The organism is Microbacterium sp. MMO-35 (assembly GCF_037147555.1).
Classification (GTDB): domain Bacteria; phylum Actinomycetota; class Actinomycetes; order Actinomycetales; family Microbacteriaceae; genus Microbacterium.
Genome location: NZ_JBBCVH010000008.1, coordinates 112,562 through 169,174, shown reverse-complemented (window position 1 = coordinate 169,174; position 56,613 = coordinate 112,562). Strand labels below are relative to the sequence as shown.

At 72.0% G+C, this 56,613-nt stretch carries 51 protein-coding genes (1 of these 51 running past the window's edge); 23 read left to right on the top strand and 28 right to left on the bottom strand.

The genetic code is table 11. From position 1 onward, the window contains the following. Positions 1–16 precede the first annotated feature (16 nt). Positions 17–1,441 carry an aldehyde dehydrogenase family protein gene (locus WFJ01_RS15860; protein ID WP_336629604.1) on the top strand — a complete coding sequence of 475 codons (1,425 nt, stop codon included), beginning with the start codon at positions 17–19 and terminating at the stop codon, positions 1,439–1,441. 3 nt (positions 1,442–1,444) lie between these two features. Next, positions 1,445–2,929: a GMC family oxidoreductase gene (locus WFJ01_RS15855; protein ID WP_336629602.1), complete on the top strand. Its 1,485-nt coding sequence runs from the start codon at positions 1,445–1,447 to the stop codon at positions 2,927–2,929. On the opposite strand, the gene WFJ01_RS15850 is transcribed toward WFJ01_RS15855, so the two are convergent. After that, the gene (locus WFJ01_RS15850; protein WP_251438568.1) at positions 2,926–3,549 is read right to left on the bottom strand and encodes a TetR/AcrR family transcriptional regulator; all 624 of its coding nucleotides are present in this window, start codon (positions 3,547–3,549) and stop codon (positions 2,926–2,928) included. The two genes, WFJ01_RS15855 and WFJ01_RS15850, sit on opposite strands and share 4 nt — an antisense overlap. Positions 3,550–3,768: 219 nt before the next feature. On the opposite strand from WFJ01_RS15850, the gene WFJ01_RS15845 reads away from it, so the two are divergent. From WFJ01_RS15845 to WFJ01_RS15825, 5 genes are read left to right on the top strand one after another with little or no spacing between them, the layout of a single operon-like run. After that, a complete protein-coding gene (locus WFJ01_RS15845; RefSeq protein WP_251438567.1) occupies positions 3,769–4,773 on the top strand; it encodes an ABC transporter substrate-binding protein in 1,005 nt (334 codons plus the stop codon). After that, positions 4,770–5,561, top strand: coding sequence for an ABC transporter permease (locus WFJ01_RS15840; RefSeq protein WP_251438566.1), 792 nt, complete (start codon positions 4,770–4,772; stop codon positions 5,559–5,561). The genes WFJ01_RS15845 and WFJ01_RS15840 overlap by 4 nt, the downstream gene beginning before the upstream one ends. After that, positions 5,558–6,394, top strand: coding sequence for an ABC transporter permease (locus WFJ01_RS15835; protein ID WP_292881826.1), 837 nt, complete (start codon positions 5,558–5,560; stop codon positions 6,392–6,394). Before WFJ01_RS15840 ends, WFJ01_RS15835 begins: the two co-directional genes overlap by 4 nt. Continuing rightward, the gene (locus tag WFJ01_RS15830; protein WP_251438564.1) at positions 6,391–7,173 is read left to right on the top strand and encodes an ABC transporter ATP-binding protein; all 783 of its coding nucleotides are present in this window, start codon (positions 6,391–6,393) and stop codon (positions 7,171–7,173) included. The genes WFJ01_RS15835 and WFJ01_RS15830 overlap by 4 nt, the downstream gene beginning before the upstream one ends. After that, a complete protein-coding gene (locus WFJ01_RS15825; protein ID WP_336629601.1) occupies positions 7,174–9,483 on the top strand; it encodes an arylsulfatase in 2,310 nt (769 codons plus the stop codon). A 154-nt stretch (positions 9,484–9,637) separates the two neighbouring features. On the opposite strand, the gene WFJ01_RS15820 is transcribed toward WFJ01_RS15825, so the two are convergent. The 4 genes from WFJ01_RS15820 to WFJ01_RS15805 all read right to left on the bottom strand — a co-directional run bounded on the left by WFJ01_RS15820 (position 9,638) and on the right by WFJ01_RS15805 (position 14,270). Continuing rightward, entirely contained in the window at positions 9,638–10,810 is a 1,173-nt protein-coding gene (locus WFJ01_RS15820) for an acyl-CoA dehydrogenase family protein (protein ID WP_336629600.1), read from the bottom strand. After that, on the bottom strand, positions 10,807–12,087 hold the full coding sequence (locus tag WFJ01_RS15815) for a beta-ketoacyl-[acyl-carrier-protein] synthase family protein (RefSeq protein WP_336629599.1): 1,281 nt from the start codon (positions 12,085–12,087) through the stop codon (positions 10,807–10,809). Before WFJ01_RS15815 ends, WFJ01_RS15820 begins: the two co-directional genes overlap by 4 nt. Further along, a complete protein-coding gene (locus WFJ01_RS15810) occupies positions 12,084–13,595 on the bottom strand; it encodes a class I adenylate-forming enzyme family protein (RefSeq protein ID WP_336629598.1) in 1,512 nt (503 codons plus the stop codon). The genes WFJ01_RS15815 and WFJ01_RS15810 overlap by 4 nt, the downstream gene beginning before the upstream one ends. A gap of 93 nt (positions 13,596–13,688) precedes the next feature. Continuing rightward, a complete protein-coding gene (locus tag WFJ01_RS15805; RefSeq protein ID WP_251438557.1) occupies positions 13,689–14,270 on the bottom strand; it encodes a TetR/AcrR family transcriptional regulator in 582 nt (193 codons plus the stop codon). Between the two features lie 109 nt (positions 14,271–14,379). Here WFJ01_RS15805 and WFJ01_RS15800 point away from each other — a divergent pair, with 109 nt between their 5' ends. Continuing rightward, entirely contained in the window at positions 14,380–15,627 is a 1,248-nt protein-coding gene (locus tag WFJ01_RS15800) for an FAD-dependent monooxygenase (RefSeq protein WP_336629597.1), read from the top strand. A 154-nt stretch (positions 15,628–15,781) separates the two neighbouring features. Then, entirely contained in the window at positions 15,782–16,228 is a 447-nt protein-coding gene (locus tag WFJ01_RS15795) for an NUDIX hydrolase (protein ID WP_336629596.1), read from the top strand. Between the two features lie 78 nt (positions 16,229–16,306). Here the strand turns inward: WFJ01_RS15795 and WFJ01_RS15790 are convergent, their stop codons facing one another. Genes WFJ01_RS15790 through WFJ01_RS15780 form a run of 3 tightly spaced genes read right to left on the bottom strand, consistent with a single transcriptional unit; the run spans position 16,307 to position 20,306 of the window. Further along, on the bottom strand, positions 16,307–17,956 hold the full coding sequence (locus WFJ01_RS15790; protein WP_295034864.1) for an amidohydrolase: 1,650 nt from the start codon (positions 17,954–17,956) through the stop codon (positions 16,307–16,309). Position 17,957: 1 nt separating this feature from the next. Beyond that, the gene (locus tag WFJ01_RS15785; RefSeq protein ID WP_336629595.1) at positions 17,958–18,818 is read right to left on the bottom strand and encodes a MoaF C-terminal domain-containing protein; all 861 of its coding nucleotides are present in this window, start codon (positions 18,816–18,818) and stop codon (positions 17,958–17,960) included. Positions 18,819–18,860: 42 nt separating this feature from the next. Then, positions 18,861–20,306 carry an APC family permease gene (locus tag WFJ01_RS15780; protein WP_251438550.1) on the bottom strand — a complete coding sequence of 482 codons (1,446 nt, stop codon included), beginning with the start codon at positions 20,304–20,306 and terminating at the stop codon, positions 18,861–18,863. A 263-nt stretch (positions 20,307–20,569) separates the two neighbouring features. Between WFJ01_RS15780 and WFJ01_RS15775 the strand changes: the two genes are divergently transcribed. Together WFJ01_RS15775 and WFJ01_RS15770 are read left to right on the top strand one after the other, a co-directional pair. Beyond that, positions 20,570–21,316, top strand: coding sequence for an SDR family NAD(P)-dependent oxidoreductase (locus WFJ01_RS15775; RefSeq protein ID WP_295034870.1), 747 nt, complete (start codon positions 20,570–20,572; stop codon positions 21,314–21,316). Positions 21,317–21,353: 37 nt separating this feature from the next. Next, positions 21,354–22,160 (top strand): SDR family NAD(P)-dependent oxidoreductase, encoded by an 807-nt coding sequence (locus WFJ01_RS15770; protein WP_251438548.1) that lies wholly within the window; start codon positions 21,354–21,356, stop codon positions 22,158–22,160. A gap of 70 nt (positions 22,161–22,230) precedes the next feature. Here the strand turns inward: WFJ01_RS15770 and WFJ01_RS15765 are convergent, their stop codons facing one another. Continuing rightward, on the bottom strand, positions 22,231–23,010 hold the full coding sequence (locus WFJ01_RS15765) for a potassium channel family protein (RefSeq protein WP_336629594.1): 780 nt from the start codon (positions 23,008–23,010) through the stop codon (positions 22,231–22,233). A gap of 152 nt (positions 23,011–23,162) precedes the next feature. Between WFJ01_RS15765 and WFJ01_RS15760 the strand changes: the two genes are divergently transcribed. Beyond that, a complete protein-coding gene (locus tag WFJ01_RS15760; RefSeq protein ID WP_336629593.1) occupies positions 23,163–23,660 on the top strand; it encodes a DUF3465 domain-containing protein in 498 nt (165 codons plus the stop codon). A 60-nt stretch (positions 23,661–23,720) separates the two neighbouring features. Here WFJ01_RS15760 and WFJ01_RS15755 read toward each other — a convergent pair whose 3' ends face one another. Together WFJ01_RS15755 and WFJ01_RS15750 are read right to left on the bottom strand one after the other, a co-directional pair. After that, positions 23,721–23,879 carry a hypothetical protein gene (locus tag WFJ01_RS15755; protein ID WP_336629592.1) on the bottom strand — a complete coding sequence of 53 codons (159 nt, stop codon included), beginning with the start codon at positions 23,877–23,879 and terminating at the stop codon, positions 23,721–23,723. Then, positions 23,873–25,141 carry a DUF222 domain-containing protein gene (locus tag WFJ01_RS15750; RefSeq protein ID WP_336629591.1) on the bottom strand — a complete coding sequence of 423 codons (1,269 nt, stop codon included), beginning with the start codon at positions 25,139–25,141 and terminating at the stop codon, positions 23,873–23,875. The genes WFJ01_RS15755 and WFJ01_RS15750 overlap by 7 nt, the downstream gene beginning before the upstream one ends. A 192-nt stretch (positions 25,142–25,333) precedes the next feature. On the opposite strand from WFJ01_RS15750, the gene WFJ01_RS15745 reads away from it, so the two are divergent. Beyond that, positions 25,334–25,993: a GNAT family N-acetyltransferase gene (locus WFJ01_RS15745; protein ID WP_336629590.1), complete on the top strand. Its 660-nt coding sequence runs from the start codon at positions 25,334–25,336 to the stop codon at positions 25,991–25,993. Between the two features lie 12 nt (positions 25,994–26,005). Here WFJ01_RS15745 and WFJ01_RS15740 read toward each other — a convergent pair whose 3' ends face one another. The 8 genes from WFJ01_RS15740 to WFJ01_RS15705 form a co-directional block, all read right to left on the bottom strand. Continuing rightward, positions 26,006–26,698 carry an ABC transporter ATP-binding protein gene (locus WFJ01_RS15740; protein ID WP_336629589.1) on the bottom strand — a complete coding sequence of 231 codons (693 nt, stop codon included), beginning with the start codon at positions 26,696–26,698 and terminating at the stop codon, positions 26,006–26,008. Beyond that, a complete protein-coding gene (locus tag WFJ01_RS15735) occupies positions 26,695–28,506 on the bottom strand; it encodes a branched-chain amino acid ABC transporter ATP-binding protein/permease (protein ID WP_336629588.1) in 1,812 nt (603 codons plus the stop codon). The genes WFJ01_RS15740 and WFJ01_RS15735 overlap by 4 nt, the downstream gene beginning before the upstream one ends. Continuing rightward, entirely contained in the window at positions 28,493–29,353 is an 861-nt protein-coding gene (locus tag WFJ01_RS15730) for a branched-chain amino acid ABC transporter permease (RefSeq protein ID WP_292881769.1), read from the bottom strand. Before WFJ01_RS15730 ends, WFJ01_RS15735 begins: the two co-directional genes overlap by 14 nt. 204 nt (positions 29,354–29,557) lie before the next feature. Further along, the gene (locus tag WFJ01_RS15725; protein ID WP_336629587.1) at positions 29,558–30,730 is read right to left on the bottom strand and encodes an ABC transporter substrate-binding protein; all 1,173 of its coding nucleotides are present in this window, start codon (positions 30,728–30,730) and stop codon (positions 29,558–29,560) included. A gap of 66 nt (positions 30,731–30,796) precedes the next feature. Next, entirely contained in the window at positions 30,797–31,186 is a 390-nt protein-coding gene (locus WFJ01_RS15720; protein ID WP_336629586.1) for a nuclear transport factor 2 family protein, read from the bottom strand. Between the two features lie 76 nt (positions 31,187–31,262). Then, on the bottom strand, positions 31,263–32,057 hold the full coding sequence (locus WFJ01_RS15715; RefSeq protein ID WP_251438540.1) for a MoaF C-terminal domain-containing protein: 795 nt from the start codon (positions 32,055–32,057) through the stop codon (positions 31,263–31,265). Positions 32,058–32,451: 394 nt separating this feature from the next. Continuing rightward, a complete protein-coding gene (locus WFJ01_RS15710) occupies positions 32,452–33,408 on the bottom strand; it encodes a helix-turn-helix domain-containing protein (RefSeq protein WP_251438539.1) in 957 nt (318 codons plus the stop codon). A 242-nt stretch (positions 33,409–33,650) separates the two neighbouring features. Continuing rightward, entirely contained in the window at positions 33,651–35,417 is a 1,767-nt protein-coding gene (locus WFJ01_RS15705) for an FAD-binding protein (RefSeq protein WP_336629585.1), read from the bottom strand. A gap of 77 nt (positions 35,418–35,494) precedes the next feature. On the opposite strand from WFJ01_RS15705, the gene WFJ01_RS15700 reads away from it, so the two are divergent. Further along, a complete protein-coding gene (locus tag WFJ01_RS15700; protein WP_336629584.1) occupies positions 35,495–36,424 on the top strand; it encodes a LysR family transcriptional regulator in 930 nt (309 codons plus the stop codon). 12 nt (positions 36,425–36,436) lie between these two features. Here WFJ01_RS15700 and WFJ01_RS15695 read toward each other — a convergent pair whose 3' ends face one another. Further along, on the bottom strand, positions 36,437–36,598 hold the full coding sequence (locus WFJ01_RS15695; protein ID WP_336629583.1) for a hypothetical protein: 162 nt from the start codon (positions 36,596–36,598) through the stop codon (positions 36,437–36,439). Positions 36,599–36,619: 21 nt separating this feature from the next. On the opposite strand from WFJ01_RS15695, the gene WFJ01_RS15690 reads away from it, so the two are divergent. After that, complete coding sequence (locus WFJ01_RS15690; protein ID WP_442928065.1) at positions 36,620–36,748, top strand: hypothetical protein; 129 nt, start codon at positions 36,620–36,622, stop codon at positions 36,746–36,748. 84 nt (positions 36,749–36,832) lie between these two features. On the opposite strand, the gene WFJ01_RS15685 is transcribed toward WFJ01_RS15690, so the two are convergent. Continuing rightward, positions 36,833–38,833 carry a primary-amine oxidase gene (locus tag WFJ01_RS15685; protein ID WP_336629582.1) on the bottom strand — a complete coding sequence of 667 codons (2,001 nt, stop codon included), beginning with the start codon at positions 38,831–38,833 and terminating at the stop codon, positions 36,833–36,835. A 375-nt stretch (positions 38,834–39,208) separates the two neighbouring features. Continuing rightward, positions 39,209–39,793, bottom strand: coding sequence for a TetR/AcrR family transcriptional regulator (locus WFJ01_RS15680; protein WP_292881745.1), 585 nt, complete (start codon positions 39,791–39,793; stop codon positions 39,209–39,211). A gap of 129 nt (positions 39,794–39,922) precedes the next feature. On the opposite strand from WFJ01_RS15680, the gene WFJ01_RS15675 reads away from it, so the two are divergent. The 3 genes from WFJ01_RS15675 to murQ are packed head-to-tail and all read left to right on the top strand — an operon-like array spanning position 39,923 to position 42,458. Then, positions 39,923–40,552: a hypothetical protein gene (locus WFJ01_RS15675; protein WP_336629581.1), complete on the top strand. Its 630-nt coding sequence runs from the start codon at positions 39,923–39,925 to the stop codon at positions 40,550–40,552. Between the two features lie 60 nt (positions 40,553–40,612). Continuing rightward, a complete protein-coding gene (locus tag WFJ01_RS15670; RefSeq protein WP_336629580.1) occupies positions 40,613–41,506 on the top strand; it encodes an N-acetylglucosamine kinase in 894 nt (297 codons plus the stop codon). Then, entirely contained in the window at positions 41,496–42,458 is a 963-nt protein-coding gene (murQ, locus tag WFJ01_RS15665) for an N-acetylmuramic acid 6-phosphate etherase (protein WP_336629579.1), read from the top strand. The genes WFJ01_RS15670 and murQ overlap by 11 nt, the downstream gene beginning before the upstream one ends. 126 nt (positions 42,459–42,584) lie before the next feature. Here the strand turns inward: murQ and WFJ01_RS15660 are convergent, their stop codons facing one another. Genes WFJ01_RS15660 through WFJ01_RS15635 form a run of 6 tightly spaced genes read right to left on the bottom strand, consistent with a single transcriptional unit; the run spans position 42,585 to position 48,694 of the window. Next, the gene (locus WFJ01_RS15660) at positions 42,585–43,787 is read right to left on the bottom strand and encodes a multidrug effflux MFS transporter (protein ID WP_336629578.1); all 1,203 of its coding nucleotides are present in this window, start codon (positions 43,785–43,787) and stop codon (positions 42,585–42,587) included. Continuing rightward, the gene (locus WFJ01_RS15655) at positions 43,784–44,788 is read right to left on the bottom strand and encodes an alpha/beta hydrolase (protein ID WP_336629577.1); all 1,005 of its coding nucleotides are present in this window, start codon (positions 44,786–44,788) and stop codon (positions 43,784–43,786) included. The genes WFJ01_RS15660 and WFJ01_RS15655 overlap by 4 nt, the downstream gene beginning before the upstream one ends. After that, entirely contained in the window at positions 44,788–45,780 is a 993-nt protein-coding gene (locus WFJ01_RS15650) for an alpha/beta hydrolase (RefSeq protein ID WP_336629576.1), read from the bottom strand. Before WFJ01_RS15650 ends, WFJ01_RS15655 begins: the two co-directional genes overlap by 1 nt. Before the next feature lie 52 nt (positions 45,781–45,832). After that, the gene (locus tag WFJ01_RS15645; RefSeq protein WP_336629575.1) at positions 45,833–46,816 is read right to left on the bottom strand and encodes an aldo/keto reductase; all 984 of its coding nucleotides are present in this window, start codon (positions 46,814–46,816) and stop codon (positions 45,833–45,835) included. Positions 46,817–46,830: 14 nt separating this feature from the next. Next, entirely contained in the window at positions 46,831–47,931 is a 1,101-nt protein-coding gene (locus WFJ01_RS15640) for a zinc-binding dehydrogenase (RefSeq protein WP_336629574.1), read from the bottom strand. A gap of 43 nt (positions 47,932–47,974) precedes the next feature. After that, positions 47,975–48,694 (bottom strand): SDR family NAD(P)-dependent oxidoreductase, encoded by a 720-nt coding sequence (locus tag WFJ01_RS15635; protein ID WP_292881719.1) that lies wholly within the window; start codon positions 48,692–48,694, stop codon positions 47,975–47,977. A gap of 135 nt (positions 48,695–48,829) precedes the next feature. Between WFJ01_RS15635 and WFJ01_RS15630 the strand changes: the two genes are divergently transcribed. From WFJ01_RS15630 to WFJ01_RS15610, 5 genes are all read left to right on the top strand, one after another. Then, positions 48,830–49,786, top strand: a complete 957-nt coding sequence (locus WFJ01_RS15630; RefSeq protein WP_295033088.1) for an aldo/keto reductase — start codon at positions 48,830–48,832, stop codon at positions 49,784–49,786. A 65-nt stretch (positions 49,787–49,851) separates the two neighbouring features. Beyond that, positions 49,852–52,179, top strand: coding sequence for an arylsulfatase (locus tag WFJ01_RS15625; RefSeq protein WP_336629573.1), 2,328 nt, complete (start codon positions 49,852–49,854; stop codon positions 52,177–52,179). A 235-nt stretch (positions 52,180–52,414) separates the two neighbouring features. Further along, positions 52,415–53,953, top strand: a complete 1,539-nt coding sequence (locus tag WFJ01_RS15620; protein ID WP_292881715.1) for an ABC transporter substrate-binding protein — start codon at positions 52,415–52,417, stop codon at positions 53,951–53,953. A 66-nt stretch (positions 53,954–54,019) separates the two neighbouring features. Continuing rightward, complete coding sequence (locus WFJ01_RS15615) at positions 54,020–54,961, top strand: ABC transporter permease (protein ID WP_292881713.1); 942 nt, start codon at positions 54,020–54,022, stop codon at positions 54,959–54,961. After that, positions 54,958–56,613: the 5' portion of a dipeptide/oligopeptide/nickel ABC transporter permease/ATP-binding protein gene (locus tag WFJ01_RS15610; RefSeq protein WP_292881710.1), read on the top strand. It continues 183 nt past the right edge of the window; only the first 1,656 of its 1,839 coding nucleotides appear in the window; the start codon lies at positions 54,958–54,960; its stop codon lies off the right edge, out of view. Before WFJ01_RS15615 ends, WFJ01_RS15610 begins: the two co-directional genes overlap by 4 nt.

Sequence of the window (56,613 nt, the reverse complement as noted above, 5' to 3'; positions counted from 1 at the left end):
GAGACCGATGACCGACATGTCCGCCGCGTCCGCGCTGCTCGACCGCATCCAGGCCCCGGAAGGCAGCGGGCGGGACATCCCCGACGCCGCCACGCGCGAGGTCATCGGCCGCGCCCCCGTGCAGACCGTCGCCGATCTGGACGACGCCATCGCCCGCGCCAAGGCCGCGCAGCCGGGCTGGGAGGCGCTCGGCCACGCGAAGCGCAGCGAGCTGCTGCTCGCCGCCGCCGACGCGATCGACGCGAACGCGGAGGCGCTCGCGCTCCTGCTCTCGCGGGAGCAGGGCAAGCCCCTGAACGGTCCGAACGCGCGGTTCGAGCTGGGCGCGTGCTCTGCCTGGCTGCGCACGAACGCGACCACGGTGCTCGAGCCCGAGGTGCTCGTGGACGACGAGAACCTGCACGCGGAGCTCGTCTACAAGCCGGCCGGCGTGGTCGGTGCGATCGGCCCGTGGAACTGGCCGCTGATGATCACGATCTGGCAGATCGGCCCCTCCCTGCGGATGGGCAACACGGTGGTCGTCAAGCCCAGCGAGTACACCCCGCTCAGCGTGCTGGCGATGCTCGCCGTGATGAACGACGTGCTGCCCGCCGACGTGCTGATCGGGATCTCCGGCGATCGCGAGGTCGGCGCGCGGATCGCCGCGCACCCCGACATCGACAAGATCATGTTCACCGGATCCACGGCCACCGGCCGAAAGATCATCGAGAGCTCGGCCGGCAACCTCGCCCACCTGACGCTCGAGCTCGGCGGCAACGACGCGGGCATCGTGCTGCCGGGCACCGACCCGGCCGCGATCGCCGAGGACCTGTTCTGGGGTGCGTTCATCAACACGGGGCAGACCTGCGCGGCGATGAAGCGGCTCTACGTGCACGACTCGCTCTACGACCAGGTCGTGGATGCGCTCGCCGGCATCGCCGCGAACGTGCCGATCGGCAACGGGCTGGATGAGAACAACGTCCTCGGCCCGCTGCAGAACAAGCAGCAGTTCGACATCGTCTCGCGCCTCGTCGAGGACGCGAAGGCCCGGGGCGCCCGCGTCGTGACCGGCGGCGAGGCCGCCCCCGAGCTCGGCGAGCTGTTCTACCGGCCGACGATCGTGGCCGACATCGACAACGACGCCGCGCTCGTACAGGAGGAGCAGTTCGGGCCGGCGCTGCCGATCATCCGCTACTCCGACGTGGACGAGGCGTTCGCGCTCGCCAACGCGGTCGACGTGGGCCTCGGCGCCTCGGTGTGGTCGAGCGACCCCGAGGCGGCACGCGAGGCCGCGACCCGCATGCAGTCCGGCACCGTATGGATCAACTCGCACGGCGGGCTGCACCCGATGGTGCCGTTCGGAGGCGTGAAGAGCTCGGGCTACGGGCTCGAGTTCGGCGTGGCGGGCCTCAAGTCCGTCGCCGTGCCCCAGGTCGTCTCCGGACCCGGCCGGAAGGCCTGAGCCATGGCCCGCTCCGCGATCGTCGTCGGAGCCGGCACCTCGGGGAGCATCGTCACCCGGCGTCTCGTCGACGCCGGGTACGACGTGACGCTCATCGAGGCCGGCGGCTACGACACCAACCCCGCGATCCACGACCCCTCCCGTGCGGGCGAGCTCTGGCACGCCGCCGAGGACTGGGACTACTTCACGGTGCCGCAGGAGCACGCGGCCGGCCGCCGGCTGCACCTGCCGCGCGGGAAGGTGACCGGCGGATCCCACGCGCTGAACGCGATGATCTGGGTGCGCTGCGCCGCCTCTGACTTCGACGGCTGGGAGCGCTCCGGCGCCACCGGCTGGGGCTGGGCCGAGGTCGAACCGGTCTACGATGCGATCGAGAACGACCTGCTCCCGGTGACCGACGACTACGCGCTCGTCCCGATCCAGCAGTCGATCATCGACGCGGCCGTCGAGGAGGGGCTGGAGCACAACCCCGACTACAACGGCGGCACGCTCGACGGCGTCTCCCAGGAGCAGGTCACGATGCGCGACGGACGTCGTGTCAACACGTGGATGGCATACGTGCGCCCTGTCGAGGATGCGGCGAACCTGCGGATCGTCACGGACGCCGAGGTGCAGTCCGTGATCGTCGAGGGCGGCGCGGCCGTGGGCGTGCGGCTGAGCGATGGATCCGAGCTCCGTGCGGACGAGGTGATCCTCGCCGCCGGTGCGCTGGGCAGCCCCGCGATCCTGCTGCGCAGCGGCATCGGCCCGCGCGAGGACCTCGAGGCGCTGGGGATCGAGGTGCTCCGGGACGTCCCCGCTGTCGGCGCGAACCTGCACGACCATCTGCTGTCCCCGGTGATCTTCACGACCGCGCAGCCCGTCGGTGCACCGCAGCCGGGGGTGTCCGTCACGCAGACGCACCTGTTCTGGCGCTCGCGCGACGGCCTCGCCGAGCCCGACACCCAGCCGATCCACTTCTCGGTGCCGATGTGGGGCGAGCTCGAGCCGCGTCCCGGCGCGCACGGGCCGGGCGATGGCTTCACGCTCATGGCGGGCCTCGTGACGCCGCACAGTCGAGGCGCGCTGCGCCTGTCCGGCGCCGGCGTCGAGGATCCGCTCCTCATCGACCTCGCGGCCCTGGAAGACGACCGCGACGTGGCGGCACTCGCCGCCTCCGTGCGCCAGGCGCGCCGGATCGGCGCCCGGCCCGCACTCGCGGGGGAGTGGGGCGCGACCGAGGCCTATCCCGGCGCGGAGGTGACGGATGCCGATGTCGAGGACTGGGTGCGCCGCACCGCGATCACCTACCACCACCAGGTCGGCACCTGCCGGATGGGATCGGATCCGGACGCCGTCGTGGATCCGCGCCTGCGGGTGAACGGCGTCGCGGGGCTCCGCGTGATCGACGCCTCGGTCATGCCGACGATCACCACGGGCAACACGAACGCCCCCGCCGCCGTGATCGGCGAGCGCGGTGCGCGGTTCCTGCTCGAGGACGCGGACTAGGAGTCGGCGGGGCCGGGCCCGTCCGGGGTCCGGCCCCGCAGCTCCGCGAGCAGGGCCTGCAGCCCCGCCTCGATGCGCTCGTCGCCTGCGACCTCGGGCAGCAGCACCGACACCATCTGCCAGCCGGCGTTGCGCGAGGCGACCTCGCCGACGGCCGTGTCGATGTCGATATGCGCGGCGAGCTCGCCGTCCTCCCGCGCCTCGACGAGGAAGCGGCGGAACTGGTCCCGCCAGCGCTGGTTGTTCTCGCGGTGGATCTGGGTGACCCGGGTGTCCTGCGAGGCGTGGTCCCAGAAGGCGATCACGACGCGGGCGTACTTGGGGCCGAGGTCTCCGAACGGCAGGATCTCGCGGCACATCTGCTCGAGGGCGTCGAGGCCGCGCTTGCCCGCGACCTCGGTGAGGATCCGTCCGTTGGCCTGCACGTGGAGGCGGACGAAGGACGCGGTGAGCAGGCTCTCCTTGGTCGGGAAGTAGCGCGCGATCGCTCCGTGCGTGTAGCCGGCTTCGGCGGCGATCTGGCGCATCGTGACGCGCTCGAAGCCCTCTCGGGCGATCACCTTCGTGGCCGCATCCGCGATGTGGTCCCGCCGTTCGTCGTGGTCAACGATCTTGGGCACGTCAGTCCTCCTCCGATCCTGATGATCCTAGGGGCGCGGCGCCGGGGCGCCGGGCGATCTTTCGTGTCCACCTGGACACGTAAGATTCCGAAACATCTTGACAACAGTAACGCCTTGCTGGATATTTAAGTGACCAAGTGGTGATTAAAGACGATGAAGTCGCACCGCAGCGACGCCTCCGCTCCGAGATCCCATCCCTCGTTCTGACAGGAAGCACACATGCACATCACGCGCGCACTCCGTGTCGCCGCCGCGGTCGTCGCCGTCGGCGCGGCCGCCGCCCTCGCCGGCTGCTCGTCCTCTTCCGGCAGCGCCGAACCGGGGAAGAAGGGCGATCTCACCACGGTCAAGGTCGCCACGATCGGGCTCACCTCCGACGGCAGCCTGCTGACCGGGATGGCGAAGGGGTTCTTCGCCGATGAAGGGCTCAAGATCGAGACCTCGATCGTCGCGAACCCGCCCGCCGGCCTCGCCGCCGCCCAGAGCGGCCAGGTCGACATCGCGTACTCGCCCAGCATCCCGCTGCTCAACGCTCTCAGCCAGGGCGTGAAGATGAAGGTCGTCGCCCCCGCCGACGGCTACCCGGATGCGGCGACGAGCGCCTCCGACCCCGCGGCGTTCGACGACACCGGCCTGTTCGCGAGCGCGTCCAGCGGCATCACCTCGGTGAAGGAACTGGCGGGCAAGACGATCGCGATCCCGGCCCGCAAGGCCCAGCTCGAGGTGGTCATCGCGGAGCAGCTCAAGAAGAACGGCATCGACCCGGCGACGGGCGTCAAATGGGTCGTGCTCGACTTCACCTCGGCCGTCGCCGCCCTGAAGAGCGGCAACGTCGACGCGGCGGGGCTGGTCAGCCCCTTCACCGCGCAGGCGCTCTCGGCGGGCAACCCCCAGCTCGCCGCGCCGTCGATCGGCTTCTTCGAGACCGGTGCGACCGGGCTGTGGACGGCGGGCGACGCGACCGTGACCTCGAAGAAGGACGTCGTCAGCGCCTTCCAGCGCGCGATCGCGAAGTCCAACGAGTACGCGACCGCGCATCCCGAGGAGGCCATCAAGGCCGGCCTCGCCTACACGAAGTCGACGCTCTCGGTCGACGAGGTCAAGGTTCCGGTCTGGCCCGCCACGGTGACCGAGCAGGATCTGCAGCGCCCGAACGACAAGATGGTGGATCTCGGGTTCCTGAAGAAGCCGGTCGACCTCACGGGCGTCATCCTCACGAAGTGACGACCGTGACCCGCTCCCGCATCCTCCCTGCGCTGCTCGGCGCGGCCGGCGCGCTGACCGCACTCGTGGTGTGGCAGCTGGCCGCGACGGTCGGCCCGCTCGCCGGTGCGCCGCTGCCCTCCGCCCTCGAGGCGCTGGGCGCGGCGGGCCGGCTGCTGGGCACGCCGCAGCTCTGGCAGGCGACGGCGGACACCCTGGTCATGGCCCTCACCGGGCTCATCGCCGCCGCGATCGTCGGCGTGCTGCTGGGCATCGCGATCGGATCCTCTCCGCTCGCGATGCACGCGACCAGGGTGCCGCTGGAGTTCCTCAAGCCGATCCCGCCCATCGTGATCCTCCCGGTCGTGGTGCTCGTGCTCGGCCCCACGTCGGGGATGGGGACCTTCCTCGTCTTCTTCGGCTCCTTCATCGCCATCGCCGTGCAGTCCTCCGCGGGCGTCTTCGACACCGACCCGGTGGCCCGCGCGACGGGGGCGTCCTACGGGATGAGCCGGGGCGAGATCCTCACCCGGATCGTGATCCCGAGCGCGCTGCCGTACATCGGCACCGCGCTCCGGGTCGCGGCGCCCACCTCGCTCGTCATCGCCGTCGTCGCGGGCCTCCTCGGAGGAGGACCGGGGCTCGGCCAGAGCCTGCTCATGTCGCAGATCTCCGGCAACCAGCCCGAGCTGTTCGGCTACGTGCTGATCCTCGGCGTGCTCGGCCTGCTCATCCAGGGGCTCAGCCAGTGGGGCGAGCGCCGGCTCCTGCACTGGCACCCGCAGTACCGGAAGGCGGAACACGCATGACCCTCACCACGTCCGTGCAGACCAGCGCGCGGCTCCGGCGCGGGCGTCGGCTGAGCTCGGCGCCGCGCTGGCTGCTGATCCTCGTCGAGATCGCGGTCCCCGTGGTCCTCATCGCGCTGTGGTGGATCGCCTCGGCGGGATCCACGAACACGTTCTTCCCACCGCTGTCCGCGATCCTCACCCGCCTCGGCGAGCTCATCGGAACCCCCGCGTTCCTCGGCGACATCGGCATCTCCGTGCTGAACCTCGTCGTGTCGTTCCTCATCGCGACGGTCGTCGGCGTGCTGCTGGGGTGCGCGCTGGGGCTCATCGCCCCGCTCAGCTGGTTCGTCGAGCCGACGATCCACTTCTTCCGGGCGATCCCGCCGGTCGCACTCGTGCCGATCTTCGTCTCGCTCATCGGCTTCGGCAACGGCACGCGCATCCTCTCGATCTCGCTCGCGGCGCTCTTCCCGATCCTCATCTCCACGATCGACGGAGTGCGGGCGGGAGAGCCCACGCTGCAGATGGTGGGGCGGGTCTATCGGCTCACCCGCACCGAGCGGCTGTTCCAGGTGACGCTGCCGGCCGCGAGCCCGCGGATCCTCTCCGGCATGCAGGTGAGCCTCATCACCGCGTTCGTCGTGATGATCGCGAGCGAGATGCTCGGATCCTCCGCGGGCCTGGGGGCCGCGACCCTGCTCGCGCAGCAGTCCTTCGCGATCGCCGACATGTGGGCGGGCATCATCGTGCTCGGCGTGCTCGGCTACCTGTCCACCGCCCTGTTCGTCCTGTTCCGCCGCGCCGTCCTGCGCTGGTACATCGCCTCACAACAACTGGAGAAGAGCGAATGAGCCTCACCACCAGCCCCCGGCTCAGCGTCCAGGGCCTCGCCAAGACCTATCGCACCAAGAGCGGTGACGTGCCGGTCATCGCCGACCTCACCTTCGACGTGCAGGCCGGCGAGGTGGCCTGCATCGTCGGGCCGTCCGGCATCGGCAAGACCACGCTGCTGAAGTGCCTCACCGGCCTGCAGCCGATCACGGCCGGATCCGCCCGCATCGACGGGAAGGAGATCGACGGGCCGCCCGAGGAGATGGCCCTCGTCTTCCAGGAGTACACGCGCTCGCTCATGCCGTGGCTCACGGTCGAGAAGAACGTGCGACTGCCCCTCCGCCACCTCCGGCTGAGCGCCGCGGAACGGGAGGAGCGCATCACGTCGGCGCTCGCCGCGGTCGGGCTCGCCGGCGCGGGCGCGAAGTACCCGTGGCAGCTCTCCGGCGGCATGCAGCAGCGCGTCGCGATCGCCCGCGCGATCGCCTACCGTCCCGAGGTGCTCGTGATGGACGAGCCCTTCGCCTCCGTCGACGCGCAGACCCGGTTCGAGCTCGAGGATCTGTGTCTGCGGATCCGCGAGCAGTTCGGCATGACGATCCTCGTCGTGACCCACGACATCGACGAGGCCGTGTACCTCTCGGATCGGGTCATCGTGCTCGGCGAGCGGCCCGCCCGGGTGACCGAGATCATCGAGATCGACTTCGGCGGTCCTCGCGACCAGCTGGAGACGCGGGCGACGGCGGAGTTCGCCGAGCTCCGCACCCGCATCTTCGGCCTCATCCGGAAGGCGGGCTGAATGGACCGCGCTGCTCGCGGCTACCAGGGCTTCCCCGGACGGATCGGCGAGTTCACCTCCGAATCGGATCCCGCCTGGCGGGCGCGGCCGACCGCGCCCGAGGGGGCGCCGAACATCGTCGTCATGCTCGTCGACGACCTCGGCTTCAGCGACCTCGGGCCGTTCGGCGGCGAGATCCGGACGCCCGTCATCGACGGCCTGGCCGCCGACGGCTGGCTGTTCACGAACTACCGCACGGCGCCCATGTGCTCCCCGGCCCGGGCTGCGCTGCTCACCGGACTGAACCCGCACCGGGCCGGTTTCGGCTTCGTCGCCCACATCGATCCCGGCTACCCCGGGTTCGCCTGCGAGCTGCCGGCGGATGCGCCGACGCTCGCGGAGTCGCTGCGCGCCGGCGGCTACGCGACCTTCATGGTCGGCAAGTGGCACCTGACGGTCGAGTCGCGGCTGCACGACGGCGCGGACCGGTCGTCGTGGCCGCTGCAGCGCGGCTTCGACCGCTACTTCGGGTCGATGGACGGCTTCACCTCGCTGCATCACCCGCACCGGCTCGTCCAGGACAACTCGGTGGTCGACGTCGCCGAGTTCCCGGAGGGCTTCTTCCTCACCGACGAGCTGACCGATCGCGCGATCGGGATGATCGACGAGCTCCGCGTGAACGAGCGCCGCAAGCCCTTCTTCCTCTACTACGCGCACACTTCGGTGCACGGGCCGATCCAGGCCAAGGAGGAGGACATCGAGCGCTATCGCGGCCACTATGAGCGCGGCTGGAACGCCGTGCGGGAGGAGCGCTTCGCGCGTCAGCGCGCCCGCGGCATCGTGCCCGCGCATGCCGAGCTGCCCGGGGATCCGCTCGCGGACGGCGACCGGATCCCGCACTGGGACGACCTCGGCCCCGACGAGCGGGCGCTCTTCGCCCGCCACATGGAGGTCTACGCCGCCGCCGTCGACGAGATCGATCAGAGCGTCGGGCGCCTGCTCGCCCGGCTCGACGAGCTGGGCGAGCGCGAGAACACGATCATCGTGATCGCGAGCGACAACGGGGGGACGGCCGAGGGCGGCCCGACCGGCACGCGCAGCTACTTCTCCCAGTTCGGGCTGCACGGGGCGGTGCCCGAGGGATGGGTGAACGACGTGCCCCGCGAACTCTCCGAGATCGGCGGTCCCCGGCTTTACGGGCAGTACCCGACGGGCTGGGCCCGGGTGTCGAACACCCCGTTCCGATCGTTCAAGTCGAGCACCTACGAGGGCGGAGTGCATGCCCCGCTCGTGATCTCCTGGCCCGCCGGCGCGGCCTCGCCCGGACTCAGGGACCAGTTCGTCTTCGTCTCCGATCTCGCCCCGACGCTGCTCGAGCTCGCGGGCGTCGCGCGTCCGGAGCGATGGAACGGCACGGAGGCCCCGGAGGTCGACGGCGACAGCATCGCCGGAATCCTCGCGGATCCGGCCGCGCCGGGGCGCGAGCAGCAGTACTTCGAGTGCGTCGGCCGGCGGGCGCTGGTCGAGGGGGAGTGGAAGGCGGTCTCGCCGATCCCGCCGACGCGCGCCCAGGGCGCCGCCGGGGGCACGTGGGAGCTCTACCACCTGCCGAGCGACCCGACCGAGACGCGCGATCGTGCGGCGACGGAGCCCTCGAAGGTGCGGGCGCTCGCGGAGCGCTGGCGCGAGGAGGCCTGGCGCAACACCGTGTTCCCGCTGGACGACGACGGCACCCTGCACTCGGTGCGCCCCGGAACGGAGGCTCCGCTCTCGGAGACGGTCGAGCTCGTGCCGTTCCGTCCGCCGCTCGAGCGGTTCCGCTCGGCGCGGCTCACGGTGCTGCGTTCCTTCGAGGTTCACGCCGAGCTCGACCTCGGCCCCGGCGCGGAGGGCGTCCTGCTCGCGCACGGCGATCAGGGCGGCGGGTACCTCCTCGCCCTGGACGGCGGCGAGCTGCTGCTCTCCTACAACGCCTACGGCGCGATGCGCCGCGTGCGCACGAGCGCTCCGGGATCCGGCCGTCACCGCATCGTCTTGCGGGTGCGGGCCGACCTCGGTCTGCGCTGGAGCCTCGCGCTCGACGTGGACGGCGTGGAGCGCATCAGCCTCGACGACGTTCCGATGCTCGTCGGCATGGCCCCGTTCACCGGCATCAGCGTGGGCTACGACTACGGCGGCCCGGTGGACTGGGAGATCTACGAGCGGCACCGCTCCTTCCGCTTCTCCGGCGGCCGGATCCTCTCCCTGCGCTACGTGCCGGGGGAGTCGTCGCCCGAGGACGCGACCGTGCTCCGGGCGATCGAGCAGGAGATGCGCGACCTCGTGGACTGAGGTTCGGCGGGCGTGGCGTGCACGGCGTCAGCCCCGATTCGTCGACGCCCCCTCTGAGCATCCGGACCCCCTCGCGCAGACGTCTCTGCGAGGGGGCCCGGATGCTCAGAGGGGGCCTCGACGGAGGTGGGCGCGCAAGCGCGGGCGCGCGGGGTCAGTCGTCCAGCAGGGCGGCGGCGTACATCGGGCGGGCGGCGTCGGCGCTCGGCGGATGGAACAGTCCCGCCGTCGCGTCGCGGTACAGCCGGCTCAGCTCATGGCCGTTGTCGAAGCCGGCCCCGCCCGTGCACATCAGGGCGGCCTCCGCCGTGCGACGGGCGGCGGTCGAGGCGTTCAGGCGTGCGCTCACGAGCAGCAGCGGCCAGCGCGCGCCGTGATCGACGCGCTCGTCGAAGTCGCGGCAGTACGCCTCCAGCTGCGCGGGCACCGCCAGGTACTCGAGGTGGGCGTCGGCGAGCCGGGTGCGCGACTCGGGCACCTCGGCGTAGGTCGCGCCCGCCTTGGCCGACCGGCGCTTCTTCAGGCCCGCCGCTCCCAGATCGAGCGCGCGGCGCGCGACGCCCGCATAGACGGATCCGATCAGCAGCTGGAAGTTGCTCGTGATCGCGAACGTGAGCAGATCCGGCACACGGCCGACGGCGATGCGGCGGTTCACCCGCTGCGGTTCCATGCGCACGTCGGTGAGGATCGTGGCCCGGCTCTGCGAGGCGCGCATGCCCATCACGTCCCACTGGTCCGACACGGCGATCCCGTCGGCGTCGCGCTCGAGGAAGCCGTAGACGAGCATCGGCTCCTCCGGATCCGTGTCGTCCCGGCCGTGCGTGATCAGGCGCGTCCAGACAGGGGAGAGCGAGGTGAAGATCTTGACCCCGGTGAGCGTGTAGCCGCCGTCGGGCTGCGGAACCGCGACGGTCTTCGAGTCCTGCATGACCCAGTCGTTGGACGGCTCGCTGATCCCGAACGCGAAGACCTCGCCCGCCACCGCCTCGGTGAACACGGCGTCGAGGGAGTGGTCGCCGCGGTCGGCCAGGGCCTTCGCGACCCCGGTGCACATGAGGTGCATGTTCACCGCGAGCGCGGTCGCGGGGGCCGCGGTCGCGAGGCGCTGCTGCAGGTGGGAGACCTCGTCGAGGCTCAGTCCGGGCCCTCCGTGCTCCTCGGGCACGAACAGCAGCAGATAGCCGCGATCGGCGAGCTCGGCGAAGTCCTCGTCGAAGAACCGGTTCTCGCGGTCGTACACCGCGGCGCGCTCGCGGAACCGCTCCATGAGCTCGTCGGGGAGATACCGCTCGGCGAGCTCGGCGTGGCGGGTGAGACGGTCGGTCATCGTGCCTCCAGGTGTTCGAAGATGAGGGCGCCGTTGTGGCCGCCGAAGCCGAACGACGGCGACAGCACCCGGCGCAGCGCGACGGAACGGGCTTCGCGGACGATGTCCCAGTCCGCGAAGTCGGGGTCGTCGAGGTTGATCGTGGGCGGGATCAGGCCGGTCCGCAGCGACTGGATCGCGAGGACCGCCTCGACGGCCCCGGACGCGCCGAGCAGGTGCCCCGTGCTCGACTTCGTCGCCGTGATCGGGATCCGCCGCGCGCGGTCGCCGAAGACGGCGTGGAGCCCCGCGAGCTCGGCCGCGTCGCCGACCGGAGTGCCGGTGCCGTGCGCGTTGACGTGGTCTATGCCGTCCGCGGCATGCGGATCCAGTCCGGCGTCGGCGAGAGCCGCGGCGACGGCCGCCGCGGCTCCGCGGCCCTGCGGATGCGGGGCCGTGGGGTGGTGCGCGTCGCTCGACTCGCCGAACCCGGAGAGAACGGCGAGGGGCTCGGCGCCCCGGGCGAGGGCCGAGTCCTCGGCCTCGAGCAGCAGCGCGGCGGCGCCCTGGGCCATCACGAAGCCGCGGCGCCCGCGGTCGAACGGACGGCTGGCCGCGGCCGGATCCGCCTCATAGCCGCTCGCGAGCGCGCGCAGGTTCGCGTTCGCGGCGAGGTTGACCCGGTTCAGACAGTCCTCCATGCCGACCACGAGCACGGCGTCGGCATAGCCGTGGCGGATGCGGCGCAGCGCGTCGCCGAGGGCGATAGCGCTGGACGCGCAGGTCGCCGTCACCCCGTGCGCCGTGCCGCGCGCACCGTAGCGCTCGCTGAGCAGAGCGGCCGCCGCGTCGGGGGCGCCGTGCACGACCAGGCTCAGGGGCACGCCGCGCGGGCCGCGCGCGTCGAGCGCGCGGGTGGCGGCCTGCATCTGGTCGATGGGACCGGATCCCGTCGCGGCGAGGACGGCGGTGCGGGTCGCGTCCCAGGGGAGCGGAGCACCGGCGCGCAGGGCGGCGGTGTCGACACCGGCCTGGGCGAGGGCCTGATCCGCGGCGGCGATCGCCCAGAGCTGGGCGGGGCTGAGGCGGCGGCTCAGTGGCGGATCCACGAGGCCGGTCGCATCGAAGCCGCGCACGGCGCCCCCGATCCGCACGGCCAGGCCCTCGAACTCCGGGGCGTCGAGCGCCGTGATCGCACTGCGGCCCGCGACGACCGCCTCCCAGAGCGAGGGCACGTCGAGCCCGCTCGGCGTGAGGGCGCCGAGGCCGGTGACGACCACGCGCCGGCCGGCCGTCACAGCCGGATCCCTTCGCCGCGCTCGATGAGCGCGGTGGTCTCGGGGCGGCGGATCTTGCCGCCCGCGGTGCGGGGGATCCGATCGAGCCGGTACCAGCGACGCGGCACGAACTGCGGGGCGAGGCGGTCACGCGCCCAGGCCTGCAGGTCTGCCTTCGACGGTGTGGATGCGCCCTCGACCACGAGCGCCACGACGGCGCCGAGGCGCGGATCGGGAAGCGCGATCGCGCACACCGCGCCGAGCCCCGGCATGCCGTCGAAGGCGCGCTCGACCTCGGGCAGCGAGACCTTGTGACCGCCGGTGGCGACGATGTCGCCCGCGCGTCCGGCCAGTTGCAGCCGCCCCTCCGTCATCCGGCCCATGTCGTGCACCGTCGCCCAGCCGTCGGGGCCGCGCAGCACGGCGTCCGTCGTGGCGGCGAGGTAGCCGTCCGAGCAGGCGGCGGCGCGGATCCACAGCGTGCCGAGCTCACCGTCGGCCACGGGCTGTCCGGAATCGTCGCGGATCTCGGCCGCCACCTCCTCGTACACGTCCAGCAGCGTGCCGTCGCCTCCCCGGCTGTCGCCGATGAAGCCGATCTCGGCGGCGCCGTAGTAGCTGATCAGGCGCACGTGCGGCAGCGCGGCGGCGAGCCCGTCGCGCAGCGCCGCGGGGAGGTTCGCGCCGCCGGTCACGACGAGGTCCAGCCCGGCGAAGGCGTGCGGGTCGCGCCGGGCCGCATCGATGAGCACCTGGACCACGGCCGGCACGGCGACGATCCGGGTGATCCCCTCGGTCGCGACGCGGTGCGCGAGGCGAGGGGCGTCGAACGCGTCGGCGAGGTGCGCGCCGCCCCCGGTCGCGAGGCATTCGATGAGCGCGTAGAGCGTGAGACTGTACGACAGGGGTCCGGGGGCGAGCGTCTCGACGCCGGGGAGCGGCTCGAGGTGCGCGCTCGAGACGGCGACGTTCTCGCGGTACTGGCGTCGGGTCTTCAGGAACGCCTTCGGGTCGCTCGTGGTGCCCGAGGAGAACAGCAGCAGGAAGGCCTCGTCGCCGTCGCGGGCCGTCGGGGGATCCGCAGGGATCGCCGCCTGCTCGCGCTCCCGGAACTCGGCGAGCGTGAGCACCGTGCCGCTCCATCCGGCGTCGCCGAGCGCCGACGCGAAGGCGGTGTCGTCGCTGATCACGAGCCCGATCCCCGCGGCGGTCACGACGTGCACGCGGTGCGCGAGCGGCCATTGCGGGTCGATCGTCGCGGACACCGCGCGGTATCCGGCGAGCCCCGCGACGATCCGGGCGGCGTGGAACGCGCTCGCGATGCTGACCGCGGTGATCGGGATGCCCGCGGTTTCCGGGGCGGGCGCCGGAGGGGCGGCCTGGGCGCGATGCGCCGCGTCCACGACGGCGAACACGCGACGCGAGTCCTCGACGAGGCCGGCGTAGTCGAGGACGCCGTCGGCGCCCACGATGGCGGGCTGCGCGGGATGCCGCGCGGCGGTGGAGAGCACGGTCGTGGTGATCGGCATTCCCCACCCTTCCCGTGACGCGGGCGCGGCCGGCCCGGGTCCGGCTTCCCGATCCAGTGTAGGACCGGGCGGCGGGCGCAGGACCGCCGCGAGTCAGTCCGCGCCGGCCCCGTCGTGCAGGAGGGCGACCGCCGACGCGAGCGTGTCGCCGTCCGGGATCCGTCCCTCGGGGCTCAGCAGCCAGAGGATCCCGAGGCCCTGGGAGAGCACGAACTCCAGCTGCCCGAGCGCCAGCGCCTGCTCGGGCGTGAGGTCGGGGTAGGCCGCGACGAGGCCCTCCGCGACGCCCCGGTACCCCTCCTCGACGGCGGCCTGCATGCGGGTCAGCGCGGCCGGGTCCCGCATCATGCGCACGGCGTTCTCCATGCTGGCCAGCAGGGTCTCGCGGTTGGCCGCGAACACGTCGGGCATGCGGTTCCACAGGGCGGCGAAACCGGCGAGGCGGGGGAGGTCCTTCGCCTCGACGATGGCGGCCTCCATGCCGTCCCCGATCCCGGTGCCCAGCGTGTCCAGGAGCGCCTCGGTGACGAGCTGATCCTTCGAGCCGAAGTGATACCCGATCGCCGCGAGGCTCACCCCCGCGGCCTGGGCGATGTCGCGGGCGGTGGCGTTCGCGACGCCCCGCTCGACGATGACGCGGCGGGCTCCGGCGAGCAGATCCTCACGATTTCCCATGCCGTCATCCTAGGCACGTCTCAGACGCTTGTACTAGACACTCGTCCAAGACGGGTGTAGACATGCGTCTTAGACAAATGTCTTAATCCCTTCCCTCGAGGAGAACGCCATGTCCGCACCCCACGTCCTCATCTCCGGCGCCGGTATCGCCGGGATCGCCACGGCCCTGCAGCTCGTCCGCAGCGGGATCAGCACGACGGTCGTCGAGCGCGCGCCCGGGCCGCGCCCGGGTGGCCAGGCCGTCGACCTGCGCGGCGCGAGCCGCGAGGCTGCGGAGCGCATGGGGCTCATGCCCGGCATCGGCGCCCGCCGGCTGCACGAGAAGGGGATGGTCTACGTCGACGGACGCGGGCGCTCGTACGGACGCATGCCGGTCGAGCTCTTCGACGGGCGCGGCGCGGTCGCCGACGTCGAGATCGCCCGCGGAGATCTGAACCAGGTGCTCCTGGACGCGCTCGCCGAGGCCGCCGCAGCGTCTCCGGGGCTCCTCTCGCTGCGCTACGGAGACCGGATCGAGGCGCTCGCGCAGGACGATGCCGGTGTCGAGGTGCGTTTCGGGTCGGGAGGGTCGGAGCGCTTCGACGCGGTGCTCGGCGCCGACGGGGTGCACTCGGCGACGCGGCGGCTGGCCTTCGGGCCGGAGGAGGGCTTCGCCACGCGGCTCGGCGGCTACGCGGCGTTCTTCACGATGCCCACTCCGGCCGGCATCGAGGACGGCTGGTTCTCGATGCGGATCGTGCCGGGCGCGATGCTCGGGATCCGCCCCGACCGGGATCCGGCGACGTCGAAGGCGATGCTCACGCTGCGCGTCGGTCACGATGCCGCGCTGCGCGGCGATCGCGCCGCGCAGGAGGCCCTGATCCGCCGGCTCATCGAGGGCGCCGGGTGGCAGGCGCCCGCCGTGCTCGCGGCGATGGGCCGCGCGGAGGACTTCTACTTCGACGAGCTCGCGCGGGTCGACGTGCCGGACGTCGCGAACGGCCGCGTCGCGCTCGTGGGCGACGCCGGATACTGCGGAACCCCGCTCAGCGGCATGGGTACCGCGATGGCGCTCGTGGGGGCGTACGTGCTCGCCGGTGAGCTCGCGGATGCGTGCGCGGAGGATGTGCCCGCGGCGCTCGCCCGCTACGCGCGGCGGATCGAGCCCTTCATCGCCGACGGCAAGAAGATCCCGTTCGGCAGTCTCGAGCGCGCGGTCCCGGCGTCGCGCGCGGGAGCGATGCTGGGCCGGCTCACGACCCGCGTGATGCTCTCCCGGCCGTTGCGTCCGCTGATGAAGCGCGCCTTCGCCGAGAACGCGACCGATGCTCTCCCGCTGCCGGTGGCCGGAGCGGACGCCGCCCGCGCCGCCGGGTGAGACGGCCCGCGGCCGCGCCGCTGACGGCGCGCCGCTCCCTGCCGGAACCCGGGCGCCAGGCTCGGAGTCGTACGTCTGCGTCGGAGGGATCCGCGAAAAGGATCCGAAGATCGCGTACATCTCCGAGCCAGGCGTGCACCGCTACGCTCGCGAGGTGAGCGCCGATACCGTCATCCATGTCACGGCGAACGCACCCTGGCTGCCGCCCGGCGGCCGCGCCGAGGTGATCCGATGCGCCGCGCCGCCGCGGCCCCTGTGCGTCGCACGGCTGCTGCTGCGTCGGGCCGATCTGGTCTTCTGCACTCCCCGGGCGGACGGGGGCCGGCTCGATCTGCCGATGCGGATCGTGCCCGACGAGGATCCGGACGGGACGGGCACCATCCGCGCACTTGCGGAGGAGATCGTCGGCGCGGATGCCGGCATCCGGTTCCTCGGCGCGGTGCGCAACGTCGTGGGTCGGCCGGTCTCCGGCTATGCCTGGCCTGCGCCGCTTGCGCACTTCGGCGTGTGGGAGTCGGCCGCCGCGCCGCGCGGAGACGGCTCCTGGATCGACGTCGCCGACCTGCGGGACCGCCACTGGCACCCCCTCGCCGCGGACTGAGAGACCACTGTCCTCAGGAGGGGCCGCGTGTGCACGCACGTCTCCTGCGGACGGTGGTCTCTCGTCGGGCGGCCGGGCTCAGTCCGCCGCGTACACCTCGCGTCCGGCGAACCAGGTCGCGAGCACCTGGGCGTCGATGATGGCGTCGGCGGGGCCCGCGATCGCATCGCGGTCCAGCACGACGAAGTCCGCCGACTTCCCGACCTCGAGGGATCCGGTCTCCGCGCCGAGGCCCATCGCGACGGCGGCGTTGCGGGTGAACACCTGCAGCGCCTCCTCGGCGGTGATCGCCTGCTCGGGCCAGAGCGTGCCGGGCGCGCGGCGCAGCGGATCCGCCCGGGTGACGAGTCCCTGGATGCCCTCGAGCGGGTTCGGCGACTCGCTCACGGGCCAGTCGGATCCGCCGGCCACGAGGGCTCCGGCGTCGATGAGGGCGCGGTTCGGCTGGGAATGCTCCGCGCGCTCGCCGAGCACCTCGGTGAGCATCTGCGGGATGATGCCGGGGAACCAGATGAACGGCGAGATGTCGGCCACCACGTCGAGCGCGGCGAGGCGCGGGATGTCGCTGTCCGCGAGGAACTGCCCGTGCGCGATCTGGATCGGCGTGGTGAAGCCGTCGGCGCGCAGCCGCTCGGCGACGTCGAGCACGAGCCGGGCGGAGCCGTCGCCCGTGCAGTGCACCTTGGCGCCGAGGCCCCGCTCGGCGACCTGGCGCAGCCAGCCGTGCAGCTCGTCGAAGGTCATCGTGGTCTCGCCGTGGAAGTGCGCGCCGTGCACCGCGTCCGCGACGTAGGGCTCCAGGAACGAGGCGGTGCGCGCCGGCGGCACCCCGTCCAGGAAGATCTTCACGAAGTCGGGGCGGTGGTGCGCGGTGCGGAACTCCTCGCCGCGCGCGATGAGCGGGGATCCGACCGGGTCGAATCCGAAGATCTCGTCGTTGACGAGCAGCGACGACACCACCCACGCGTCGAGCTCGCCGTCTGCGTCGAGGTCGCGGAGGGCGCCGAGGATGTCGGTGGAGACGCCCGCGTCCTGGAACGCGGTGATCCCGTAGCGGTTCGCGAGGTGCACGCCGTGCGCCGACGCCGCCCGATGCTGCGCGGTGGTGAGTCCGCCGGAACGGTCGTAGGCCTCCTGCACGGGGATCCCGGCCGCTTCGAGCAGCACACCCGTCGGGGTGCCGTCGTCGGGGTCGAGGATCGTGACGCCGCCGGCCGGGATCGTGTCCGGGGTGATGCCGGCCAACTCGAGCGCGCGCGAGCTTGCCCAGCGGTTGTGCCGGGAGTCCTCCGCGATGACGACGGGGCGCCCGCCCGCCGCCTCGTCCAGCCGGAGCCGCACAGCCGTGCTCTGCAGCGACGGCAGCAGGGTCGAGGCGACCACGCCGCCGATGATCCAGGCGTCCTCGGGCAGAGTGGCCGCCTTCTCGCGCACCCGGTCGAGGATCTCGTCCAGAGTGAGCGAGGGCGGCAGGGTGAGTTCGAACAGTTCCGTGCGCCCGGCGAGCGCGTGGTGGTTGTGCACGTCGACGAAGCCGGGGTAGACCGCCGCCCCGCCGAGCTCGAGCACTCGGGTGCCGTCGCCGCGCAGGGCGTCGACCTCGGCGCGGGAGCCGATCGCGGCGATGCGCCCGTCGCGTACGGCGAAGGCCTCGGCGGTCGGGTGAGTCGCGTCCAGGGTGCGGATGACGTCGGCTGCGACGATGAGCTCGGCGGGGGCGGTCGTCATGTCAGGCCCCGGCCGCCGCGGCGTCCTGCGCGCCGAAGTTCGCCGGCTCGAGCTCGGGCGAGTGGTGGGTCACCGAGATCAGGCGGCCCCACGCGCCGAAGGTGAAGTGCGTGGGCACCTCGCCGGTCTCGTCGAGGCCGAACAGCACGCCGTGCGAGCGGATCTTCGTGACGTCGCGATGGTCGGCGATCGTGACCGAGGCGCACGGGATGACCTTCTCGCGCCACGCGAACACGTAGATGCCGGGACGGATCTCCCACACGCTGTTCTCGTCGGTGTCGGCGAGCCCGCGCTCGGGACCGGCGAGACACTGCCAGCTGTACCAGCGCTCCGAGAGGTAGACGTGCTCGTAGGCGTGCTCGGTGCTGTACACCCACTCGACGCGGCGGCCGATCAGCGCGGTCGTGGGGTGCGGCTCGTCGCCGGTGACCTCGGCGCCGTCGATGGTCGCGGTGCCGAAGTGGTGCACCACGCGGGTGCGTCCGGGCTCGAGCGTCGGCAGGATCTCGCTGATGATCGACAGCACGCGCCCCGCGCGCAGGTCGATCACGAGGGAGACGGCCTCGTTCGGCAGGTAGCGGTGGTGGAACTGCACGTAGAACAGATCCTCGTCGACCTCGATCGCCTCGTACGCGTCGGTGTCGGTGGCGGGCGCCGTCGGGTCGCCCTCGCCGGGGGTGTAGGTCCAGGTGACCTCGTCATCGGCGAACCGGTGCGCGATGCGGGTGCCGTTGGGGGCGGTCACGTCGATCTCGCGGCCGGACAGGGCCGTGGTGTGCGGCGCCTTGTTCGCGTCGAAGCCGGGGGCGAGGCCGTCCAGCGGCAGCCAGGTCGAGGTGTCTGCGGGGTTCATGGTGGACATGATGCTCCTTGGTGGTGGGTGCGGGGGCTGGTCGGGGGGAGATCAGCGCGTGCTGAACTGCTCCAGGTCGGCGGCGAGGCCGTCGTAGACGACGGGCTTCGCGCGCTTCAGATACTGCGCGTAGACGATGCCGCCGATCACGGCGAGCACGAGCAGCAGCGGCAGCAGGTTGATCCAGAGCTCCTCGGATCCGGCGACGATGTTGAAGTTGAACATCGCGAGGATCGCGATCGCGGCGATGCCGAGGAAGCCGATGCCGGGGGCGATGAACGTGCTCCACCAGCGTCCGTCGCCCTTGCGCCGGAAGTAGACCACGATCGACAGCGCGGCGAGGCCCTGCAGGATCAGCACGCTGAGCGTGCCGAAGCCGAGCATCGCCGGCACGATCTGGGTGATCGGGTTGGCTCCGGCGAGGAAGAAGACCACGGCCACGATCGCGGCGAACCCGGCCTGGACGATGCCGGCGATCTGCGGAGTACCCGTCGAGCGGGTGCGGGCGAAGGCGTGCGGGAGGATCCGCGCTCGGCCGAGTGCGTAGAGGTAGCGGGTGGCCGAGTTGTGGAACGCGAGCATCGCCGCGAACAGGCTCACCAGCAGCAGGATCTCCATGACGGTGGTCAGCGGGCCGCCGAGGTAGGTCTGCGCGATGGAGAAGATGAGATCGCCGTCCGCGAGGTGGTCGACCGCGGTCTTCTGGGCCTTCGCGACGCCGATCGCGCTGACGACCGCCCAGGTGGTGACGCCGAGGATGATGCCGATCGCGGTGATCGCCGTGTACGTGGCGCGCGGGATGGTGCGCAGCGGCTTCTTGGCCTCCTCGCTGAACAGCGCGGTCGCCTCGAAGCCGAGGAAGCCGGTCGCCGCGAGCAGCAGGCCGATGGGCAGGGATCCGGAGAACACGGCGGCGGGGCTGAACGCCTCGAAGCTGTAGCCGGTGCGGACGAGCACGGAGATGTCGAAGACGACGAGCATGCTCACCTCGAGCACCAGGCAGACGCCGAGCACCTTCGAGGAGAAGTCCACGCCGATCCGGGCGAGCACGAAGCACACGGCGATCGAGAGCAGGCCCCATACGAGCCAGTGGATGTCGAGGCCGGTGAGCTGGGCGATGATCGTCTGCATGAAGAAGCCGCTGGTGCCGATCGTGCCGACCACGAAGAAGTTGTAGCCGAGGGTCGCGATGAGACCAGCGATCATGCCGCCGGTGCGTCCGAGACCCTTGACCACGAACGCGTAGAACCCGCCGGCGTTGACGAGCTGCTTCGACATCTGCGCGTAGCCGACGGCGAAGAGCAGCAGGATCACGGCCACGAGGAAGAACGACACGGGGGCGCCGCCGCCGTTGCCGAACGCGATGACCAGCGAGGCGACGACGACGATCCCGGTCAGCGGCGCGACAGCCGCGAGCACCAGGAAGACGATGCCGGCGACGCCGAGGGCGCCCTGTCTCAGGGCGGTATGGGTCTGCGGGGTGGTTTCAGCGGTCACGTCGGCTCCTTCGCTCGGTGACGGCGCGATCTTCCGGCCAGGGTGGGCTTCGCAGCGCGGACGGTGTGCTGCGGGAAGACGGCAGTATCGGACTCTGCCGAGTCTGCCGCGGTCGGGCGCGGCGGGCTTGCCCATGAGCGAAGGACGATGGTGCCAGCGCGCACAGCCGCCTCCGCGCCCCTCGCTCGTGCCCCGCACCGCGGAGCAGGATGGCGGAGCGGAGGCGATCTTCTCGCCCGTCTCCGGCACCGAAGGGAGCGGCGATGGAGCTGCAGCTGCAGGGCAGGACCGCCCTGGTCACCGGCGCCGCCGGGGGGATCGGCCGCGCCGTGGCGCAGGCGCTCACCGCGGAGGGCGTGCGGGTCGCGCTGCTGGACCGCTCCGCGGAGGGGCTCGCCGAGACGGCGGCGCTGTGCGCGGGATCCGTCCCGGTGGTCGCCGACGTGACCGACGAGGTCGCGGTCGACGCGGCGGTGCGCGAGGCCGTGGCCTCCCTCGGCGGGCTGCACACCGTCGTGTGCTGCGCCGGGATCTCCGGCCCCGTCGGATCCGGGATCGAGGCGACGTCGCTCGCCGAATGGCAGGCGGTGTTCGCCGTGAACGTGACCGGCGCCTTCCTCGTGCTGCGGTCCGCGCTGCCGGCGCTGCGCGCGGCGCCCGCGGCTTCGGTCGTGCTCGTGGCGAGCGACTCCGCGTTCGTGGCCTCGCCCGGGATGGCGCCGTACTGCGCCTCGAAGGCGGCCCTCGTGCAGTTCGGCCGCGCGCTCAGCGTCGACCTCGCCGACGACGACGTGCGCGTCACCACGGTGTCGCCGTCGATCGTCGACACCCCGATGAGCCGCGGCGACCTCGGCGACGCCGCGTTCTCGACACCGGCCTTCCCCGTGCAGGGGGCGGACGAGATCGCCGCCCACGTCGTCTATCTCGCCTCGCCGATCGCCCGCGCCGTGAACGGATCCGGGATCCTCAGCGATTTCGGCTACTCCGCCCGCTCCGGCTTCCCCGCCTGACCTCCCCCCGCATCCCCTTTCCACGACAGGAGAACCCATGAGCACCAACGGATCCACCGGACGCGTCGTCGTCATCACCGGCGGCGGCACCGGCATCGGCGCCGCGATCGCGGCCCGCTACGCCGCGGAGGGCGCGCACGTCGTCGTCGTCGGGCGGCGCGAGGAGCCGTTGCGCGAGGTCGAGCGCGCGGTCGGCGCGCACCCGGTGATCGCCGACGCCGCGTCGACCGAGGACGCGAAGCGCGCCGTCGCCGAGGTGCTGTCGACGTTCGGTCGCATCGACGTCCTCGTCGCGAACGCGGGCGGGCACGGCTTCGCCCCGGTGGGGGAGACCGACGACGCCGGGTGGGAGGCCGCGATCCGCGCGAACCTCACCACGGCGTTCGTGATGGCGCGCGAGGCCCTGCCCGCGCTCATCGAGGCCAAGGGGCAGATCGTGGTGATCTCCTCGCTCGCCGGGCTCTTCGCCGGGCCCTCGGTCGCCGGGTACACCGTCGGCAAGCACGCCCTGATCGGCCTCACCCGCACCCTCGCGCGCGACTACGGCAAGCACGGCGTGCGCGTGAACGCCGTCTGCCCGGGCTGGGTGCAGACGCCGATGGCCGACGAGGAGATGGACGAGTTCGCCGCCCACGCGGGCCTGGACTCCCGGGAGGAGGCGTATGCCACGGTCACCGCGGACGTGCCGCTGCACCGTGCCGCCCAGCCCGCCGAGATCGCGGCCGTGGTGCGCTTCCTCGGATCGAGCGAGTCGTCGTACATGACCGGATCCGTCCTCGTCGTCGACGGCGGCGCGCACATCGTCGACCTGCCCACGACCGCGTTCGAGCACGCGGGGATGTAGGCATCCGGGGATCCGGTCCCCGAGACCCCGCGAATGCCGGCCCCGAGCCTCCGAGCGGCCGGATCCGCCCTCAGTGCGTCGAGGGGAGCGGATCCGGGCCGTCCGACGAGGTCGCGGTCTGTGCCGTCTCGGCGCTCGGGATCCGCGGCTCGATCGTCGCGAGCACGGCGCGCAGCTCGGCGATCTCGGCCCGCAGCGCGTCTACGTGCGCGACGGTGGCCGCCTGGCGGCTGGTGTTCTCCGCCGACACCTGCTCGACGATCCACGAGGCGAACGTCGCGCTGATGACACCGAGCAGGGCGATGCCGCTGAGCATGAGGCCGACGGCGATGGCCCGTCCCTCGAGCGTGATCGGGGCCAGATCGCCGTAGCCGACCGTCGTGATGGTCGCGAACGCCCACCAGATCGCGTCGCCGAAGGTCGTGATGCTCCCGCCGCCGGCGCGCTCGGCATCGAGCACCGCGAGGGAGGCGACGTAGACGAGGAGCAGGGTCGCGCTGGTCACGTAGATGACGATCTGCCCGCGGACGGCGCGTCCCGCCGTGCGCTGCAGCACCGCCAGCAGGGTGATCACGCGCAGCACCCGCAGCGGGCGGAGCATCGGCAGCACGACGGTGGCGAGGTTGAACAGGTGCGTGAGGAACCAGTGCCAGCGTCGCGGGGCGAGCACGAGGCTCACGATGTAGTCGAGGAGGAACGTGCCCCAGGAGACCCAGAGCAGGTCTTCCAGGAATGCGCCGATCGCCCCTCGCGGATCCACGATCACCTGGATCGAGTAGGCGACGAGGAACAGCACCGACGCGACGATGAGCGGCCACTCGGTGATCCGCCGCCAGCGCTCCAACGTCATGCGCGCATCGTACGCCCGGCGGGCCGGATCGGGGCGCCTCCGTCGATCTCCGGGGGCAGCCCCGCCCCCGGGCCGGATCGGGCGCTTCCGTCGATTCCCGGGAGCAGCCGCGCCCCGGGGCCGGAGCCGAAGCCCGCGCTAGGCTGGGCGCCGTGACGCGGAGGGCTCGATGGACGACGGTCGTCGTCGTGGTCGTCGTGGCCGCGCTCGGACTGCTCGCGGTCGGACAGGGGTGGATCCCCGACGCGCGGACCGGGGTGGCCGCGTCCGCGCCCGCGACGACGGGGGCACCGGCGGGCGGATCCGCGTCCGCACCGGCCGACGACCCCGTGCGCGCGCTGTTCGACGAGCACCGCAGCGGCATCGAGGTGCAGGGCACCGGCACCGTCTCCCGGATCCTGCCGGACGACCTCGACGGCTCGCGGCATCAGAAGTTCCTGCTCACGACGCCGAGCGGCGTCTCGATCCTCATCGCGCACAACATCGACCTCGCCCCGCGCCTCGACGGCCTGGCGAAGGGCGACCGCGTCGACTTCCTCGGCGACTACGAGTGGAGCGACAAGGGAGGAACGGTGCACTGGACGCATCGGGATCCGTCCGGACAGCATCAGGCGGGCTGGCTCCGCTGGAACGGACGCACGTTCTCCTGAGAGCGTGTGCTTTTTGCGGGTGGGTGCTTCGGCTCCGGAGACGGGCGACCGTGCGGCGGTTCAGAACGGCGGTGGTTCTGGTGCCGGATCCGGTTCGTCGATCGTGAATGTCACCGGGGTTGGCGGCCGGTCGATGTAGGTCGATCCGGTCGGGCCGGTCCATTCCAGGACGCCCGCTCCTCGCTGTTTCACCTTCCACGCGGTCTGGTGCTTCAGCACGTGGTGTCGTCGGCAGAGGCCGCCCAGGTTCCCTTCCTCGGTCGCTCCGCCGAATGCGGCGTCGATGGTGTGGTCGAGGTCCTGGGTGCGGGGCGGGAGTCCGCAGGTAGGGAACCGGCACCGGGAATCTCGAGCGTGCAGCAGTCGGCGCAGGTCCGCATTGGGCCGGTAGCGATCGACGGCGAGGATCGCCCCGGTGATGGGGTGGGTGAGCACGCGCTCCCACGCGGTGGCACCGCCGGCGAGGATGCGGGCGGTGTCCGTGTCGATGGGCTGCCCGCCGGCGAGCTCCGCGGGCAACTCGGTACGCACGCCGAACGCTGCGCCCACGAAGCTCTCGCGTCCACAACCGCATCTGCCGGCGAAGGCAGACGAGTCGGCGTCCACCGCCACGGCGGTGAACACGGGGATGGTGACCTCCACCCGGCCCTGGATCGCGGACAGCAGCCCGGCCGTGGTGTCGTGTCCGGACGGGTGCCAGCGAGCAGGGTGTCTGCGCAGAGGTCGGCGCGGAGCTGGTCGATCGTCCGCTCGTCGGCCGGGTCGCCGAGCCCGTCGGAGTCGGGGTCGAGTCCTGCGGCGGCGTCCTTCGCGGCCTTCATGTTGGCGGTCTTGAGCATGCGGGCCTGCTGGGTGAGCCGGTCGTAGATCCCATCGATCACCGCAGCTGCGTGGGTGATCCCGAGCATCTTCTGCCCATCCGGGAGATCCTCCCGCCACACGGTCCGCTTCTCCTGCGCCTGCCGATGCCGCTCGGTGAGACTCCGTGGCGCCAGCCTCTCGGTGACACGCTCGATGATCGGCCTCGCTCGGTGCGGGGTGTCGCCTTCGCACGCGGCAACGGCGAGGCGTTCGAACTCGGCCCGCACCTCGTCGTCGAGGCGCGCGCCGGCGTCCTGGATCAGCCGCACATGTGCGGCGTTGATCCGCGCTTCGGTGAACGCCCGCATCGTCTCCGGGTACTTCGCCATCAGATCTGCGGCCCGCATCATGCGGCCTTGCACGACCCGGTCGGACATGTGCAGCACCGCCGCCAGCTCTGCGGCGACCGCCCGCTGTGACAAGTCCGCCGCCTCGCCCCGCGCTGGCCGGGTCTGTGCGGCGAGTTCTTCGGCGAGGCGCTGCGCGACCGCGAGCTGCGCCTCTCGCACCGCCTGCAGCCGCACGATCGACGCCTCGGTGTCCTCCAGCATCGACGTCAGCGCGCCCAGCACGACAGCCGGATCCACGGGGTCCACCACCGCGCCGGTCGAGTTCGTCATACCCCTAGTCAACTCGGGGCCACCGACATTCCGGACCCGAAAAGACCCAGATCAGATCAAAGAAACATCACGGAATGATCACGACTCGATCGCCCTCGGAGCCATCCGGCTCGCGGTCGTCAGGGAACGGCGAGATGCACCCGATCCGGTTCCACTGCACGACGGCATCTGCGGCTGGGATACCGTCGGGTGATGGACCTGGAAGAGCTCTGGCCGCTGTTCGGACTCGAGATCGCGACACCTCGATTGGTGCTGCGCCCGCTCAGGGACGTCGATCTCCCCGGGCTCGCCCAGGCGGCTCTCGACGGGGTGCACGACCCGGCCCGTACGCCGTTCTCCGTGCCGTGGACCGATGCCGCACCGGAGGATCTGCCCCGGAATCTGGCGGCGTACCAGTGGAGTCTGCGCAATCGCGTCGCACCCGATCGGTGGACGGTCGCGTTCGGCGTCCACGTCGACGGTCGCATCGTGGGATCTCAAGACCTGTCCGCGCACGACTTCGCGCAGCGGCGCACGGTCGACACCGGGTCCTGGCTCACTCGCAGCGTGCACGGCCAGGGGATCGGGACCGAGATGCGCGCCGCGCTCCTGATGTTCGCGTTCGACGTGCTGGGAGCCGAATGGGCCGAGTCCGGTGCGGCGAGCTGGAACGAGGCGTCCCTCGCCGTATCGCGGAAGCTCGGCTACAAGCCCAACGGCGTCACCCGGGTGCTGCCTCGGCCGGGGGAGCCCGTCGACGAGCAGCGGGTGCGGCTGGAGCGGACGGGGTTCGTCCGACCCGACTGGGCGATCGCCGTGCGCGGCGCCGGCCCCGCGCTCGCTCAGCTGGGGTTGAGTGCACTCCCGACGTGATCCCCGATCCGCCTACCCGCCCAGGTAGGCGCGGTGCAGCAGCTGCGGATCCGCCTGGAGGTCTTCGGCGGTGCCCTGGAACGACACGTGTCCGCCGGCGACGACCACGGCTTCGCGGGCGATGCCGAGTGCGAGCTGCGTGAACTGCTCCACGAGCAGCACGCCGACGCCGGACTCGGCGATCGACTGCACGATCGGCACCAGCCGCATGAACACGACCGGCGCGAGGCCGAGCGACATCTCGTCGATGAGGAGGATCTTCGGCTTCGCGGCGAAGGCGCGCGCGAGCACCACGATCTGCTGCTCGCCGCCGGAGAGCAGGGCCGTCGCGGAGTCGATGCGCTTCTCGAGCTCGGGGAAGGGGGCGAGCGCCGCCTCGAGCTCGGCGGGCGTGCGCGCGGTGAGCGACAGGTTCTCCCGCACCGTCAGCGACGGGAACACCGCCCTGCCCTGCTCGATGTGCACGATGCCCTTGCGCGCCCGCGACACCCGGGAGAGCTTGTCGATGCGCTCGCCGTCGAGGCTGAGCTCTCCGGCGGAGTGGCCGACGACCCCCGAGATCGATTCGATGAGGCTCGTCTTGCCCGCGCCGTTGGGGCCGACCAGGGCGAGCACCTCGCCGCCGCGCACCGTGAGCGAGACGTCGGAGATCACCGGTCCCGCGCCGCGGCTGACGGTGACGCCGTCCAGCACCAGTTCGCTCATGACAGCAGCTCCGTCTCTCCCATGTAGGCCTTGACGACGTCGGGGTTCGCGAGCACCTCGTCCTGCGGACCGGTGGCGAGCACCTTCCCGAAGTTCAGCACGGTGAGCACCGGGCACACCGAGCGGACGAGGTCGAGGTCGTGCTCGATGATGATGAGGGCCACGCCGAACCGCTGCGGCAGCTCCCGCAGCCGTGCCGCGAGCGCGAGGTGCTCGTCGTGCGAGAGGCCCGCGGCGGGCTCGTCGAGGATCAGCAGCCGGGGGCTGGAGAGCAGGGCCGCGGCCACCTCGACGAGGCGCCGGGTGCCGACGTCCACGCTCGACAGCCGTGCCCGTGCGGGCGGGCAGCCGAAGAACGCGAGCGTCTCCTCGATGTCCGCCGCGGACAGCCGCCGCCGGGCGACGAAGCGCACGTACCCGCCCACCGTGAGCAGCGGGGGGACGCGGTCCTGCTGGAACGTGCGGCGCAGGCCCAGCCGCGCGCGACGCGTGGGGGAGAGGCCGGCGAGGTCGCGCCCGCCCAGCAGCACCCGTCCGCCGTGCTTCGGCAGGAACCCGCTGATCGCGTCGACGAAGGTCGACTTGCCGGCGCCGTTCGGCCCGATGAGGCCCATGATCGAGGCCTCCGGCACGGAGAACGACACGTCGTCGAGCGCCTTCAGCGCGCCGAACTCCACCGTCAGGTGCTCCACGGTCAGCACGGGCTCGCCGTTCAGCAGAGCGGGATCCACCGTGGCGGTGGTCGTGGTGCGGATCTGCTCGGCGTCGTCCGCCGCATCCGGCGGCAGCGCGGTGAGCGCGGCGTTGGCCGTGCGGCGATCCTGCCGCTTCCAGAGCAGGTTGCGGATGCCCTGGCCCAGGCTCGTGCCGCTCGTGAGGGCCTGCACGCCCAGCACGCCGAAGATCACGAAGCCCCAGTCCTGCGGGATGTGCCAGCGCTTGAGCAGCTCCGGCACGAGCACCCAGAGGATGCCGCCGAACACCGCCATGTCGATGAGGTGCGCGCCGCTCATGATCGCCAGCACGTACAGCGCGAGCGACTGCAGCGGCGTGAAGCTCGCCGCGAAGGGCAGCTGCACCTGACCGGCCAGCAGGCCTCCGGCGACCCCGCCGAGAGCGGCGGACACGGCGAACGCGGTGAGCTTGGCGGCCTGCACGCTCTGCCCGGCGGCGGCGGTGCCGCGCTCGGAGAAGGCGACGGCCTTCCAGCTCGCGCCCCACCGGCTGCGCTGCAGGAAGAACACGATCAGTGCGCACACGACGAGCACGATGATCGACAGGAAGAAGAACTTCTTGTCGTTCGAGAACATCGCGGGGCGGTCGATCGAGATGGCCTGGGCGGATCCCGGGAACTGGATCTGCACGAGCGTGACGTCCGCCGCGGCGGCGAAGCCCAGGGTGACGACGGCGAGGTTGACGCCGCGCAGACGCAGGGCGGGCAGGCCGACCAGGATCCCGGCGACGCCGGCGACGAGGGCCCCGAGCACGAGCCACACGATGAAGCCGCCGGGGGCGTGCCAGATGTTCATGAGCGCCACGATCCAGGCGCCGATCGCGGCGAAGGTGAGCTGGCACAGCGCGATCATCCCCGCGGATCCGGTGACGACCCCGAGGCCCATGATCGCGATGGCCGCGATGACCGCGCTGATCGCGAGGTAGACGAAGTAGCCCGGGAGGGCGTTGGAGAGCAGGAGCCCGACGAGGATCGCGAGCGCGCCGACGACGAACGGCCAGACGATGCGGACGACCGGCTTCTGCAGCAGCGGAACGGACGGACGGGCGGGCGAGAGCGGCTCAGCGTGCGGCATCCCACACCTCCTTGCGCTGGGTCCACAGCAGCAGGACCACGATGAACAGGAACGGGAGGAAGTTGCGCACGAGCGAGATCTCGTTGATCTGGGCGACGAGTCCGCCCAGCACGCCGAGCACCAGGCCGCCGACGACGGTGAGGTCGAGGCGCTTGAAGCCGCCGAGCAGGGCGGCGGCCGCGGCCGGGATGATGAGCAGCGACAGGCTCGTCGCGTCGTTGGACTGCGAGGGGGCGACGATCACGATCGCGATCGCGCTGATCACGCCGGTCACGAACCAGACCGCGATCGACAGCGGACGGGAGCGGATCCCCAGCAGCTCGGCGGTGGTGGGACGCTCGGAGAGCGCGCGCAGCTGGGTGCCGATCCGGGTGCGGGTGAGCAGGAAGTGCACCCCGACGGCGACGACGACGGCCATGCCGACCGTCCACACGGTCACCTGGCTGATCACGACCCCGCCGATCGAGAACGCGGGGCCCGCGATGATCGGCGTGAAGGGCTGCGGCTTGTTGCCGAACAGGATGAAGGACAGCGAGATCAGCAGCAGCAGCGGCCCCACCGTCATCGCGGAACGGGTGGTGGTGGACGCCTCGGACAGCCAGGTCGCGGCGATCCAGCCGATCGCGGCGGCGAGCACGCCGCCGATCAGCACCCCCAGCACGGATCCGATCCACACGGGCATGCCCGCCTTGGTGACCAGCCACACGGCGCAGAAGCCGCCGAACATGCCGGTCGCCGCCTGGGCGAAGTTGACGACCCGGACCAGCCGGGCCATGAGGGTCAGGCAGACCCCGAGCACGGCGTACAGGCCGCCGGCCGCGAGCCCTGACAGGGCGCCTTCGATCATCGTGGTTCCTTCGTTCTGAGCCGGGGTCGTCGAGCGGGGTTCTCCGGGGGCGTTGAGCGGGTTCTCCCCGGGGCGTTGAGCGAGGACGCCGAAGGCGACCGAGACGAGACGCGGTGCCGTGCCGGTGACCGCGTCTCGTCTCGCGCCGGCTCCGCCGGTGCTCGACGCCCCCGGGGAAGTCCGCTCAACGCCCCCGGGACTGGATCACTTCTTGGGGATCCGGTACCAGTCGTCGGCGACCTTCTCCCAGGCGTGGGTGCCGGTCTTGAGCTCGATCGGCCAGCCCGCGGTGGGGATCGTGCCGAACTTGTACGGGTCGCCGATCATCTTGTTGTCGACGGCCGGCATGCTCTTGATCGCCTCGGAGACGGATTCGCGGGTGATGTCGCCCTTGACCGACTTCAGCGCCTCGATGAAGTAGGTCGCCGCCAGGTAGCCTCCCTGGCTGAACGAGGTGAGCGGGATCTTGTTCTTCGTCATCAGGTCGCGCCAGTCCTTGTTCACGGCGTTCTCATCCGTGAACGGGTAGAACTCGGCCGGGACGTAGATGCCCGCGCCGGCGTCGTCGATCGCCTTGGCGAAGTTCTCGCTGTAGACGCTGGTCAGGTACAGCCAGGTGACGTCGTTCCAGCCCTGGGCGTTGGCGGCCTTGACCTGGCCGATCGCGTCCGTCTCGACCGGGTTGATCGCGAGGGCCTTGCAGCCGGCCTGCTTCGCCTTGACGATGTAGGGCGTGTAGTCGCTCGCGCCGTAGGGCACGGTGTCGTCGACGTAGAGCGGCTTCTTGCCGGTGATCTGGGTCCACTTGTCGATCGCCGCCTGATAGGTCGGACGCGTGGAGCCGGCGATCTCGAGCAACACGCAGATGTTGTCGAGCTTGAGCTGCTCGGATCCGTAGAGCAGCGTGAGCGTCATGTCGTTGTACGGTCCGACGTTGGCCGGGGAGATGTTCTTGCTGTCGAAGCAGCCGGTGTCGACGCCGATGCCGGGGATCGAGAGGATCCCCTCCTGCTCGTAGTACTTCTTGTTCAGGTCGCACTCGATGAGGCTCGCGGAGCCGATCATCGCGACGGCGTTGTCGGATCCGACGATCTCGCGGGCGTTCGCGGTCGCGGTGGCCGGGTCGCCCTTGTCGTCCAGCGCCTTGTAGTCGATCTTGCGGCCGTTGAGGCCGCCGTCGGCGTTGAACTTGTCGAACACGGCCTTCGCGGCCTGGGACGCCTCCGGGAAGGTCGCGGGGCCGGAGATGGTGTTGACGGACCCGACGACGATCGGGTCGGACGAGCCGGATCCGGATCCGCCGTCGCCGGAGCAGCCGGCCAGGGCCAGCATGCCCGCGGCGAGCAGCGCTGCTGCGGCGGTGATGCGCTTGTTCATGTGATTCCTGTCTTCTCGGGTGCGGGACGGATCCCGCGGTGTGGTGCAGGTCTGGGCGGACGGAGGTCAGTCGCGCAGCGCGCGGGCCACCATCTCGGTGTCGGTGAACTGCTCGAATGCGACGACCTCGCCGTTCTCGAGCCGCCACACGTGCGCGACGCGGGCCGCGAAGAACCGGCCGGTGCGCCTGTACGTGCCGGAGTAGGTGCCGATGCCGATCACGGTGTCGCCGCCGTCGACGACCTCGTCCACGGCGAGGGTGTAGTCGTCCCAGTCGTCCTGGATGCGGGCGAACACGTTCGCGGCCACGGCGTCGGGGCCGACGTAGGTGCCGGCGTAGGGGAAGCCCGCCGCCTCGGTCCAGCGCACATCGGCGGCGAGCGGCGCGAGCATGCCGTCGAGGTCGCCGCGATCGCTCGCGTCGTAGTGGGTGCGGATGATGTCGGCGTTGCTCATGGCGGGGGCTCCTCGAGGTCGGGGGTCGACGGACGCCGCTCGACCGCCGTGCGGCGGTCTCCCGGTGCCGGGCGGTTCAGACGGGCTGCGCGTCGGGGTAGGACACCGAGCCGAGCGGGTAGATGTGGCCTCCGGCGCGGGAGTGCTCCGCCGCCCCCTCGCCGTTGAGGCCGAGGAAGATCCCGGTGGTCATCAGCTGATAGCCGAGATCGTGCAGCCAGACGCTCGCGACCGCGATCCTGAACTCGCGGAAGCAGAACAGGTAGAGCCCGTCGGCGAACTTCCAGACCGTGGAGAGGTCCATGTCGCCGTGCCCGCGCTGCACGCCCTCGAGGCACTGCCAGGCGTAGCGCTGGCTGGAGACGTAGACGTGCTCGTACAGGTGGTACGGGCTGTAGCGGTAGACGTTGCGCTTGCCGATGAGGTCGCGGCTCGGCCCCGGCTGCTCCCCGGTCGGCGCGCCGCCGTCGGTCGTCGCGGCCCAGAACTCCTGCGCGACCTGCGGGGTGCCCTCCACGGCCTCCGCCGCGATGCGGGAGCGGATCACGGTCGCGCGGTGCGAGGTGGTGGAGTAGACGACGGTGAGCGCCTCGCGCTCGCGCGAGACGAGCGGGAGGTTCACGAAGACGACGTCGTCGCGCACGGCGACCGCGTCGTAGGGATCCGTGCCGGACGCGCCGAGCCCGGACCAGTCGACCGTGCCGGCGCCGAAGTCGAGGCTCAGCGACGATCCGTCGTCCAGCGTGAGCACGAGCGCCGTGCCGGCCAGGTCGGTGTTCGGCAGGCGGAAGGTGTCGATCCCCGCGGCGAACTCGTCATAGGTGCGCCACTCGTCGAGCGCGGGATCGGCAACGGTCACTTCATCGGACACTCGGGGACTCCTTCGACCCTGACCCCGCCGGACTACGGGGCGTGGAACCATGCTGTTCCGGGCCAGGATCCCGCTCAACGGTCCGCGTCCGATCGCGCGCCGAGAGTCAACCGGCGTGCCCCCACGGGCAAGTGCCGGGGAGGCGTCGTCGCGGGGCGTGCGGATCCGCGGGGGGAACCGCCGGGGGAACCGCGGGCGGAACCGCCGGGGAAACCGCGAGACCGAACCTGTCACCCGAAACCGCGGGAACAGAGCGCGGTCTCGGGACGCAGGTTCGGTCTCGCGGTGGGGCGGTCTCGCGGACGGACGGGCTCGCGGACGGACGGTCCCGCGGGTGGGGGCACGCGGACGGGCAGGCAGACGGGCAGTCAGACGGGCCGCGCGCCCCGCGGCGTCAGTGCGTGGAGCGGTACTCGCTGGGGGAGACGCCGTAGGCGGTCTTGAAGGCGCGGCTGAAGTGCGCGGCGTCGACGAAGCCCCAGCGGGCGGCGATCGCGGCGACGGGACGGTCGGCGAGCACCGGATCCAGCAGGTCCCTGCGGCACTGCTCGAGCCGGCGGGTGCGGATCCACGTCGACACGGTCGTGCCCTGCTCCTGGAACAGGCCGTGCAGGTGCCGGGTCGAGATGAAGTGCGCGCTCGCGATCGACGCGGGGCCGAGATCGGTCGACGCGAGGTTGCGGTCGATGTGCCCGCGGATGCGCTGCATGAGCGCGCGATGCGGGTCGGCGGCGGACTCGTCGAGCCCGAGCTCCCGGGTGAACACGGTCGAGACGAGGTCGAGGGCGCTGTGCGCGAGGCGGGCGCCGGTCGCGCCCGCGAGCTGGTCGAGGTTCGTGGCGAGCTGGCGCAGGTACGGCACCACCATGCCGCCGAGCCCCTCCTGGCCGGAGATCCGCACGGCGGTGAGCTGACCCACCATCTCCGGCGGCAGGCTCAGCAGGTGCTTCGGGAACATGACCACCATGGTGCGGAAGTCCTCGTCGAACACCAGCGAGTAGGGCCGGTCGGTGTCGTAGACGGCGAGGTCGCCGGGGGTCAGCACGGCCTCGCGGTCGTCCTGGATGAGCAGCCCGGTGCCGGCGAGCATCAGGCTCACCTTGAAGTACGAGCGGTCGCCCCGCGCGATGAGCTCGGGAGTGCGCTCGACGACGTGGCGGGAGGCGCGGAGGTCGGTGACGTGCACCTCGTCGACGGCGGCGCCGCGGATCAGGCCGCGGAAGGGCGCGGGCCCCTCGCCGCTGACCTGGAGGGGCACGAACGAGTCGGAGACGGCCGAGCGGAACTCGCTGATGTTGCGCGCGACGAGCGTCGAGACGGACTCTGCGGGAGCGACGGGAGCTGCGGCCACGACTGATCACCTCGGGAAGATGCAGGGGTGGATCGACGACTTTGTATACGATCCGTTGAGGCACTCTACCACCGCGGACGGGGCGACGGGGAGGATCCGGCGATCGCCCGCAGGAGCCGGCTCACCGCGAGACCGCATCCGCATCGCGAGACAGCGCAGATCGTGCTGCCGTCTCGCGACGCGGATGCGGTCTCGCCACCGAGATCCCGTCTCGCGGTGAGGTCTGAAGGGCGGTGACCGCGCTACTCGACGAGCTTGCCCGCCGTGTCCACGTCGCGGATCAGGGCATCGATCTCCGCCGGGATCGGCGGGATCTCCTCGCGCACGACGCCGGTGGACGGCGACCAGACGAGATTGACCTGCAGCGCCGGATCCATCTCGGGGTAGTCGCTGCGGTTGTGGCAGCCGCGGGTCTCGCGCCGTTCGAGCGCGGCCGCCAGCGTCGCCCGGGCGGCCAGCGCGGAGGAGCGCAGGTCGAAGGCGTGCGCCAGATCCTGGAACCCGGCGATGTCGGGGTGGATCCCGATCCGGGTCATCCTCTCCTCGATCGCGTCGAGCTCGGCGAGGCCGGCGCGCAGGCCCTCCTCGTCGCGGACGACGCCCGCGTGCGCGGTCATGGTGTCGCGGATCGCGCGCTGCAGGGCACGGACGTTCTCCGGGCCGTCGGCCGCCAGCAGATCGTCGAGCTCGGCCCTGGCCCGCCGCACCGCTTCCGTCGAGCGGCGCTGCGCGTCGAGCCCGTAGGCGTGCGCGACGGCGGCCCGCCCCGTGATCCGCCCGAACACGAGCAGCTCGATGAGGGAGTTGCCGCCGAGCCGGTTCGCACCGTGCAGACCGGAGGAGGCCTCGCCGATCGCATAGAGCCCGTCCACATCGGTGCGGTGGTCCTCCGGGCGCACCCAGACTCCGCCCATCGAGTAGTGCGCGGTCGGCGCGATCTCGATCGGGTCCTTCGTGATGTCGAGCATCTGCAGTTCGAGGAGCGTCTGATACACGCGGGGCAGGCGGGTCATGATCGTCTCGCGGGGCAGGTGCGAGACGTCCAGCCAGACGCCGCCGTTCGGGGTGCCGCGGCCCTCCGCGATCTCGGTGTACGCCGCCAGCGCCACACGGTCGCGGGTGGACAGCTCCATCCGCTCCGAGTCGTAGCGCTGCATGAACCGCTCGCCGAGCGCGTTGCGCAGGATGCCGCCCTCGCCGCGCGCGGCCTCGGAGACGAGCGTGCCGGCCTCGCTCTCCGGCTCGATGATGCCGGAGGGGTGGAACTGCACGAGCTCGGGGTCGCGGATCCGCCCGCCCGCCTCGACCGCGAGGCGGAAGGAGTCGCCGGTGTTCTCGTCGCGGCGGGACGACGTGCGTCGCCAGATGCGGTTGTGCCCGCCCGCGGCGAGGATCACGGCGTCGGCGTGGATGAGGTACCTGGTTCCGTCGATGAGGTCGAAGCCGTACGCGCCGAAGATCCGCGGGATCGTGACGCCGTCCGGGCCTTCGACCTCGTCGACCAGCAGGCGCGTGATGTAGACGGTGTCGAGGATCGGGATCTCGAGCTGCTCGGCGCGGCCGGTGAGGGCGCGCTGGATCTCGAGGCCCGTGTAGTCGCCGGCGAACGCGGTGCGACGGAAGGTGTGCGCGCCGAAGAAGCGCTGCGAGATGCGGCCGTCGTCCTCGCGGGCGAAGCCCATGCCGTAGCGCTCGAGGTCGCGGATGCCCTCCTCGGCTCCCCGGGTGACGATCTCGACCGTGCGCGGGTCGGCGAGGAAGTAGCTCTCCTTGAGGGTGTCCGCCGCATGCTGCTGCCAGCTGTCCTGCGGATCCATGGTGCCGAGGGCGGCGTTGATGCCGCCCGCGGCGAGCGAGGTGTGCGCGTCGTGGCGCGGGCGCTTGCCGACGGCCAGCACATCGACGCCCTGCTCGGCGATCTCGATGGCCGCGCGCAGGCCGGATCCGCCGGTGCCGATCACGAGCACGGTGGTGGCGACGAGGCGTTCGCGAGGGGGGTTCTCAGTCATGGGTTCCACGCTAGGAATCCGCCAACGATTACTCCAATGCATAATTCCGCTGGACTGAATGCCTCTAGGCTATGGCCATGAACCTCGAGCAGCTCCGCGGATTCGTCGAGATCGCCCGGCTCGGCAACTTCACCCGTGCCGCCGAGGAGCTGCATCTCGCGCAGCCCTCCCTGAGCCGGCAGATCTCCACCCTGGAGCGCGAGCTCGGATCCGAGCTGTTCCATCGCGCGCGCGGGCACATCTCGCTCACGGCCGCGGGGGAGGTGCTGCTGCCCTACGCGCGGCGCATGCTCGCGGATGCCGCGTCGGTGCGGCGGGAGATGGCCGAGATCGCGGGCCTGCGCCGGGGGCGGGTGCGCCTGGGGGCGCCCCCGTCGCTGTGCGCGAGCATCGTGCCCGAGGTCGTCGGCGCCTTCCGCGCCGCGCACCCCGGGATCGAGCTGGAGCTCACGGAGCGCGGCTCGCGCGGGCTCGTCGCGGCGCTCGCCGAGGGGGCGCTGGATCTCGCGCTGCTCGCATCCTCCGACGCGGCGACGGCCTCGCCGGTGAGTCTCAGCCGTACGCCGCTGCTCGAGGAGGATCTCGTGGTGATCTCGTCCGCCGCGCAGTCGCCGGTGAGCCACGGTCAGGCGATCGCGCTCGCCGCCGTGGCGGATCTGCCGCTCATCGCGTTCCCGCGCAGCTACGAGCTGCGCGCCGCGACCGATGCGGCCTTCGCCGCCGCCGCGCTCGTGCCCGAGGTCGTCGTGGAAGGCCCCGAGATGGACACCGTGCTGCGCTTCGTCGAACGCGGAGTGGGCGTCGCCGTGGTGCCCGCCATGGTCGCACTCGACCGGCCGGGACTCCGCGCGGTGCCCCTCGCCTCGCCGAAGCTGACGCGCACCGTGAGCCTGGCGCACCGGGCCGACATGGCGCCGACGCGCGCCGCCGCGGCCCTCCGCGACACGATCATCGCCACCGCCGACGCGCTCGTGGGATCCGGCGGCTTCGTCGCGAAGGCGGTCTGAGCCCCGCGTGGGTCAGGATCCGCAGAGCACCTCCCCGAGGACGCCCGCCGCCTCGGGGAAGCGCTCCGGGCCCTCGCCGGAGTAGTTGAGGCGCACGAAGGCGCCGGACGGCTCGGCGGGGAACCACTCCGACCCGGGCGCGAGCACGACCCCGCGCGCGGCGCACTCCCGCACGACCAGCTCCGCGTCGCTCCCGTGCTGAGCATCCTCTGGGCCGGGATCCTGCTGCGCGAGCAGCTCGGCTGGGCGACGATCCTCGGCGGATCCGCCGTCATCCTGTGCGCCGCGCTCGCCGTGCGCACGCGGCTCCGCGGGAGCGCCTGACGGGTCCCGTCCCGAGGAGCGATGCGCGTCCTTCCGCGGTCGTTCCGCGGATCGGCATCGCTCCTCGAAACGCCTGCCGAGGACTCAGTGCCCGCAGGTGCAGGCCTCGCCGCCGCCGCAGCAGGCGGATCCGGATCCGGCCGCGGCGTGCGCCTGCGACGACTCGGGCACGTCCATGCCGGGGTTCTGGTCGAGGAACCCGTAGGGGCGGAACGCGAAGCCGGCGGTGTCGACCGGCATGATCGGCCAGTCCTCCGGGCGGGGGAAGTGCGTGAGCCCGAAGGTGTGCCAGAGCACGAGGTCGGCGCCGTCCGGGCCGTCCAGCGGGGCGTCGTCCGCGGAGTACGCGGGCAGGCCCGCACCGCCCTGGTGCGCGTTCGGGTAGCGGCCGGCCGGCCAGATCTCCCCCTCGCGGTAGGCGGTGGCCCAGAGGTGTTTGGTCGCGAACGCGGCGCGCGCGGCGACGGAGGAGGCCGGATCCGCCATGAGCAGCGCGGTGGGCTGCGGCACGAGCTGGTAGGCGGTCGCGCGCCCCACGGCGTTGGTGTGCGAGGCGCTCTGGACCTCCCAGACCCGGGCCACGGAGGTGTCGGCGTCGCGCTGCGCGGCGGACTCGGATCCGAGGACCGTCTCGGTCCAGCTGAAGGCGTTGCCGAACGGGTTCTCCGGCCCCATCGGCACGCGCTGCGCGTCGACCTCGAGGAGGCGGTTGTCGTTGCCGTCGATCGCGACGTCCAGTCGCGCGGAGAAGAGGTGCTGGTGCACCGGCGCGAACACGCCGGGGGCGAGCTCGGTGGCATGGCGCTGCGGGACGCCCGGCTCGCCGGCGCCCACGAACACGATGCCCGTGGCCTTCGCCACGACCTCGATCGTGCCGTCCAGGCCGAAGTTCCAGTAGAACCCGTAGTCGTAATTGCCGATCGTGGAGAAGTAGGAGACGACGAAGCGGCGCGCGCGGCGCACGTCCGAGCGGCCCTCGAGGTTCGTGTGCTTCCAGAGGATCCCGGTGTCCTCCTCGTGCATGCAGACGACGTTGGGGATCCGGACCGGGTGGCCCCGGTCGTCGGCGACGTAGCCGTCCAGGTAGCGGATGACGCCCAGGCAGTCGCAGCCGAGCTCGAGGTGGTTCGCGTTCTTGCCGAGCAGGTACTCGCCGGCGTCGAAGTAGCTGATCCAGAAGCGCCCCGGTGCGGTGTCGCCGTAGGGGACGACCATCTCGGGCACGCTCGCGCGGTTCAGCACCGGGCGCCCGTCGAAGGTCACGTCGTGCAGCACGAGGCCCTCGCGGGCGTTGAAGCTCACCCGCATCGACCAGTTCTCCCACTCCACGAGGGATCCGGTCACGGAGAAGCTCGGCCCCTCCGGCTGGACGATCTCGATCGGCTTGAGCGAGCTGCGGGCCTCGCCCTGCACCTCGGGGTAGTAGTTGCCGTGGCCGGCGGGCACGGGGACGTCGCCGACGTCCTCGACGCGGATCACGCTGTTCGCCGTGAGGTCGATGTGCACGATGAGCCCCTCGACCGGGTGCGCCCACGGAGAGTCGAGCTCGTCGTAGCGCAGGAACGTGAGCGAGCGGATCACGCGCCGCCCGACCTCGTCGGCGCGGCCGGTGTAGCCCGGGGCGAGGGGGCCGCAGAAGGCGAGGTCGATGTGCTCGGCGAGCCCGCGGCGCTCCATCGCGGCGCGCCACTCGGGGGAGGCCTTGGCGATGGCCTCGGCGCGCTCGTACTCCTCGAACAGGTACTGGGGCTGGCCGTACGGCGGGGCGTCGTTGGGCACGCGGTCGGCGCGCAGCACCTCGCCGCGCGTGATCGAGACCACGACCTCGGTCGCGACCCCGGTCGCCGTGTCGAGCAGGGTGGCGTCGACGCGGCGGTCGATCGGGGCGCCGGGAGCCCAGGCGGCGAGCTCGGCCCGCGTCGGCTCGTCCGGCAGCAGCATGGGCACGCGCACCGTGTCGCCGAGCAGGCCCGTGGACACGAGGATCGCGCGGGCGGCGGCGATCTCGGGCCCGGTGAGGGGATCCAGCGGGTGCGGCGTCGGGATGGCGTCGAGCGTGATCGGCTGCGGGGCGTGGTGGGACATCGTCGACCTCTGCGGTTTAGTTGAGCGACTGCTCAAGAAACGGGTTGGGTCGATGATAGGCCGCGCGAGGGTGCGGGCGCAATGGCCGGATCCGCGGGGTGACGCTCCCTGTGCTCGGGCGTGGGCTGTCGGCTGTGCTCGATGGTGCGGCTCGCGCAACTCAGGCTGGAGTCTGCCGAGGCCGCGGCGCAGTGCCGAGATGTCGCGGGAGGCGCGCGTACGGGCGGACGCCTGGCCTGAATTGTGCGAGCGCCATGTCTGGCTCGGGGCGGAGGGAGTGTCGGCCTGAGCCGCGGTCACCGGTCGCGTCGCCGTCACCGGCCGGGGGCGCTGGTCGCCGGCCGGGGGCGCCGGTCGCCGGCCGGGGCGCCGGGGTCAGGCGCGCCAGGGGGACAGGATCGCCGCGAGCACGCGCAGGTGCGCGGCGGGGTCGGCCGGCTCGGCGACCTCGACGATCTGCTGCCCGTAGGTGATCGCACGGAGGAGCGCGAGCACGTCGTCGAGCGGGGTGTCCCTGCGCAGCTCGCCGTCGGCGACCGCCTCCTCGAGCGCCTCGGCGGTCTCGGTGCGCCAGAGCGGGATGGTCGCCATCGAGGCGTCCGCGGCGGGGGCGAGCGAGGCGAGGCGTCCCCAGAACCCCACGACGACGTGCGCCTCGGTGCGGGTCACCGCGTCGACCGGCAGCACCTCGCGCATGATCGCGTCCAGTCGCGCGAGCCCGCGCAGGCCCTCGGTCGCGGCGCGGATCCGGTCCTCGGTGCGGCGGGTGACCTCGGCGGCCGCGGCGCGGATCACGTCGTCGAAGCCGTCGAAGTAGTGCCACAGGGATCCGACGGCGACGCCCAGCTCCCGCGCCACGGCGCGGGAGCTCACCCCGTCGTGGCCGTCCCGCGCGGCGACGGCGAGGAGCGCAGCGGCGATGTCGCGCCGGCGCGCGTCGTGGTCGACGACTCTGGGCATGCGTCCATCCTGGCCCAGTCCCGGGCGGGGTGCGGCGGATCCGCTCCCGCGCGGGGCCGAGTCGCGCGCGACGATACGGTTCCTCCCCGGGGTATTGTTTTTGAGCGAGCGATCAAGAACACTGTGGGCATGCTCCATGCGGCGGTGTTGCTGCTGATGATCGGATCCGCGATCACGGCCGCCGCCTGCTGTCTCGCGGCGGGCGGGGTGATGCCCCGCGCGGTGCCCTGGCAGGCGCGGCAGAGCGCGGTGGTGATGGCGCTCGGGATGATCGCCCTCTGCGCCGGCGGGGGCGACGCCCGTGTTCTCCTGCTCATCGCGGTCGCGGGGATCGCATCGGCCATGCTCGGCGTCGTCGGCACGCGCGGACGCCCGCACGCGGACGCCTGCTTCCACCGCGCGCTCGGCTGCGTCGTGATGGCGGTGTGCGCGCTCGCGATGCTCGGTGCGCGATCCGGGGCGCCGGATCCCGCACCCGCCGGCTTCGGCCACGAGGGGCACGGCGCGGTCGTGCCGATGTCCGTGGCGGCGGCGATCGGCGTCGCGGCGCTGCTGGGACTGATGGTCCTCGCCCGGGTGCGCCACCGTGGCGACGTCGGGAGCCCCGTCTCGGGAGGCGCCGTCTCGGGGGGCGTCGCGGCGGGGAGCGCCCTGGTGCGGCTCCGTGGAGTGCCGCGCGGGCGGATCCTGCTCGAGGCGGAGGGCGCGGCGATGGCGGTCTCGCTCGTCGTGATGGCGGTGATGGTCCTGGCGCTCTGATCGGCGGGGCGCGCCGGTCGGGCTTTCCGGGTATCGTTCGGATCCCGTACATTCTGGTGCATGACCTTTTCCGGCACGGCCGCGATCGACCTCGGCAAATCGAAGTGCCGGGCCCGGCTCTCGATCGACGGCACCCGGACGCACCGCGAAGGCGGGGGAGCCCCCGGACTCGCCGCGCGCGACGGCGTCGCCCTCGCCCTGGCATCGATCCTGCCGCTGCTGGCCGATGCGCGTCCGGAGCGGATCGGCGTCGGCGCGGCCGGCGCGATGTACGCGACCGCGGAGGCCGAGGCCCTCGCCGGTGCGCTCGCAGATGACCGCGGCGCCCCGTGCGCCGTCACCTCCGACGTGGTCACCGCGCACGCCGGCGCGCTCGACGGCGAGGCGGGCGTGCTGGTCATCGCCGGCACGGGCGCCGTCGCCCTGGGCATCACCGCGGACGCGCACCGCATGGTGGACGGCTGGGGTCCCGACCTGGGCGACCTCGGCAGCGGATCCTGGCTCGGCCGTGAGGGCGTGCGCGCCGTGCTCCGCGCCCGCGACGGGCTGGGGCCGGCGACCGTGCTGACCGATGTGCTGACCCTGCTCATCGGAGACGGCACCTCCCCGATCGCCTGGGTGGGCGGGGCCGCCGCACCGGCCCGGCTGCTGGCCACCTTCGCCCCGGCGGTGCTCGACGCCGCCGATCAGGGCGACGCCGCCGCGCAGGCGATCCGCGACGAGGCGGCCCGGCTGCTGACCGAGACCGCGCTTGCCGCGTCCGGGGGATCCTCCGTGGTCGCCCTGCACGGCGGGCTGACCTCGCACGACGGCTTCCGTGCCGCGGTGACGTCGGCCCTCGGCGCGCGCGGACTCGAGACCCTTCCCGCCCGAGGCGATGCGCTGGACGGCGCCGCCATGATCGCCGAGGGGCGCGCCCCTCTTCACGAAAGGTTCGTGCACCGTGTCGGATGAGAGCAAGCCGGGAGAGACCCCGAACGACGACGCGCGTCTCGCCGCGCTGATCGGCGAACTGTCCCATCTGTCGACCGAGCAGGCCGACACCGCGCGGGGCGACCTCGACCTGCTGTCGACGCCCGAGCTCGTGCGCGCGATGAACGCCGAGGACCGGCGCGTTCCGGAGGCGGTCGCCGCGCAGGCGGACCGCATCGCCGAGGCCGTCGACGGCATCACCGAGCGCTTCCGCCGCGGGGGTCGCCTGGTGTACATCGGCGCGGGCACCGCAGGGCGGGTCGGGGTCCTCGACGCCTCGGAGTGCCCGCCCACCTTCGGCACGGATCCGGGCATGGTCGTCGGCCTCATCGCCGGCGGGGAGGGCGCGATCCGCAGCGCCGTGGAGGACGCGGAGGACGACGACCGCGCCGCCGCCGAGTCGCTGCGCGCGCTGGGACTGGGCGAGAACGACACGGTCGTCGGGATCTCCGCCTCGGGGCGCACCCCCTATGTGCTCGGCGGACTCGCCTACGCGCGCGAGGTCGGCGCGCTGACCGTCGCGATCGCCGCCAACGCCGGATCCGCCATCGGCGCCGCCGCCGATGTGCCGATCGAGGTCGTCGTCGGGCCGGAGTTCGTGACCGGATCCACCCGGCTCAAGGCCGGCACGGCGCAGAAGCTCGTCGTGAACATGCTCTCGACCCTGTCGATGATCCGCCTCGGCAAGACCTATCGCGGCGTCATGGTCGATCTGCAGGCGACGAACGAGAAGCTCCGCGCGCGGTCGGTGCGCACGCTCATCCAGCTCACCGGCGCCGCCCAGGGCGACGCCGTGCGTGCGCTCGCCGAGGCGGGCGGATCGGTCAAGCTCGCCCTGCTCATGCTCTTCACCGGCGCCTCCGCCGAGGCCGCGGCCCCGGCGCTCGCCGGCGGCGGTGGAGTGCTCCGCGACGCGATCGCCGCGCTGTCCTGAGGCCGCCCCGCGACGGGTGCGTGGCGCGGCCGGATCCGCTCCCGTCGCAGAAGATGTCGTTCCGGATGACGGAGAGCGACGACTTCTGCGACGGGAGCAGTGCGGAGCAGCGCCGGTGCGCGCGGCTCAGCCGGCGGCCGGGCGTACGGCGAACCAGGCGATGGCGGCTGCGACGAGGGCGGCCGAGGCCATCGTCACGCCCATCGTGACCGCGTTCGCCCCGCCGACCATCACGGCGAGCGGCGACAGCAGCGGGCCGACGAGGAACGTCGACATCCCGAGCAGGGCGGACGCCGTGCCGGCCCGGGCGCCGTGGTGCGCGAGCGCCAGCGTCGACGAGTTCGGCCCGCCGAGCCCGACGCACAGCATGAACCCCACGAGCGCTGCGGCGAAGCCCCACACCCCGATGCCGAGCAGGGCGACGACGGCGAGCACGACGGTCGCGATCGCCGTCGTCGTGGTCCCGGCCAGGTAGACGCGCAGCGGGCTGGAGCGCCGCACGATCAGCCGGCTGAGCTGGGTGCCGGCGATGTTCGCGAGCGCCCCCAGCGCGAAGGTGAGGCTGAAGCCCTGCGGATCCAGGCCGAACTCGTCCTGGAGCACGAACGACGACAGCGACAGGTAGGTGAAGAAGGCGACGCCGCCGCCTGCCCCGGCGCACAGCACGGCGACGAACAGCCGGTCCCTGAGCACGGCTCCCGTGTGCGATCGCAGCGTGCGGAGCCCTCCCGGATGGCGGTCGGCGCGGTCCAGGGTCTCCGGCAGGGCGAACACGACCACGAGCAGCAGGGCCACCCCGATGGCCGCGAGCACGCCGAAGATGCCCCGCCAGTCCATGATCCTGGCCAGCTGGCCGCCGACCACGGGGGCGATCACCGGAGCGGATCCGGAGACGAGGAACAGCAGGGACAGCATGCGGCTGAGCTCGGCGCCGTCGAACTGGTCGCGGGCGATCGCGAGGCAGATGACGATGCCCGCGGATCCGGCCAGCCCCTGGAGGAACCGCGCGACGAGCAGCACCTCGATGTTCGGGGCGAGCGCGCACATCAGCGACAGCACGGCGAAGGCCGCGACGCCCACGAGGAGCGGACGACGGCGCCCGAACCGGTCGCTGAGCGGCCCGGCGGCGAGCTGGCCGAGCCCGAGCCCGATCATGCATGCCGACATCGTGGCCTGGGCGAGGGCGTCGCTCGTGCCGAGCGCGGCGGAGAGCTGGGGCAGCTGCGGCAGGTACAGATCCATCGACAGCGGGCCGAACGCCTCCAGCATGCCGAGCACGAGCATCGCCCGCAGCGTGCCCATGCGCGGGCGCGCCTGCACACCGCTCATCCGTCGAGCCGCAGTACGCGGCGCAGCCAGCTCTCCCGCGCGGCGTTCGCGGCGACCGAGACCACGGCGTCGGGGGAGAAGCCGTGGAAGCCGTGGTATCCGCCGGCCCAGACGTGCAGTTCGGCCTGTCCGCCGGTGGCCCAGATCCGGGACGCGTAGTCGACGGCCTCGTCGCGGAACGTCTCAGCGGCCCCCACCTCGATGTACGCCGGGGGGAGGTCCGCGAGGTCGGTCGCGCGGGCCGGCGCCGTGTACGGCGACACCCGGTCGGTGAACCGGTCGTCGCCCGCGATCGCGGTCCAGGCGGTGTCGTTGTTGTTGCGGTCCCAGGCGCCGATGCCGTCGTACTGCCGCGCGGAGACGGTCTCGTTGCGGTCGTCGAGCATCGGGCAGCCGAGCAGCTGGCCGGCGAGCCGCGGGCCCTGGCGGTCGCGCGCGAGGAGGGCCACCGCGGCGGAGAGGCCGCCGCCTGCGCTCTGCCCCGAGGCGATGATGCGCTCGGGGTCGATCCCGAGCTCGTCGGCGTGCGCGGCCATCCACAGGAGCGCCGCGTAGCAGTCCTCCGCCTGGGCGGGACCGGGGTGCTCCGGGGCGAGGCGGTACTCCACCGCCACGCCCACCACGCCGTGCCGCTCGGCGAGGTCGATGAGCTCGGGCGTGCCGAAGAAGCGGGTGCCGAGCACCATGCCGCCGCCGTGGATCGACAGCACCGCGGGGGCCGGATCCGCAGCGGGGGCCGCGGGGCGCACGATCGTGATCTCGACGGCGGGGGCGCCGGCGGGACCGGGGATCCTGCGGTCCTCGAAGGTCACGGCCCTGCCCTCGGCCTGCGCCGCCATCGGGGGGATGATCGTCGCGAAGTGCGCGCGGTTGGCGAGGATCGTGTCGGCGCGCAGCGGGATGATCTCGACGAGGTCGAGGAACGCCGCGAGCCCGTCGACGAGCTCGGGGTCGTAGGGCACGGGCGCGACGGATCCGATCGCGGTCTCGTTCGCGGCCATCAGGCGCCCCAGATCCGGCGCAGCCAGCTGGCCCGCGCGGCCAGCGCCGCCCGGGAGATCTCGGCATCGGGCATGTACATGTCGAAGCCGTGCGCGCCGCCGCCCCAGACGTGCAGCTCGGCCTGTCCGCCCGTGGCCCAGATCCGCAGAGCGTACTGGGTGTCCTCGTCGCGGAACATCTCGGCCTCGCCGACCTCGATGAACGCCGGGGCGAGGCGCGAGAGGTCGGCGGCATGGGCCGGCGCGGCGTAGCCCGAGGCATCGGGGCTGAACGCCAGGTCGTCGCCGAGCAGGCACGACCAGGCGAGCAGGTTCGCCTCCCGCTGCCACGTGCCGATGCCGTCGTACTGCAGGCTCGACACGGTCGTGTTCGTGTTGTCGAGCATGGGGCAGAGCAGCAGCTGGCCGGCCAGCGCGGGTCCCTGCCGGTCCCGGGCGAGCAGGGCGACCCCGGCGGCGAGGCAGCCGCCCGCGCTGCCGCCGCCGACGATGATCCGGTCGGGGTCGACGCCGAGCTCGGCGGCGTGGGCGTGCAGCCAGAGCAGCGCGGCGTAGCAGTCCTCGAGCCCGGCCGGGGAGGGGTGCTCGGGTGCGAGCCGGTACTCGACGTTGACCGCGACCACGCCGTGCTCCTCGACGATGTCGACAACGCGGCCGGTCTCCCAGCTGCGGTGGCCGACGATCTGTCCGCCGCCGTGGATGTTGACGAACCCGGGACGGGCGGATCCGGCCGTGCCGCGCGGACGGAAGATCGTGACCTCGATGCCAGGGGATCCCGCCGGGCCGGGGATCACGCGGTCCTCCCAGTCGATCGCGCGCCCGGCGATCACCGTGTCGTTGTCGGGGAACATCGCGTCCGTGCCCTCGCGGGGGAGCGTGTCCCGGGTGAGCGCGGGCTGCGGGTTCTGCGCGATCGCGTCGAGCACGATCTGCACCTCGGGGTCGAACGGGACCGGGGTCACGGTCGGGTAGCCGGCGGCGGTGACGGTCATGCGGGGATGCCTTTCAGGTTGTGCGGAAGGTTCTGGCAGAGCGGGGGCGACGTCAGGGGCCTTCGGGGTCGACGATGTCGCGATCGGCCCAGAACGGCTCGACGAGGCGGCGCAGCTCGGCGGCGCCGACGCGATCGACGAGGGCGGCAGCATCGAGGTTCGCGCGCAGCTGCGCGATGCTCGACGCGCCGAAGAGGGTCGTGACGAGGGCGGGGTGCGTGAGGGTGAACGCGATGCCCAGCTGCGCCGGGGTCGCGTCGAGCGACTCCGCGAGCGCCGAGAACGCGGGCACGTCGTCGATGATCCGCTGCCGGATGTCGCCCGGATCCCGCCCGATCTGCCGGTCGCCGTTCACCTTGCCGGCGAGCACGCCGCCCTCCAGGCAGTCCGAGGCCTGCAGGGTCAGTCCCTGCTCCCAGAGGCGGGCGAACGGCGCCCCGTCGGGGATGGAGCGGCGCGAGACGCTGTACTTCAGCTGGGCGATCTGCGGGCCGGGGACGCCCTCGGCGGTCGCGATGTCGATGAGCCGCTGGATGGATCCGGCGGACCAGTTGTTCACGCCCCAGGCGCGGATCAGGCCCCCGTCGGTGAGCCGGGCGAGATCGAGCACGAGGTCGCCCAGGTCCAGGTCGTCCCGGCGAAGGTCGCCGAGGATCACCAGATCCGCATGCTCGGCCCCGACGCGGAACAGGGCGTTCTCGAGCTGGGGGCGGAAGCCGTCCGCGCCGAACGCCTCCAGCCACAGCTTCGACGAGAGCAGCCATTCGTCGCGACGCAGGCCCGCCGCCCGCACCATCGCGCTGAAGATGACGTCGGTGAAGGCGGGCGGCATGCCGGGCCCCGTGTACACGCCGACGTCGAAGAGGTTCACGCCGCGGTCCACGGCCTCGCGGAGCATGGCGGTGGCGTCGCCGAAGTCCATGCGGTCGTAGGTGTGCCAGGAGCCGAGCGAGAACAGCGACGCGCGGATGCCGCTCGTGCCGATCTCGCGCCGCGCCATCTCGGGTCGATGCGGTGTCGTGGTCTCTGCGTTCATGATCGCGGTCTCCTTCACAGCCGGGGGTCGATGACGGCCTTGACCTCATCGAGGTGGTGCATGTTCGCGATCTTCTCGGAGGCCTGGGCGAGCCCCACGGGGGCGCTGAACAGCGCGTCCCACGGGTACCGGTCGGCGAAGGCCTGGAAGAAGTCGATCGAGCGGGCGTAGTCGGCGATGTCGCCGTTGAGCGAGCCGACCATGGTCAGCTCCTTGCCCATGAGGGCGCTCACGGGGAAGGCGTCCCCCACGGGACCGGTGGACCCGACGATCACGACGGTGCCGCGCGCGGCGGCCATGCCGACGGCGTCCGGTCCCACGCTCGGTGCTCCGGCGAAGTCGAACACGTGGTCCGCGCCGTGGCCGTCCGTGAGCTCCATCACCTGGGCGACGACGGGGCCGTCGCGGAAGTCGACGACGGCGTCCGCGCCGAACCGGGCCGCGAGCTCCAGCCGTGCGGCCGGGGCGCCGACCGTGATCACGCGTCCGGCGCCGGCGATCTTCGCCACCGCGGTGGCGAAGATGCCGAGGGCTCCGGAGCCCTGCACGACCACCGTGGATCCGGGGCGGATCCGCCCGCCGCGCTCGAAGGCGCGCAGCACGGTCTTCGCCGCGCAGCCGGCCATCGAGGCCCAGGTGTCCTTCACCGCATCGGGCAGCAGCAGCTTCGCCGCCCCCGGGGTGACGTAGGCGTACTCGCTGAGTCCGGCGGTCGCGAACGGCGGCACGTCCGAGCGCTGCAGGAAGCCGTAGCCGCGGCGGGAGCAGTGCACGGGCTCGCGCAGCACGACGCATCCGTAGCACTCGCCGCAGGTCGACTCCGACCAGCCGATCCGGTCGCCGACGTGCAGCGGCCGGCCGAGCGCGTCCACGGTGCCCTCGCCGAGGGCGACGATCTCGCCGACCATCTCGTGGCCGAGGACCATCGGCAGCATGCCGGGGAAGGTCATCCTGCCTTCCCAGATCTCGATGTCGGTGCCGCACAGGGTCGACACCGCGATCCGCACGAGGGCGGCGCCGGGCGCGACCTCGGCGGGGAGGGGCAGATCCTGCAGGGCGAGCGGCTGCCCGTGCTCGGTGAGCACGGCTGCGCGGGTCGTGGTGGGGATGGTCATGCGGATCCTTCCGGGATCAGGGCGTTCGCCAGGGGCGGGGCGGTCAGACGAGCAGCTGGCCGCCGTCGACGGGGACGGAGACGCCGGTGATGTGGCTTGCGGCGGGGCCGGCGAGGAAGACGACGAGCGGGGCGACCTGCTCGACCTCCGCGATCGTGCCGAGCGGGATCCGCGCCTCCCAGGCGGCGCGCGCCTCGGGGTCGGTCGCGAAGCCGGCGGTGAGCGGGGTGAGGATCGGTCCGGGCGCGACGGCGTTCACGCGGATCCGGCGGCCCGCGAGCTCGATCGCGGCGGTGCGGGTCATCGCGTCGACGGCGGCCTTGGTCATCTCGTAGTGGCCCATGCCCGGCGTGGGCTGGCGTCCGCCGATCGACGAGGTGTTCACGATCGCGCCGCCGTCGGGCAGGCGCGGGGCGAACTCGCGGAGCATGAGGAACGTGCCGCGGATGTTCACGGCCACGGCGGCGTCGAAGACCTCGAGCGGGACCTGCTGCTGGGTGCCGCCGCCGAGCACGACGCCGGCGTTGTTGACGAGCACGTCGATGCCGCCGAGCGCGGCGCCGGCCGCGGCGACGGAGGCGGGGTCGGAGATGTCGAGCGCGATCGCCGTGGCGCCGAGCTCTGCGGCCACGGCGGCTGCGGCCTCGGCGTTCACGTCGCCGATGATCACCTCGTCTCCGGCCTCGCGGAAGGCGGCGGCGATGCCGCGGCCGAGCCCGGAGGCTCCTCCGGTGACGAGAATGCGGCGGGGGGAGATGGTCATCTCACGTCCTCTCTGACGGGGCATCTCCGTTATATTCTACAAGCATAGAAAAACGCAACCCGGGGTCCTCCCCGGTCGTTGAGCGAGGACGGCGCAGCCGCCCGAGACGAAACGCCCTCACAGCAAGGAGCACTCATGTCAGCGTCGACACTTCCTCACCCCGCCCTCGGCGGGCTCGTCGTCCCCCCGCTCGCGCTGGGATCCTGGAACACCTGGGACCGGATGGATCCCGACGACGCCGTGGCGATGATCCGCCGTGCCGTCGAGCTCGAGGCAGGGTTCTTCGACGTCGCGTACTACAACATGGGTCCGCACGCCGAGAACTCCCGCACCGACATCCTCTTCGGCCAGGCCCTGCGCGAGAGCGGGATCGATCGGAGCACGATCGTGCTGTGCGGCAAGCTCTGGCTGTGGGACTGGCCGAACCAGTCGTTCCGCGCTCAGCTCGTCGAGAGCCTGGAGCGCGCGGGGCTCGACCGCTTCGACACGCTCGTGGTCGGCGACTACCTGGACGAGCCCGACGTCGCGCGGATCGTGGCCGACGTCAACGCGCTCATCGCCGAGGGTCTCGTGGGCGGGTGGGGCATCAACAACTGGCGGATCGGGCACACGCGGGCCGCCCTGGCCGTGGCGGCCGACACGGGTCTCGTCGGGCCCTCGTTCGCCCAGCTCAAGTACGGCATCGCCCGGCGCGCCATGGCGGAGGGGGCTGCCTACGGCCCGCTCTTCGCGGACGGGACGCTCGCGCTGCAGGCCTCGGATGTGTTCGAGGGCGGGATCCTCGCCACCGGCCTCGTGCCGCAGCGCAAGATCGGCGCCGACGTGGGCGGCATCCGCGAGCGCATCCTCGCGCTGTACCCTGAGGTCGCCCGCATCGCCGACGGCTTCGGGGTCACCCCCGCGGCCCTCGGCATCGCGTTCTGCCTCACCCATCCGGCGGCGGCGAACGTGCTGTTCGGCGCCTCCCGGATCGCGCAGCTCGAGCAGAACCATGCGGCCCTCGCGCTCGTCGCCGAGCGCGGAGGCGAGGTGCGCGAGGCGCTGGCCGGTCTGCAGGCCGACGTCGTCGTCCGCGACGACGGGGCCTGGTGAGCGACGTGGCGGAGGCCGCGCGGCGTCGGGACGAGAACGGGACAGAGGGACGAGGAGCACGCAGCATGGATCTTCAGGACGAGACGACGCCGTCCGCCGCCTACCGCGGCTTCGACGGCCGGGTGGGGGAGTTCACCTCGGAGTCGGAGCCGTGGTGGCCGCCGCAGCCGAGCGCGGCGCCGGGGGCCCCGAACGTGATCGTGGTCCTCGTCGACGATCTCGGCTTCAGCGACCTGGGACCGTTCGGCGGGGAGATCGACACCCCGCACATCGATCGGCTGGCCGAGGAGGGGTGGACCTTCACGAACTATCGCACGGCGCCGCTGTGCTCGCCCGCCCGCGCGGCCCTGCTGACCGGGCTGAACCCGCACCGGGCGGGGTTCGGCCTCGTCGCCCACACGGATCCGGGCTATCCGGGGTTCTCGTGCACGCTGCCCGAGGATGCGCCGACGCTCGCGGAGTCGCTGCGCGCCGGGGGCTATGCGACCTTCATGGTCGGCAAGTGGCACCTGACGGTCGAGTCGCGGCTGCACGACGGCGCGGACCGGTCGTCGTGGCCGCTGCAGCGCGGCTTCGACCGCTACTTCGGGTCGATGGACGGCTTCACCTCGCTGCATCACCCGCACCGCCTCGTCCAGGACAACTCGGTCGTCGACGTCGCCGAGTTCCCGGACGGGTACTTCCTCACTGACGACCTCACCGACCGCGCCATCGGCATGATCGACGACCTGCGCGCGAACGACGCGGCCAAGCCGTTCTTCCTCTACTTCGCGCACACGGCCGTGCACGGGCCGATCCAGGCGAAGGAGGCCGACATCGCGAAGTACCGCGGCCGCTACGAGGCCGGGTGGAACGCGCTGCGCGAGGAGCGGTTCGCCCGCCAGCGCGAGCGCGGCATCGTCGGAGGCGACGCGACGCTGCCGCAGGGCGCGCTCGCGGACGAGGGACGCATCCCGTCCTGGGACGACCTCGACGACGCGGAGCGGGAGCTGTTCGCACGCTACATGGAGGTCTACGCCGCGGCCGTGGACGAGGTCGATCAGAGCGTGGGCCGGCTGATCGCCCACCTCGAGGAGCGGGGGGAGCGCGACAACACCATCATCGTGGTCGCGAGCGACAACGGCGGCACGGCCGAGGGTGGTCCGCGCGGAACCCGCAGCTACTTCGCCCAGTTCGGCAGGATGGGACCGGATCCGGAGGGCTGGGTGCCCGACGAGCCGCGCGAGGTCGACCTGATCGGCGGCCCGCGCCTGTTCGCGCATTACCCCGCCGGCTGGGCGCGCGTGTCGAACACGCCGTTCCGCTCGTTCAAGGGCTCGCTCTACGAGGGAGGGGTGCACGCTCCGCTCATCGTCTCCTGGCCTGCCGCGCCCGAGGAGATGCCGGCGGGGCTGCGCGACCAGTTCGTCTTCGTCTCGGACCTCGCCCCGACGATCCTCGAGCTGACCGGGACGCCGCGGCTGGACCGGCGGCACGGGAAGGAGGCCGTGCCGAGCGACGGCCGCAGCGTCGTCGACGTGCTGGGCGACCCGCAGGCGCCGGGACGGCAGGACCAGTACTTCGAGTGCTTCGGCAGTCGCGCGCTGATCGAGGACGGCTGGAAGGCGGTCTCCACGACGCCGCCGACCCGGGAGCAGGGGGCGGCGGGCGGCGTCTGGGAGCTCTACCGTCTCGCGGAGGATCCGACCGAGACGCGCGACGTCGCGGCGGAGCAGGAGGAGCGCACCACGCGGCTCGCCGGGCGCTGGCGCGAGGAGGCCTGGGCGAACGGGGTCTTCCCGCTCGACGACGACGGATCCCTGCACCGGATCCGGCCCGCGACCGAGCGTCCGCTGGGCGATCCCGTCGCCCTCGTGCCCTACCGGCCTCCGCTGGAGCGCTACCGTTCGGCGGCCCTCACCGTGCTGAGGTCCTTCGAGGTGCGGATCGACGTCGTCACCACGGCGGACTCCGCCGGCGTGCTCGTGGCGCACGGCGATCAGGGCGGCGGCTACCTCGTCGCGATCGACGGGGGCGCCCCTCTCGTGTCCTACAACGCGTACGGGCGCATGCATCGCGCCCGGGGCGCGGCGCTCGCCCCCGGTGCGCATCGCCTGGTGCTGAGGATGGCGGAGCAGGACGACCTGCGCTGGAGCGTCGAGCTCGAGGTCGACGGCGCCGCGGGCGTGCGGATCCCCTCCGTGCCGATGCTGCTGGGAATGGCGCCGTTCACGGGGATCAGCGTGGGATACGACTACGGCGGACCCGTCGACTGGGAGCTCTACGAGAGGCATCGCAGTTATCGGTTCGACGGACCGGCGCTGGTCGTCCGCTACCTGCCGGGTGCGAGATCGGCCCACGACGTCACGGAACTGCGCGAGATCGACCGCCAGGTCGCGCGGGTCGCGGACTGAGCGTGCGCCGCCCTCGTCCGAGCCTCGGGCGACAGCTCTGCGCGCTCGGACAAGGGCGATTCGCGCAGGGTCATGGATCCGGTCCGTCCCGGGGGAAGAACTGCTTGCGTTCTTTTTCCACACATGTAGACTAAACGCAACGACACATCGGAGTGACGTCGGCAAGGCTCCCCGGAGCGCGGCCGAAGGTGCTTCGAACCCTTCTTCACCTCAACCCGCACCGAGAGAAGGAACCATGAAACGAGTGCCCCTCGCGATCGCCGCGGCCGTGGCCGCGGTCCTCGCCCTCACCAGCTGCTCCGGCGGCGGAGGCGCCACGACGCAGGCGAGCGACGCAGCCGCCGCGGCGAACGCCCCCGACGACCTCAACATCGGCAACTTCCTGGACGTCACGTCCTGGGATCCGGCCCTGGCCGACATCGGCTTCGACGGGCCGTACCTGTCCGCGGTCTACGACGCCCTGATCGCCCTCGACAAGGACGGCAAGCCGGTTCCCGCCCTCGCGGAGAAGTGGGAGGTCGCCTCCGACGACCTCAGCATCACCCTCACCCTGCACCAGGGCGGGAAGTTCAGCGACGGCACCCCGGTCGACGCCGACGCCGTCGTCAAGAGTCTCGACTACCTCAAGGCGGGCGCGCGCTCCGGCGAGGCCTACACGAACGTGTCGTCCTTCGAGGCGGTGGACGACCACACGGTCAAGATCAACCTCACGCAGCGCGACGACACCATCCTGTACTTCATGGGACTCGGCCGCAGCTACGTGATGTCGCCCAAGGCGATCGCCGCGGGCACGCTCGGCAAGCAGCCGGTCGGCTCCGGCCCCTACACGCTGGACAGCGCGACGAGCGTCGCCGGATCCGAGTACCACTTCACGAAGGTCCCGGGCTACTGGGACGCGAAGGCTTACGCGTTCAAGAACCTCGCGATCTTCCCGATCATGGACGCCACCGCGCGCCAGAACGCCATGCTCAGCGGTCAGATCAACGTGCAGTACGGCGACATCACGAACAAGGACGCGGCCCAGCAGCAGGGCTGGAACACGGTCTCCCGGGTCTCCGGCTGGGCAGGGCTCGTCATCACCGATCACACCGGCGCGAAGAACAAGGCGCTCGGTGAGCTCAAGGTCCGCCAGGCGCTGAACTACGCCTTCGACGGCGCGGCGATCCTCAAGGCCGTCGGCAGCGGCGCCGGCGTCGCGACGAATCAGGTCTTCCCCGACGGCGGCTCGGTCAACGACCCGTCGCTCAACAAGCAGTACGCGTACAACGTGGACAAGGCGAAGCAGCTCCTCACCGAGGCCGGCTACCCGAACGGTTTCGACATCTCCATGCCGATGTCGCCCGTGTTCGAGCAGTGGAAGCCCGCCGCGGACCAGGCGCTGACCGCGATCGGCGTCAAGGTCACCTGGGACAACATGCAGATGCCCGACTACCAGCTGAACGCGCCGAACTACCCGATGTTCATCTCCTTCCTCGCGATGGACGGCAACGAGGTGGCGACGGTCGCCCGGCAGGTCACGTCCAAGCAGTGGTTCAACCCGGCACCCGACTACGCGAGCAACGCGGTCCTCGCACCGCTCGTGCAGAAGGTCCAGGACACCAAGGGGAGCGACCAGACGAAGGCGATCAAGGACCTGAACAAGGCCCTGGTCGACCAGGCCTGGTGGTCGGTCTGGTACCAGGCGGACAACACCTACTACTCGGTGTCCGGCATCAAGGTGCAGCCCGTCATCGGCATGATGTTCCCGACGCTGCGCTACATCACCAAGGGCTGACGCCCCGGGGGCCGGGCCCGTCGCCGGGTCCGGCCCCCGTCTCCTCCTCACCCCCGAGAGGTCCTCATGCTCCTGTTCACCGCGAAGCGGCTGCTGTCCGGCATCGTGCTGCTCGTGGTCGTCTCCGTCGCGACGTTCTTCCTCGCGCACCTGGCGATCAAGGATCCGACCGCCGCGCTCCTCGGCACCACCGCGAGCCCCGCGCAGCAGGCCGCGCTGGCGACGAAGATCGGCATCGACCGTCCGCTGCTCGTGCAGTTCTGGGACTGGTTCTCGCACCTGCTCACCGGCGACTTCGGATCCTCCTGGCGCAACTTCCAGCCCGTGGGAGCGCAGCTCGCCATCAAGGTCCCGGTGACCCTCTCGGTGGTCACCTTCGCGACGCTCATCACGGCGGTCCTCGGGATCGCCTTCGGCATGATCACGGGCCTGCGCCCGGGGACCTGGTTCGACCGGATCCTCAAGGGCGTGTCCGTGGTCCTGTTCGCCCTGCCCGGCTTCTGGGTGAGCCTCGTGCTCGTGATGTGGTTCGCGGTGCAGCTGAAGTGGTTCCCCGCGGTCGGCTACGTGCAGCCCTCGCAGTCCTTCGACGGCTGGATCCGCTCGCTCACCCTGCCCGCGATCTCGCTCGCGCTGGGCGGCGTGGTCGCCGTCTCGGAGCAGCTGCGCAACGCCGTGATCGCGCAGAGCCGTCAGGACTGGGTGCGCACGCTCCGCAGCCGCGGGCTCTCCCCGGCCCGGGTCAACCTGCACATCCTGCGCAACGCGTCTCCCGCGGCGCTCACCGTCATCGCCCTCATGTTCGTCGGCCTGCTCAGCGGCGCGATCGTGGTGGAGCAGATCTTCAGCCTCCCCGGCATCGGCATGCTGACCAACCAGTCCTCCCAGAACGGCGACATCCCGATGCTCCTCGGCATCACGGTGGTGTCGATCGTCTTCGTCGTGATCATCAACCTCCTGCTCGACCTCGTGCTCGGCTGGATCAACCCGAAGGTGCGCGTCGCATGACCACCACCGACATCCGCGTCGCGTTCGACCGCGCCAGGCAGCGCCGCCGCTCCGGCCTATTCCGCCGGTTCCTCCGTCACCCCGGCGGATACATCCCGCTCGGCATCTTCGTCCTCATCGTGCTCGTGGGCGTCGCAGCCCCGCTGCTCGCGCCGATGGATCCGAACTTCGTCGACCTCGCGGCCGCCAAGGCGCCGCCGTCCGCCGCGCACCTGCTCGGCGCCGACTCGACCGGGCGCGACATCCTCAGCCGGCTCATCTACGGGACGCGCGTCACGATCTGGGGCGCGCTCATCACGATCGTGACCGCGGTCGTGATCGGCGTCCCCACGGGCGTCGCCGCGGGCTACTTCCGCGGCCCGTTCGACCGGATCGCGATGTGGGTCAGCGACGCGCTGCAGTCGATCCCGGGCATGATCATCCTGCTCGTGGTCGCCGCGGGCAGCCGCAACAACTTCGAGCTGCTCATGGTCACGGTCGGCGTGTTCATGGTGCCGGGCTACTTCCGCATCGCGCGGTCGCAGACGATGTCCGTGCGCGAGGAGCCCTACATCGATGCGGCCCGGGTGTCCGGCCTCTCCGATGCGCGGATCATCTCCCGGCACGTCGTCACGGCGGTCTACCCGCCCGTCATCATCCAGACCGCGCTCACCGCGGGCATGGCGATGGGCATGCAGGCGGGGCTCCAGTTCCTCGGCATCGGAGACTCCAATGTGCCCAGCTGGGGTGCGATGATGCTCGAGGGCTTCCGCCTCATGCTCACCTATCCGCTCATGCTGCTGTGGCCCTCGGTCGCGCTCGGACTGACGATCGCGGTGCTCGCGATCATGGGATCCACCCTCGCCGAGCTGGCGCAGGTGCGCACGCCGCGGCTGCGCCGGCGCGGCGCGAAGGGCGCCGACGCGGCCGTCGAGGCCGCGCCGGCGACCGGAACCGTGCGGCACGCGGCCGAGGCGTCCGCGCTGCGCGTGGAGAACCTGCGGGTGAGCCACGCGACCCCGAACGGCGTCGTCGAGGTCGTGCACGGCGTGACCCTCGACGTGGCCCCCGGCGAGGTCGTCGGGATCGTCGGCGAATCCGGATCCGGCAAGTCGCAGACGGTCTTCTCCGTGCTCGACCTGCTGCCCGCGAGCGGTGCGAGCACCGCCGACGCCATCCGCATCGCCGGTCAGGACGTCACGACGGCGACGCCGAAGCAGCGCCAGGCGCTCCTCGGCCGCGAGCTCGGCTACGTGCCGCAGGAGCCGATGAGCAACCTCGACCCGTCGTACACGATCGGGCACCAGCTCATCGAGCCGCTGCGCCGCGTGCACGGCATGAGCGCCGCCGACGCGAAGGCCAGGGCGCGCGAGGTGCTGCTGCGGGTGGGACTGGCGGATCCGGACCGTGTCCTGCGCAGCTATCCGCACCAGGTCTCGGGCGGCATGGCGCAGCGCGTGCTCATCGCCGGCGCGATCTCGGGCCGCCCGTCGATCCTCATCGCCGACGAGCCCACCACGGCCCTCGACGTCACCGTGCAGGCCGAGGTGCTCGAGCTGCTGCGGGAGCTGCAGCAGGAGTACGGCATGGCGCTGCTCATCGTCACGCACAACTTCGGCGTCGTCGCCGACATCTGCGACCGCGTGATCGTGATGCGCGGCGGCGAGATCGTG

Coding starts and splice junctions, on each gene's coding strand:
- WFJ01_RS15860 (WP_336629604.1), top strand. CDS start 17: ATGTCCGCCGCGTCCGCGCTGCTCGACCGCATCCAGGCCCCGGAAGGC.
- WFJ01_RS15855 (WP_336629602.1), top strand. CDS start 1,445: ATGGCCCGCTCCGCGATCGTCGTCGGAGCCGGCACCTCGGGGAGCATC.
- WFJ01_RS15845 (WP_251438567.1), top strand. CDS start 3,769: ATGCACATCACGCGCGCACTCCGTGTCGCCGCCGCGGTCGTCGCCGTC.
- WFJ01_RS15835 (WP_292881826.1), top strand. CDS start 5,558: ATGACCCTCACCACGTCCGTGCAGACCAGCGCGCGGCTCCGGCGCGGG.
- WFJ01_RS15830 (WP_251438564.1), top strand. CDS start 6,391: ATGAGCCTCACCACCAGCCCCCGGCTCAGCGTCCAGGGCCTCGCCAAG.
- WFJ01_RS15825 (WP_336629601.1), top strand. CDS start 7,174: ATGGACCGCGCTGCTCGCGGCTACCAGGGCTTCCCCGGACGGATCGGC.
- WFJ01_RS15820 (WP_336629600.1), bottom strand. CDS start 10,810: ATGACCGACCGTCTCACCCGCCACGCCGAGCTCGCCGAGCGGTATCTC.
- WFJ01_RS15810 (WP_336629598.1), bottom strand. CDS start 13,595: ATGCCGATCACCACGACCGTGCTCTCCACCGCCGCGCGGCATCCCGCG.
- WFJ01_RS15805 (WP_251438557.1), bottom strand. CDS start 14,270: ATGGGAAATCGTGAGGATCTGCTCGCCGGAGCCCGCCGCGTCATCGTC.
- WFJ01_RS15800 (WP_336629597.1), top strand. CDS start 14,380: ATGTCCGCACCCCACGTCCTCATCTCCGGCGCCGGTATCGCCGGGATC.
- WFJ01_RS15790 (WP_295034864.1), bottom strand. CDS start 17,956: ATGACGACCGCCCCCGCCGAGCTCATCGTCGCAGCCGACGTCATCCGC.
- WFJ01_RS15785 (WP_336629595.1), bottom strand. CDS start 18,818: ATGTCCACCATGAACCCCGCAGACACCTCGACCTGGCTGCCGCTGGAC.
- WFJ01_RS15775 (WP_295034870.1), top strand. CDS start 20,570: ATGGAGCTGCAGCTGCAGGGCAGGACCGCCCTGGTCACCGGCGCCGCC.
- WFJ01_RS15770 (WP_251438548.1), top strand. CDS start 21,354: ATGAGCACCAACGGATCCACCGGACGCGTCGTCGTCATCACCGGCGGC.
- WFJ01_RS15765 (WP_336629594.1), bottom strand. CDS start 23,010: ATGACGTTGGAGCGCTGGCGGCGGATCACCGAGTGGCCGCTCATCGTC.
- WFJ01_RS15750 (WP_336629591.1), bottom strand. CDS start 25,141: ATGACGAACTCGACCGGCGCGGTGGTGGACCCCGTGGATCCGGCTGTC.
- WFJ01_RS15745 (WP_336629590.1), top strand. CDS start 25,334: ATGGACCTGGAAGAGCTCTGGCCGCTGTTCGGACTCGAGATCGCGACA.
- WFJ01_RS15740 (WP_336629589.1), bottom strand. CDS start 26,698: ATGAGCGAACTGGTGCTGGACGGCGTCACCGTCAGCCGCGGCGCGGGA.
- WFJ01_RS15735 (WP_336629588.1), bottom strand. CDS start 28,506: ATGCCGCACGCTGAGCCGCTCTCGCCCGCCCGTCCGTCCGTTCCGCTG.
- WFJ01_RS15730 (WP_292881769.1), bottom strand. CDS start 29,353: ATGATCGAAGGCGCCCTGTCAGGGCTCGCGGCCGGCGGCCTGTACGCC.
- WFJ01_RS15725 (WP_336629587.1), bottom strand. CDS start 30,730: ATGAACAAGCGCATCACCGCCGCAGCAGCGCTGCTCGCCGCGGGCATG.
- WFJ01_RS15720 (WP_336629586.1), bottom strand. CDS start 31,186: ATGAGCAACGCCGACATCATCCGCACCCACTACGACGCGAGCGATCGC.
- WFJ01_RS15705 (WP_336629585.1), bottom strand. CDS start 35,417: ATGACTGAGAACCCCCCTCGCGAACGCCTCGTCGCCACCACCGTGCTC.
- WFJ01_RS15700 (WP_336629584.1), top strand. CDS start 35,495: ATGAACCTCGAGCAGCTCCGCGGATTCGTCGAGATCGCCCGGCTCGGC.
- WFJ01_RS15685 (WP_336629582.1), bottom strand. CDS start 38,833: ATGTCCCACCACGCCCCGCAGCCGATCACGCTCGACGCCATCCCGACG.
- WFJ01_RS15680 (WP_292881745.1), bottom strand. CDS start 39,793: ATGCCCAGAGTCGTCGACCACGACGCGCGCCGGCGCGACATCGCCGCT.
- WFJ01_RS15675 (WP_336629581.1), top strand. CDS start 39,923: ATGCTCCATGCGGCGGTGTTGCTGCTGATGATCGGATCCGCGATCACG.
- WFJ01_RS15670 (WP_336629580.1), top strand. CDS start 40,613: ATGACCTTTTCCGGCACGGCCGCGATCGACCTCGGCAAATCGAAGTGC.
- WFJ01_RS15660 (WP_336629578.1), bottom strand. CDS start 43,787: ATGAGCGGTGTGCAGGCGCGCCCGCGCATGGGCACGCTGCGGGCGATG.
- WFJ01_RS15655 (WP_336629577.1), bottom strand. CDS start 44,788: ATGGCCGCGAACGAGACCGCGATCGGATCCGTCGCGCCCGTGCCCTAC.
- WFJ01_RS15650 (WP_336629576.1), bottom strand. CDS start 45,780: ATGACCGTCACCGCCGCCGGCTACCCGACCGTGACCCCGGTCCCGTTC.
- WFJ01_RS15645 (WP_336629575.1), bottom strand. CDS start 46,816: ATGAACGCAGAGACCACGACACCGCATCGACCCGAGATGGCGCGGCGC.
- WFJ01_RS15640 (WP_336629574.1), bottom strand. CDS start 47,931: ATGACCATCCCCACCACGACCCGCGCAGCCGTGCTCACCGAGCACGGG.
- WFJ01_RS15635 (WP_292881719.1), bottom strand. CDS start 48,694: ATGACCATCTCCCCCCGCCGCATTCTCGTCACCGGAGGAGCCTCCGGG.
- WFJ01_RS15630 (WP_295033088.1), top strand. CDS start 48,830: ATGTCAGCGTCGACACTTCCTCACCCCGCCCTCGGCGGGCTCGTCGTC.
- WFJ01_RS15625 (WP_336629573.1), top strand. CDS start 49,852: ATGGATCTTCAGGACGAGACGACGCCGTCCGCCGCCTACCGCGGCTTC.
- WFJ01_RS15620 (WP_292881715.1), top strand. CDS start 52,415: ATGAAACGAGTGCCCCTCGCGATCGCCGCGGCCGTGGCCGCGGTCCTC.
- WFJ01_RS15615 (WP_292881713.1), top strand. CDS start 54,020: ATGCTCCTGTTCACCGCGAAGCGGCTGCTGTCCGGCATCGTGCTGCTC.